This is a genomic window from Ignavibacteriales bacterium, from assembly GCA_016709765.1.
In the GTDB taxonomy this organism is placed as follows: domain Bacteria; phylum Bacteroidota; class Ignavibacteria; order Ignavibacteriales; family Ignavibacteriaceae; genus IGN3.
Genome location: JADJMD010000016.1, coordinates 57,672 through 115,342, shown reverse-complemented (window position 1 = coordinate 115,342; position 57,671 = coordinate 57,672). Strand labels below are relative to the sequence as shown.

Annotated in this window: 54 protein-coding genes, 1 tRNA gene and 2 pseudogenes (1 of these 57 only partly in view); 14 read left to right on the top strand and 43 right to left on the bottom strand. The window is 33.0% G+C overall.

Annotated features, from left to right (window positions below; translation table 11 throughout):
- Positions 1-807 (top strand): annotated as a pseudogene (locus IPJ23_19120) (sigma 54-interacting transcriptional regulator) (it extends 784 nt beyond the left edge of the window).
- Between the two features lie 196 nt (positions 808-1,003).
- On the opposite strand, the gene IPJ23_19115 reads toward IPJ23_19120, so the two are convergent.
- From IPJ23_19115 to IPJ23_19075, 9 genes are all read right to left on the bottom strand, one after another.
- Positions 1,004-1,174 (bottom strand): hypothetical protein, encoded by a 171-nt coding sequence (locus IPJ23_19115; protein MBK7632753.1) that lies wholly within the window; start codon positions 1,172-1,174, stop codon positions 1,004-1,006.
- Between the two features lie 28 nt (positions 1,175-1,202).
- The gene (locus IPJ23_19110) at positions 1,203-2,555 is read right to left on the bottom strand and encodes a hypothetical protein (GenBank protein MBK7632752.1); all 1,353 of its coding nucleotides are present in this window, start codon (positions 2,553-2,555) and stop codon (positions 1,203-1,205) included.
- Between the two features lie 181 nt (positions 2,556-2,736).
- A complete protein-coding gene (locus IPJ23_19105; GenBank protein MBK7632751.1) occupies positions 2,737-3,564 on the bottom strand; it encodes a hypothetical protein in 828 nt (275 codons plus the stop codon).
- The gene (locus IPJ23_19100; GenBank protein MBK7632750.1) at positions 3,540-3,848 is read right to left on the bottom strand and encodes a hypothetical protein; all 309 of its coding nucleotides are present in this window, start codon (positions 3,846-3,848) and stop codon (positions 3,540-3,542) included. The genes IPJ23_19105 and IPJ23_19100 overlap by 25 nt, the downstream gene beginning before the upstream one ends.
- Before the next feature lie 23 nt (positions 3,849-3,871).
- Positions 3,872-5,269, bottom strand: a complete 1,398-nt coding sequence (locus tag IPJ23_19095) for a metallophosphoesterase (GenBank protein MBK7632749.1) — start codon at positions 5,267-5,269, stop codon at positions 3,872-3,874.
- Positions 5,262-5,891, bottom strand: coding sequence for a hypothetical protein (locus IPJ23_19090; GenBank protein MBK7632748.1), 630 nt, complete (start codon positions 5,889-5,891; stop codon positions 5,262-5,264). The genes IPJ23_19095 and IPJ23_19090 overlap by 8 nt, the downstream gene beginning before the upstream one ends.
- 24 nt (positions 5,892-5,915) lie before the next feature.
- Positions 5,916-6,392 carry a hypothetical protein gene (locus tag IPJ23_19085; protein MBK7632747.1) on the bottom strand — a complete coding sequence of 159 codons (477 nt, stop codon included), beginning with the start codon at positions 6,390-6,392 and terminating at the stop codon, positions 5,916-5,918.
- 382 nt (positions 6,393-6,774) lie between these two features.
- The gene (locus IPJ23_19080; GenBank protein ID MBK7632746.1) at positions 6,775-7,824 is read right to left on the bottom strand and encodes a tetratricopeptide repeat protein; all 1,050 of its coding nucleotides are present in this window, start codon (positions 7,822-7,824) and stop codon (positions 6,775-6,777) included.
- A 134-nt stretch (positions 7,825-7,958) separates the two neighbouring features.
- Complete coding sequence (locus tag IPJ23_19075) at positions 7,959-8,234, bottom strand: hypothetical protein (protein ID MBK7632745.1); 276 nt, start codon at positions 8,232-8,234, stop codon at positions 7,959-7,961.
- Positions 8,235-8,593: 359 nt separating this feature from the next.
- On the opposite strand from IPJ23_19075, the gene IPJ23_19070 reads away from it, so the two are divergent.
- The gene (locus tag IPJ23_19070) at positions 8,594-9,112 is read left to right on the top strand and encodes a hypothetical protein (protein ID MBK7632744.1); all 519 of its coding nucleotides are present in this window, start codon (positions 8,594-8,596) and stop codon (positions 9,110-9,112) included.
- Between the two features lie 312 nt (positions 9,113-9,424).
- Here IPJ23_19070 and IPJ23_19065 read toward each other — a convergent pair whose 3' ends face one another.
- The 7 genes from IPJ23_19065 to IPJ23_19035 form a co-directional block, all read right to left on the bottom strand.
- Positions 9,425-10,546, bottom strand: a complete 1,122-nt coding sequence (locus IPJ23_19065; protein MBK7632743.1) for a hypothetical protein — start codon at positions 10,544-10,546, stop codon at positions 9,425-9,427.
- Between the two features lie 8 nt (positions 10,547-10,554).
- Positions 10,555-11,238, bottom strand: a complete 684-nt coding sequence (locus tag IPJ23_19060) for a T9SS type A sorting domain-containing protein (protein MBK7632742.1) — start codon at positions 11,236-11,238, stop codon at positions 10,555-10,557.
- Positions 11,239-11,341: 103 nt separating this feature from the next.
- Complete coding sequence (locus IPJ23_19055) at positions 11,342-11,674, bottom strand: T9SS type A sorting domain-containing protein (GenBank protein MBK7632741.1); 333 nt, start codon at positions 11,672-11,674, stop codon at positions 11,342-11,344.
- Between the two features lie 357 nt (positions 11,675-12,031).
- Positions 12,032-12,418: a hypothetical protein gene (locus IPJ23_19050; protein MBK7632740.1), complete on the bottom strand. Its 387-nt coding sequence runs from the start codon at positions 12,416-12,418 to the stop codon at positions 12,032-12,034.
- Positions 12,419-12,458: 40 nt separating this feature from the next.
- Positions 12,459-14,054, bottom strand: coding sequence for a hypothetical protein (locus IPJ23_19045; protein ID MBK7632739.1), 1,596 nt, complete (start codon positions 14,052-14,054; stop codon positions 12,459-12,461).
- A gap of 66 nt (positions 14,055-14,120) precedes the next feature.
- Positions 14,121-18,026, bottom strand: a complete 3,906-nt coding sequence (locus tag IPJ23_19040; protein MBK7632738.1) for a T9SS type A sorting domain-containing protein — start codon at positions 18,024-18,026, stop codon at positions 14,121-14,123.
- 182 nt (positions 18,027-18,208) lie between these two features.
- Complete coding sequence (locus IPJ23_19035) at positions 18,209-18,385, bottom strand: hypothetical protein (GenBank protein MBK7632737.1); 177 nt, start codon at positions 18,383-18,385, stop codon at positions 18,209-18,211.
- A gap of 423 nt (positions 18,386-18,808) precedes the next feature.
- Between IPJ23_19035 and IPJ23_19030 the strand changes: the two genes are divergently transcribed.
- Genes IPJ23_19030 through IPJ23_19020 form a run of 3 tightly spaced genes read left to right on the top strand, consistent with a single transcriptional unit; the run spans position 18,809 to position 20,371 of the window.
- A complete protein-coding gene (locus IPJ23_19030; protein ID MBK7632736.1) occupies positions 18,809-19,786 on the top strand; it encodes a hypothetical protein in 978 nt (325 codons plus the stop codon).
- 58 nt (positions 19,787-19,844) lie between these two features.
- Positions 19,845-20,084, top strand: a complete 240-nt coding sequence (locus tag IPJ23_19025) for a hypothetical protein (GenBank protein ID MBK7632735.1) — start codon at positions 19,845-19,847, stop codon at positions 20,082-20,084.
- On the top strand, positions 20,069-20,371 hold the full coding sequence (locus tag IPJ23_19020; GenBank protein ID MBK7632734.1) for a hypothetical protein: 303 nt from the start codon (positions 20,069-20,071) through the stop codon (positions 20,369-20,371). The genes IPJ23_19025 and IPJ23_19020 overlap by 16 nt, the downstream gene beginning before the upstream one ends.
- Positions 20,372-20,406: 35 nt before the next feature.
- Here IPJ23_19020 and IPJ23_19015 read toward each other — a convergent pair whose 3' ends face one another.
- The 5 genes from IPJ23_19015 to IPJ23_18995 all read right to left on the bottom strand — a co-directional run bounded on the left by IPJ23_19015 (position 20,407) and on the right by IPJ23_18995 (position 24,498).
- Entirely contained in the window at positions 20,407-21,456 is a 1,050-nt protein-coding gene (locus IPJ23_19015) for a hypothetical protein (protein ID MBK7632733.1), read from the bottom strand.
- Positions 21,396-21,920 carry a hypothetical protein gene (locus tag IPJ23_19010; GenBank protein MBK7632732.1) on the bottom strand — a complete coding sequence of 175 codons (525 nt, stop codon included), beginning with the start codon at positions 21,918-21,920 and terminating at the stop codon, positions 21,396-21,398. The genes IPJ23_19015 and IPJ23_19010 overlap by 61 nt, the downstream gene beginning before the upstream one ends.
- Entirely contained in the window at positions 21,872-22,486 is a 615-nt protein-coding gene (locus IPJ23_19005; protein ID MBK7632731.1) for a hypothetical protein, read from the bottom strand. The genes IPJ23_19010 and IPJ23_19005 overlap by 49 nt, the downstream gene beginning before the upstream one ends.
- 562 nt (positions 22,487-23,048) lie before the next feature.
- Positions 23,049-23,121 (bottom strand) — tRNA-Thr (locus tag IPJ23_19000).
- Between the two features lie 30 nt (positions 23,122-23,151).
- Positions 23,152-24,498, bottom strand: coding sequence for an HlyC/CorC family transporter (locus IPJ23_18995; GenBank protein MBK7632730.1), 1,347 nt, complete (start codon positions 24,496-24,498; stop codon positions 23,152-23,154).
- Positions 24,499-24,625: 127 nt separating this feature from the next.
- Between IPJ23_18995 and IPJ23_18990 the strand changes: the two genes are divergently transcribed.
- Genes IPJ23_18990 through IPJ23_18980 form a run of 3 tightly spaced genes read left to right on the top strand, consistent with a single transcriptional unit; the run spans position 24,626 to position 26,614 of the window.
- Entirely contained in the window at positions 24,626-24,967 is a 342-nt protein-coding gene (locus IPJ23_18990; protein MBK7632729.1) for a DUF971 domain-containing protein, read from the top strand.
- Complete coding sequence (locus IPJ23_18985) at positions 24,964-25,728, top strand: RNA methyltransferase (protein MBK7632728.1); 765 nt, start codon at positions 24,964-24,966, stop codon at positions 25,726-25,728. The genes IPJ23_18990 and IPJ23_18985 overlap by 4 nt, the downstream gene beginning before the upstream one ends.
- Positions 25,718-26,614 carry a cation transporter gene (locus IPJ23_18980; protein MBK7632727.1) on the top strand — a complete coding sequence of 299 codons (897 nt, stop codon included), beginning with the start codon at positions 25,718-25,720 and terminating at the stop codon, positions 26,612-26,614. The genes IPJ23_18985 and IPJ23_18980 overlap by 11 nt, the downstream gene beginning before the upstream one ends.
- 5 nt (positions 26,615-26,619) lie before the next feature.
- Here the strand turns inward: IPJ23_18980 and IPJ23_18975 are convergent, their stop codons facing one another.
- From IPJ23_18975 to IPJ23_18945, 7 genes and pseudogenes are all read right to left on the bottom strand, one after another.
- Positions 26,620-27,834, bottom strand: a complete 1,215-nt coding sequence (locus IPJ23_18975; protein ID MBK7632726.1) for an RtcB family protein — start codon at positions 27,832-27,834, stop codon at positions 26,620-26,622.
- A 117-nt stretch (positions 27,835-27,951) separates the two neighbouring features.
- Entirely contained in the window at positions 27,952-28,494 is a 543-nt protein-coding gene (locus tag IPJ23_18970; GenBank protein MBK7632725.1) for a T9SS type A sorting domain-containing protein, read from the bottom strand.
- Entirely contained in the window at positions 28,491-30,809 is a 2,319-nt protein-coding gene (locus IPJ23_18965; GenBank protein MBK7632724.1) for a hypothetical protein, read from the bottom strand. Before IPJ23_18965 ends, IPJ23_18970 begins: the two co-directional genes overlap by 4 nt.
- Positions 30,810-30,813: 4 nt before the next feature.
- Positions 30,814-31,245 (bottom strand): YjbQ family protein, encoded by a 432-nt coding sequence (locus IPJ23_18960; GenBank protein ID MBK7632723.1) that lies wholly within the window; start codon positions 31,243-31,245, stop codon positions 30,814-30,816.
- Between the two features lie 165 nt (positions 31,246-31,410).
- Positions 31,411-32,168 (bottom strand): annotated as a pseudogene (locus IPJ23_18955) (T9SS type A sorting domain-containing protein).
- Entirely contained in the window at positions 32,104-33,000 is an 897-nt protein-coding gene (locus IPJ23_18950; protein ID MBK7632722.1) for a hypothetical protein, read from the bottom strand. Before IPJ23_18950 ends, IPJ23_18955 begins: the two are co-directional and overlap by 65 nt.
- 77 nt (positions 33,001-33,077) lie before the next feature.
- On the bottom strand, positions 33,078-33,719 hold the full coding sequence (locus tag IPJ23_18945; protein MBK7632721.1) for a T9SS type A sorting domain-containing protein: 642 nt from the start codon (positions 33,717-33,719) through the stop codon (positions 33,078-33,080).
- A gap of 1,248 nt (positions 33,720-34,967) precedes the next feature.
- Between IPJ23_18945 and rocD the strand changes: the two genes are divergently transcribed.
- Positions 34,968-36,188: an ornithine--oxo-acid transaminase gene (rocD, locus tag IPJ23_18940; protein ID MBK7632720.1), complete on the top strand. Its 1,221-nt coding sequence runs from the start codon at positions 34,968-34,970 to the stop codon at positions 36,186-36,188.
- 113 nt (positions 36,189-36,301) lie between these two features.
- On the opposite strand, the gene IPJ23_18935 is transcribed toward rocD, so the two are convergent.
- Positions 36,302-38,926, bottom strand: a complete 2,625-nt coding sequence (locus IPJ23_18935) for a response regulator (GenBank protein MBK7632719.1) — start codon at positions 38,924-38,926, stop codon at positions 36,302-36,304.
- A 102-nt stretch (positions 38,927-39,028) separates the two neighbouring features.
- Here IPJ23_18935 and IPJ23_18930 point away from each other — a divergent pair, with 102 nt between their 5' ends.
- From IPJ23_18930 to fabF, 4 genes are all read left to right on the top strand, one after another.
- Positions 39,029-39,598 carry a phosphatase PAP2 family protein gene (locus IPJ23_18930; GenBank protein ID MBK7632718.1) on the top strand — a complete coding sequence of 190 codons (570 nt, stop codon included), beginning with the start codon at positions 39,029-39,031 and terminating at the stop codon, positions 39,596-39,598.
- Positions 39,599-39,618: 20 nt separating this feature from the next.
- On the top strand, positions 39,619-40,353 hold the full coding sequence (locus IPJ23_18925; GenBank protein MBK7632717.1) for a DUF3298 and DUF4163 domain-containing protein: 735 nt from the start codon (positions 39,619-39,621) through the stop codon (positions 40,351-40,353).
- 4 nt (positions 40,354-40,357) lie between these two features.
- Positions 40,358-40,825, top strand: a complete 468-nt coding sequence (locus IPJ23_18920; GenBank protein ID MBK7632716.1) for a GNAT family N-acetyltransferase — start codon at positions 40,358-40,360, stop codon at positions 40,823-40,825.
- Between the two features lie 132 nt (positions 40,826-40,957).
- The gene (fabF, locus tag IPJ23_18915; protein MBK7632715.1) at positions 40,958-42,214 is read left to right on the top strand and encodes a beta-ketoacyl-ACP synthase II; all 1,257 of its coding nucleotides are present in this window, start codon (positions 40,958-40,960) and stop codon (positions 42,212-42,214) included.
- Positions 42,215-42,463: 249 nt separating this feature from the next.
- Here the strand turns inward: fabF and IPJ23_18910 are convergent, their stop codons facing one another.
- The 3 genes from IPJ23_18910 to IPJ23_18900 are packed head-to-tail and all read right to left on the bottom strand — an operon-like array spanning position 42,464 to position 44,937.
- Complete coding sequence (locus IPJ23_18910; protein ID MBK7632714.1) at positions 42,464-43,165, bottom strand: hypothetical protein; 702 nt, start codon at positions 43,163-43,165, stop codon at positions 42,464-42,466.
- A gap of 12 nt (positions 43,166-43,177) precedes the next feature.
- Entirely contained in the window at positions 43,178-44,017 is an 840-nt protein-coding gene (locus tag IPJ23_18905) for an ABC transporter permease subunit (GenBank protein ID MBK7632713.1), read from the bottom strand.
- Complete coding sequence (locus IPJ23_18900) at positions 44,017-44,937, bottom strand: ABC transporter ATP-binding protein (GenBank protein ID MBK7632712.1); 921 nt, start codon at positions 44,935-44,937, stop codon at positions 44,017-44,019. The genes IPJ23_18905 and IPJ23_18900 overlap by 1 nt, the downstream gene beginning before the upstream one ends.
- Positions 44,938-45,358: 421 nt before the next feature.
- Here IPJ23_18900 and IPJ23_18895 point away from each other — a divergent pair, with 421 nt between their 5' ends.
- Positions 45,359-48,949: a vitamin B12-dependent ribonucleotide reductase gene (locus IPJ23_18895; protein MBK7632711.1), complete on the top strand. Its 3,591-nt coding sequence runs from the start codon at positions 45,359-45,361 to the stop codon at positions 48,947-48,949.
- 87 nt (positions 48,950-49,036) lie between these two features.
- On the opposite strand, the gene IPJ23_18890 is transcribed toward IPJ23_18895, so the two are convergent.
- The 11 genes from IPJ23_18890 to rpsK all read right to left on the bottom strand — a co-directional run bounded on the left by IPJ23_18890 (position 49,037) and on the right by rpsK (position 57,670).
- Positions 49,037-49,738 (bottom strand): C40 family peptidase, encoded by a 702-nt coding sequence (locus IPJ23_18890; GenBank protein ID MBK7632710.1) that lies wholly within the window; start codon positions 49,736-49,738, stop codon positions 49,037-49,039.
- A gap of 3 nt (positions 49,739-49,741) precedes the next feature.
- On the bottom strand, positions 49,742-50,596 hold the full coding sequence (locus tag IPJ23_18885; GenBank protein MBK7632709.1) for a sigma-70 family RNA polymerase sigma factor: 855 nt from the start codon (positions 50,594-50,596) through the stop codon (positions 49,742-49,744).
- A 160-nt stretch (positions 50,597-50,756) separates the two neighbouring features.
- Positions 50,757-51,149: a PIN domain-containing protein gene (locus IPJ23_18880; protein MBK7632708.1), complete on the bottom strand. Its 393-nt coding sequence runs from the start codon at positions 51,147-51,149 to the stop codon at positions 50,757-50,759.
- Positions 51,139-51,318, bottom strand: a complete 180-nt coding sequence (locus IPJ23_18875) for a hypothetical protein (protein MBK7632707.1) — start codon at positions 51,316-51,318, stop codon at positions 51,139-51,141. The genes IPJ23_18880 and IPJ23_18875 overlap by 11 nt, the downstream gene beginning before the upstream one ends.
- The gene (locus IPJ23_18870; GenBank protein MBK7632706.1) at positions 51,311-52,474 is read right to left on the bottom strand and encodes a phosphopentomutase; all 1,164 of its coding nucleotides are present in this window, start codon (positions 52,472-52,474) and stop codon (positions 51,311-51,313) included. The genes IPJ23_18875 and IPJ23_18870 overlap by 8 nt, the downstream gene beginning before the upstream one ends.
- Before the next feature lie 33 nt (positions 52,475-52,507).
- Entirely contained in the window at positions 52,508-54,364 is a 1,857-nt protein-coding gene (locus tag IPJ23_18865) for a GAF domain-containing protein (GenBank protein ID MBK7632705.1), read from the bottom strand.
- 91 nt (positions 54,365-54,455) lie between these two features.
- Positions 54,456-55,040 (bottom strand): YihA family ribosome biogenesis GTP-binding protein, encoded by a 585-nt coding sequence (locus IPJ23_18860; GenBank protein MBK7632704.1) that lies wholly within the window; start codon positions 55,038-55,040, stop codon positions 54,456-54,458.
- Positions 55,041-55,098: 58 nt separating this feature from the next.
- Complete coding sequence (gene rplQ / locus IPJ23_18855; GenBank protein MBK7632703.1) at positions 55,099-55,593, bottom strand: 50S ribosomal protein L17; 495 nt, start codon at positions 55,591-55,593, stop codon at positions 55,099-55,101.
- A 17-nt stretch (positions 55,594-55,610) separates the two neighbouring features.
- Entirely contained in the window at positions 55,611-56,606 is a 996-nt protein-coding gene (locus tag IPJ23_18850) for a DNA-directed RNA polymerase subunit alpha (protein MBK7632702.1), read from the bottom strand.
- A 32-nt stretch (positions 56,607-56,638) separates the two neighbouring features.
- Positions 56,639-57,265: a 30S ribosomal protein S4 gene (gene rpsD, locus IPJ23_18845; GenBank protein MBK7632701.1), complete on the bottom strand. Its 627-nt coding sequence runs from the start codon at positions 57,263-57,265 to the stop codon at positions 56,639-56,641.
- An 18-nt stretch (positions 57,266-57,283) separates the two neighbouring features.
- Positions 57,284-57,670, bottom strand: a complete 387-nt coding sequence (rpsK, locus tag IPJ23_18840) for a 30S ribosomal protein S11 (GenBank protein ID MBK7632700.1) — start codon at positions 57,668-57,670, stop codon at positions 57,284-57,286.
- Position 57,671: the final 1 nt, after the last annotated feature.

Below are 57,671 nucleotides of genomic sequence, written 5' to 3'. Positions count from 1 at the left end.
CAGGTGCAATCAATGACAGGCCTGGTTTACTTAAAACTGCGGATAAAGGAATTGTTTTTCTTGATGAGATCGGAGAACTTGGGCTTGATGAACAAGTAATGTTATTAAGAGCGATAGAAGATAAAAAATTTTTTAGTGTCGGAGCAGATAGAGAATCGGGCAGTGATTTTCAATTAATCTGTGGAACGAATAGAAATCTTCAGCAGAGAGTAAAAGAAGGATTATTCAGAGAAGATTTGCTTGCAAGAATTAATCTTTGGACTTTTAATTTGCCCGGTTTAAAAGACCGCCCGGAAGATATTGAACCAAATCTAGATTACGAACTAAACCGATACGCAGAGCGAACCGGTGATTATGTCCGATTCAATAGAGAAGCGCGCGATGCATTCCTAAAATTTGCTATTTCAAATGATGCAAAATGGTTAGCTAACTTCCGAGATTTAAATGGTGCTGTAGTAAGATTGTGCACTCTTGCGCTTGGTGGGCGAATTACGCTTGATATTCTTGAAGAGGAAATCAAAAGACTAAAATCATTATGGGAAACTGAAAATTTTGGATATGAAAATCGCTTCATTGATAATTTCAAACAAATTATTGACAATGACAAAGTTGACTTATTCGAACAAATTCAGATTGAAGGCGTGTTGAGAGTCTGCAGTGAATGCAGAAGTCTATCTGATGCAGGCAGAAAACTTTTTTGCCATTTCAAGACTTTCAAAATCATCTTCGAATGATAGCGACAGACTAAAAAAATTTCTTTGGAAATATGGCTTAACTTGGGAGATGATACAAAATAAATTTACCTAAATTAGTTTTACTGTAAATTGTCAATTAAAAAACCCCTAAAAAATTGTTTTAGGGGTTTCAGTGAGCTGGCAATGGGACTCGAACCCGCAACCTGCTGTGTATAATCATCCGGTGTCGCGCAGTGAGACCACCTTCTTGTTTTTGTTTTTCAACAATCAAATTTTACAAAGATCAGTTTCTTTCTCCCTTTCACCTCTTATCCACCCCCAACTGCTTGTTCGTGTTGCTCATTATAAGAAAGAGTGAATTGAGTATATGCTATAATCTGATTTGATCCCACAGGAGCAGGTAGATAGTCAAATTGAGCATAAATATCGAATACGCAAATGTGAATAAGAATGAACAAAGAAATAAAATACAGTTTCATAATACCTTCTTATGTTATCAAATTTGGATTAAAAAAATAATTTATAAACTCCGTAAGCAATCAACAGATAAAATCCAATTATCAAAGTCAAGTGGACAATTATTTTACTAATTTGAATTGTATTGGAAAACCAACTTGATGATTTCTCTTCGGGCTGTTTTAATTTGTTTAATCTCTCAAGTCCATAAAATTTTGAGAGTAAATATTTTAATACTGTTGAATCACTCCAGTATTTTATGTGAGCTAAACCGGGTAAATAAAAGAATCGATCAAGATGAATATTTCTAAGAAGATTATTTTCCGGACAGATAATGGAATTTGAAAGTGCACCAGATACAGGATCCGCCCAATGCCAGAAATTAATCCACCAGGAAGGCAGAAAGTGACCGACTGAATTATTTTTTTTAATATCTTCTGTAGGTTCAGATTCAAGAATTCTCTCTGGCCAGCTGCGTAACACTTCATTTTCAAATAGAACTGCAATTTTATCCAAAGGGCTTCCGATAGTAATAAAATTCTGCAAAGAACTCCAAAACTTTTCAACTCCTCGTCTCTGATTTTCATCTCCAGTTTTGGATAATTCATCAGCTCTATTCAAAATATCTGAAAGGACGTTGTAACTTATTACGGATCCTAAACTATGAGCAACCCAATAGACTTTATCAAACTCTATAAAATTGTGATCGACTTTATATCTCCCCATTATATTATTTAATTCTCTAAAGTTCCAATCTAGACCAATTAGTCTAAGGAAACTTTTTCCAACTCTGTAATCAATTCTCTGGACTATTGCTCTTTCAACCATACCTTTGGGTGAACAATACATTCTTACATCATTTAATACATCAGACATAATTGACGGGGAAAAAATAAATATTAGAAAAAAGATTGGTGGAGCTAATATCAACAAGACAAAATAAATGATATTGGCTAAGGTTGTTGCCCTACTAAATACTTTTGGGTCAAAGACTAGCCTGACAAGCTGCCATAGAAACCACTTTAAAGTTTTTATTGATGAAGTACTGCGGGCCTTCCACAATAAGGAGAAAAAACTATACTTCGATTTTTCAAACCTTTTCCATTCATCTTTAAAACTTGTTTTTAGATTACTATAATCTGCCCAAAAGCCTTCTTGTACAAAAGGGGCTGGTAATTCCGTGCTAGCTAGTTCTTTTGGCCCAAATGATTCAAGGGAGTCTTCAATTCCAATTCTTATGGACGCTGCCGTTTCTGACCAGGCCTGTAATCCCATTCCGTGTACAACAAATATGGCACTTTTTTTTGATGGATCACTATCCGATACTTGACCAAGGTGCCATTTATATACTTTTTCCCAGGCCTTGGGCCTGGAGTAATATGGTTGTGCCTTTTTAGAAAACATTTTTCCCTCTAATTTTTTGATTATAAATTCTCATAACCCCAAAACTGTTTGTGAAACAAAACTTTCATAACTAAAATATTTTAGGTGCATCGAATAAATTATTGACTAGAAATGATCTCCAATATTTATTATAAAATGAATGAATAATAAACAGCCAAAGACATACTGATTTTGCCTTCTTCTATATTAATTTTGAAAAATTTGTAAATAGAGGATGCCCTGGAAACGCTTGACGAAGCTGATGATAATTTACATCGAGTAGATTATCTTGAGGAACGATTGCTCTTTCAAGATGACCTTCAAGCATAGCTTTTAAATCTTTCTTCTTTTCTTCAGTATTCGCAAATATTTCAAAGACGGGGGTCGGATAATCACTTCCAAATAACAAATATTTAGGAGGAAGATCCGCGATCTTATCAAAATAATCTAATCGAAAAGGTGTGCTTAAAGCTGACACGTCCGCATAACATTTTCCAGAATCTTCATCATCCTTATTTTGTTTTAAATATCGTTGCACTTCAGGAAAATCTGAATGCTCTAAGAATGACAGCAGTCTGTTTGCAAAGTAAGGCAACCCGCAATGTGCAAAAATAATTTTTCCACCTGCGTTCAACCCACGTTCAAGATTTTTTTTAATTCCTTCTATATCAGGAGTATACCATCTGTTTTTAAATCGAAACCAGTTTCTAGTTTTCTCAAGCCAGGACCAGCTTAAAAAATCGTACGATTGAGTTCGCTTATCAGTTGTAGGGATTGCATATTCAGGTCCAACATGAAGTAGTAGAGGCAATTTTACTTCCGCTAAATGTTCTAGCGCTACGCCAACTTTTTTATCTGCCAAATTTATCTGCTGTGTAGAAGGAACCCATTTTAATAATACTGCTCTATTATCTAAACAATATTTTACTCTGGCTTCAAAATTCTGAGCATAAGGATGTACTGAAGCACCTAGAAGTATCTTTTCAGATTCAGGCTTCAACTTCTCTACGATGTATTCATTTTGACCCAAAAATGTGAAGCACCTTCACATTTGTTTCCATTATTATCATAAACAGGATCCATCGCTAAACAGACTACTTTATCCATCATACTGGTTTCAATGGTTCTGACTATTACGTCATGCAATATTGTATCAGATACATTTTCGGCTTTTATCCCGGCAAACAAAAGAAAGATTTTAAATGTAAGTTGCTGCCGATACCATGCTGACATGTACCCCATATCAGGCCATTTATTTCCTATTAATCCAACGTGAACGTGGATATCAATCAATTTAAGTTCTGGATTGCTCATTTTAATTTTGCCTCCTAAATATTCTATAATCTAACTTCGAGATTTTCTCTTGCAGAAGTTGCATCTTGTTTACAAGCACTAACCCTATTCTGATGAATACGACAATTTTTATCCATAACATTGACGGTTTCGGTGTCTTCATAAAGTAAATTAAGATCGTCAAGAAAAACCGGGGTAACCCGTATTTCGCTATTATTAGAATGCGGCCATTGCTTTTTAAATTCTAAAAGAATAAAACTCAGATATTTTGGGGCATCACAATCTTCAGATCCCTCTATTTGTAACTTCTGAGCAATCTTTCCTATAGTAGAACTAATCCAGGATTTATTTTTTCCCCAATCGCTAACTACCCGTCTTGCCCAGGTTGCATATTTTATCCACTCTTCTTGATTAGGATATCGAATACTGTGATAAGGTCCATCTGAATAATCTGTACTTTGTAAATAGGCACCACCACCACCATTAACCATATAGGTTGGCTGAGAATTATTTATTTCACGGTGTGCTTCTTCATTTGTTATATATTCGCGGAAAATATCAGCTGAATATTGCTGATGATTATGGTCGTGCCCACAAAGCACTAACTCAACACACCTATAATCAGCAATAATCTGATGAAGAGTTGATAGATGTTCCTCTACTTGCTTTTCTTTTGCAAGTGCCGGAATATGGAATAGTATAATTACTTTGGATTTTTTTTCCTGAGCTTTACGTAATCTTTCATCAAGCCATTTATGCTGTGAATGGTCAGGATATATTTTTCTCTTCCAAAATTGCCACCAATAATCATAACCATCAAGGTTAGCTGATTTTCCAGAATCAATTCCAATTATTACCAATTTCGAATCCCCGTCTGAGTCGTTCAATTCCCAGTACATTCCTGGCTGAATTGTACTATGATTGAGCCCTGATTGGGACCAGTAATTATCATATTTTCTTGTACAGAATATATCGTAAAAATCTCTCCCATTATTTGGAGAGTAATATTCGTGATTCCCTGGTGTTGCCCAAATTGGTAAATTTAAATTAGTATAAGGTCTAAAAAAACCAGCAACAAAATCATCTTCATCTTGACCAGAACTCATTCTTCCAGCGGGGTAGGCAACATCACCATTAATGATTAATAAATCAGGATCAAATTCCCGGATCAATGGAAGTAAACCATACTGAGACTTATCACCTTCACCAGTATCACCAAGTATTATTATTTTAAACCCATCTTTTGAACTTTTGTTGATATTTATTATTTGGGATAGTTGAATAGATCTGTCCGGCGGATCTGGTTTTCCAAATTCATATCTCCACTCATTAGAATAGTCCACTCGCATAAATGCCTGTCGCGAGGCCCAAAGGTTTTTTGGACGCAACCAATAAGCAAAGCCACGTGCTCCTGTAAAATCAGGATAAATTATTTTAGCCATTACTTTCCTCCGGTGAAGAATCGCTGCCGGAATTGGATTTCCCCTTTTGTATCTTTAATAAAGCAGATGCAATATCATTCCAAAATGGCGCGCCGAATGTTATAAATATTGAAGTAATGATGCAGTTGAGTAAATACAGTAAAAAATCCCAAGTCAACATATTCGGTATAGCTGAAAAGTCTATCAACTCAGCAATGCTTTGATCAGATGATTCTCTACTTAATGTTTCTGTCATAATTTGATTTGCTAACTCAAGTTTATTTTGAATCAATGAATCTTGAGATGCTTTATGTTGCTCATAATATTCCATTGTTGTCTCAGCAAATTTAATTGCCTCTTCTGGATTAGTTTCAAGAGCATTCTTATACAAAACATCAATGCCCAGATTAAAAAAGATGGTTATTATTAAAGCAATGAAAAAAGTTAATTTTATATTGGCACGACCATAGGTGTATTCAAAATTCCTTTCGAATTGAGAAAAGTTTTTTGCAGCATCTTCGATATGAGGAAGAAATTTTTTCGAAAATTCTGACAGGAGTTGCTTAGCATCGATTATTATTTTCGATATATCTTTTTGAGCTAATGCGCCACCAAGTAAATTCGTTCCTGTATTTGGGTTCACATCTTCCGATTCTTCGTGCTTTTCTTAATTAAAGAATCCAATAATCTCTAATGCATTCCAGTATCCGGTAGTCCCTTTCTCAACTTTGCTAACTTCATTTATAAAATCTTTTAAGAATTTAGATGGTTCGGCTTTTTCACCAGCTTGGTATTCGACTTCTAATTTTAATCTATCTAAGGTTCGTTGTACATATGCTGGTGATGTTCTTTCCAATGCAGAAATTAATTCTTCTTTTTTTAGTGGTAATATCAAACCTTTAGATTGGACACGTTTAAATTGAAGTGGACCTCTTACACGAACATTAGGTAATACTCCCGGCTGCAATAGTTCAAACGCTATTGATCCTAGGAAATCTTGTAAAGCTATAAGGTATAATCGACCTTTACTGCTTCGAAGGTATTTGTATAATTCCTGTATTACCTGAACAACAATTGATAGCCCAAGAAAAGTTGCAGCTAATGTAAGTAGAACGGTTAGCAAAGAATTATCTAATAAGCTCATGTTACTCTCCTCAAATTATTATTTATAACTAAACGAGTTCAGGATCTTACAGATATAGTGATTTTAGAAAATAATATTGAACAAAATCACTCAAGTATTTCATTATTCTTCAGTGATCTGCTTCGGGAGAGTTATCGAGATGTCATCTCAGGACTTAACGAAAAAATGGCTCTAACGTTCAGCCCTCTCGGAGTAGAGAAAATTTACTGCCTGTAATTAGCAATTAATTTTAATCAAAGTCAAAAACTTTCGATTTACAAATACTAATGATTGATGAATGTGTATTAAAATAAAGTAACCCTGAAACCGAAGCCTCAGGGTCTTGTGTTAACAAAAAGCTTGGATAACTACCTTTCTTAAGTACAATTCAAAATTTATTAAATTACAATTTCATTAATGCTTTATTTCTTACTATAGCTAGTTCCATACTATTAATATTAGAGGAGGTAATTTTTTCAAATATCTTTTTTGCTTCCTGTGTGTTTCCAGCTTTCTCTTGAGAAATTGCTTCCCAATACCAGGTGTAAGGACTTTCCTTATCAGCCCTATTTATGTATTCTAGGGCCAAACCAAAATTCCCTTTATAGTATTGATAAATACCATAAATAAAATTTAAATATTTAATTTCATTTGGGACTTGTCTTTTTTCAACTTGTACTTTTATAACTTCTAAATCTTTCTCTACTCCATCAAAATCCTTTTTCAAAATTTTAAGATGGCATATATCAAGCTCGTTGTAAATTTCATAAATCCTCAGCGTAGCATCATCCATCTCTAATGATTTTGTAAAATCAGAAGCGTTATTAAAATATTTTTCACCTTCAGCTATATTACCATTTTCTATAAGTATCATACCTGCGTAATTATTTCCATTTATTACATAATTCGGCGCATTGTTCTCTGAAGCTAATTTTGATCGCTCATCCAATATTTTGATTGCCGCAGAAATATTTTCCTCATAAACATATGAAACTGCTTTCCACCATAACGCAGCAAATTTTTGGTTAATATTAAATGCTTTATCATAATATTGTTGGTAATATGTTCTTGCTTTATTGAATTCACCTTTAAAGACATAGTTATTTCCAACACCAATCAGAGCAGTAATATATTCTGGATCAATTTCAAGAGCTTTTTCATATTGCTTTATTGATTCATCATATCTTCCTTGTATTAATAGATATTCTGCATAAGAATCATAAGGATTAGCTTCATTTGGTATTAGTTCAATGTATTTTTTAAATGGTTCTTCAGCTTGACTAAAGCTTTTCATACTCATATATACATAACCAAGCATATTATAGCTTGAAGCATATTTATTATCTATAGCTACTGCTTTATCGAAATGTTTAAGTGCATTAGGATAATCTTGTATACCATAGTAATAAATACCAGCTAAGTTTTGTACTCTCTTATCGTCCGGGTAGAGCAATAACAGACTATCTAGTTCTTGTTTCTGACTTACTGCATCACCATCAAAAAGTGCTTTATTATAAAGTATTAAGTGCTTTTCACCATCCGATACCTTGTTTAGAAGCTCTTCGGCCTTTGTTAAATTTTCTCTGGCTATTTTATAACCCCTCCTGAACCTGCACGATACAAATAAGCCATTGCAAAATCTTTATCCAGAGCTATAGCTTTATCAAACATCACAGCAGCTTGGGGGAATTTGAGCTTTTCGGACATATCACGTCCTTCTATAAATAATTTTAATGCATCATCAGAATTTGTTGTAATAGTTATTTCCTTTGAAATGGGCTCATCTTTAACACAACCGATAAAGAAAAGAGATACGATGCAAAAAGAAATAAAAAGAGTAATGAATGTTTTTTTATAAGACATAACAGTCTCCGTATGAAATAATTAATAAAATATTATTTATCAGCAGTTCTGCTTCGTATGAGTATTCTTGGTGTTATCTCGGTAAGTATCTACAACTAAACTCTAACTCGCACGGAGTAGAGGAAAATTATATAATGATATGTATATTAAATATTTATTAAAGTCAAAAACTTTCGATTTACAAATACTAATGATTGATGAATGTGTATGGATATAAACATCTACCAAATACCTTAAGCAGGACCGAAATAATAGTTATTTAAGCAAAATCATTTACATAGTTTATTGAAGTAGCAATTGTTATTAGTTAAATTATTATAAACAAAATGAAAACAATTATATTCATATAACTTCTAATATTGAGTTTAAATTCCACAAACTTACTTTCACAAAACAAAGACACCTGGTCTGCCTTTGAAGATGAAGCAACGAACTTTCGTGGGTTTAAGGATGATGAAGGTAATATTAAAGTAGAAGCAAAGTTTCTTGGTTTTATGCTTGCCCCAAAATTTTCAGATATAGTTGCAGTTATGGAAGATATTAAAACAAGCTATTATCTCACAAGAAGAGGAGAAAAAGTCGGCAGAGACAGTCTTTACATTTTTGATAACTCTTTTGATTGTGAAAGCGAAGGATTTATAAGATTCAGAGATAAGGAAAATAACACAACCGGTATGTTTAATAGTGAAGGTAAGGTTTTGATTCCTGCAGAGTATAACTATCTGTCAGAAGTAAGGAATGGTCTCATTGTAGCTCTTAAAGGAGCAGTAAAAGAATACTTAAATAATGATTCAACCTATGAACATTTGGGATGGTCAAATGGCATCAAGTACCTTATCGATACCACCAATAAAATTCTTGTTAAAGATTATTACTAACCCTTGCGTCTCACCCCAATTCCCCTTACTCTTAACTATGATACCATTTGATTATAAATACACAACCAGATACTTTAACTCAGCTAATAGGCTTGGGTTAGAAAAAGCGAAAGAAAATTTATTGGAACACTGACCCTCTAAACCAAAACACGTTGCCTTTGCCCACTGAAAAGAGGTCAGCTAATTAATTTTATTTTTAAGGTAATATCTAGACAATAAATAAAAGCAGTGGATGATGAAGAACAAACTATCATTGGGAAAACAAGAGTGGCAAATTCAAGAAAAATACTTATCAAGCAAGGGGTTTATTATTTAATTTGGCACTTGAGTTCCCTTTCCATTATTAGGGACCCAAAATGATTCATTATCATTATTCTGAACTTGACCATTTAAATTAAAATCAGATTCTTTATAACCTGATTGGCCATTTTGAGGTACCCAAAAGTTTTCTCTGTCATTGTTTTGAACCTGACCGTTCCCGTTAGCATCCGCTGCAAACATTCCGAAAACACCAACACTTAGCTGAACCATCGAATTTACACCATAAGCTCTGGATATTTCTGTTGTGAAATTATATAATTGACTAAAATAATCTAGTGACGTTGAAATAGAACTCATTATGGGAATATGATTTCTATGATAAATTACTATAAAATAATTTCCTTTCGGCTTAGTTAAGAACAATGAAGATACACCGTCCATCCCCACTACATTACCTGTCCTTGTAAGAAACCCCGCTTTGCGTTCAACTATTGTACTGGCGCCTGTGCCTGTTCTTAATTCGATTAAAATCCAGTCTACGATATTTTGGTGTGTATTAAAGAAACTTGTGCTAACTGATTCAGTTCCTGAATAATTCCATGGTTGAACAGAATACGGTTGAATAAGTGGAATATACCCTGATAAATTTAAAGTAGTGCTCATATCACTCCCATTAAATGGGCCTTGAAGAAATGATTTTACGTTTATTGATAAGGGAACTACTATTTGAGAAGAAGTCCAATCAACTGGTATACTTGAACCATTATTTTCAAATAACTGAACCAAAGTTATATTAATATTACTGGTACCCGCTGATAAGGCTTGAAAGTTTAGTGAAAAAAGTTTACCGGAACCGCTCGCATTATTGGGACCTAATATTGCCGCATCCACCAAAACATTATTTATAATTGTTGCAGGATTAGTAAAAAATACCGTACTTGCAACAGAAGATAAAAATGTACCTTCAACAACACTATTAAGTTTAACTACAGAATTATTAAAGCTAATTGCAACGCTGTAACCATGAAGATTATTAACATTGGCTATCATTACATCAAGTTTAATTGTATTTTGCCCTGTAAGAACGATTGATTGCGGTGTGATATAAACATCAGTCTGTGCAACCAAATTGAAGTGGAAGAACAATATGCTTAACAGTAATAATTTCTTCATAATAATCATTATTTAAGTAATATAATTTTAATTCTTTGAAAATCATTTTTGTTTTGCACGGTTAGCAAATAAACACCACTTGGCAGAACCGTTCCATCACTGCTCTTACCATGCCATGTGAATGAAATATTTCTATCACTATTTGCATCTACTCTGTATGAAAATATTTCTTCCCCTGTAATTGAATATATATAAAAATCAGTATCTGCACCATATTTTGCCGTGTAATCAATTCTTGTTGAAGAATTAAAAGGGTTTGGATAAGATTGCAACCCTATATCTGATGAATTTTGTATCTCATTATTAATAAATGTCGGTCCAAAAATATGAATTACCCCATTTTGGGATTGTATTGGAATTTGATTATCTGAAGTATCCCGAAGGTCAGTTGTTAAAAAGTTTAGACTAATATCACCTTCTTCAAGAGCCTGAAATTGTATTTTAATCAAATCCCCACTTCCATCTTCATAACCAGGGCCAAGGATTGCCTCATCTATCTTTAATATATTCGAGTTACTGTCTATAGTCGCGTAAAAAAAAGTTTGCCAGTTAGAAAAAAAACTTGATCGAGATATATTCAAACACCTCAATTTCTGTGAGTCGTATCCAAGATGAATGCTATATGCCCTAAATGCATTAATATTTTCGACTTTTATTATTATTTCCGATGTAGAAAATAAATTTATATTCATCTCAGATGGTGATACTAATAAAACGGTTTGCTGGCTGAGAATCGAATAACTCGACAAAAATATTGCTATTATTATATGTATAATTAATTTCTTCAATTGAATTCTACTTTAAGAATTGCATTTTCTTTGTTTGGATAAAATCGTTGACTCTCAACTCATAAAAATATACTCCGCTGTTAAGTTCGGTTGCATCGAATTTTTGAGTGTATGTTCCAGGCTGTCTTTGTTCATCAACTAATGTCTTAATTTCTTGACCAAGTAAATTAAATACACTGAGTTTTACTAATCCTGCTTCAGGAATAGTAAACTTAATATTAGTTGATGGGTTAAAAGGATTAGGATAATTTTGAGTCAACTCATATTTCATTGGTGCAGCTACTTCAACATTAACAACTGGTGAATATTCAAATTGACCGTCATTATCTATCTGTTTCAATCTATAAGCATAACTACCACGCTGAAGATCTTTATCAATATAAGAATATTCTTTTGGTGAGTTCGAATTTCCATTTCCCGTAATAAATGAAACTTTATGATAGCTTCCAAAGGAACATCTAAAATGGAAGACTCAACTACTGGGGTATAATTTGTCTGCAGATCTGTAGACGGTGTTGTATAATAATAATCTTGTAAGTCCCACTGATTTATAGTAGTATTAAAGCTAAGACCACTACTTTCAGTCTGATCAAATATTTTCATTTTCACATGGACGTAAACTTGGGGCGTTGTTCCAAGCATATTAGTTAATTCGAATCCCCTGCCGGGATATGTTCCGTAAGCTGAATATGCATAATCATTTTGAATTGCGAAAATTAAATCTGTATTGTCCAACTACGGTTGCTGAATAATTTCCAGCGCCAAAATTACTTGGTGGGCTGCCCAAAAAAGTGTCTGTAAGTAGTATCCCTTCTGTTACGGTGATGTTTCCATTTGTAACTAAGTTGCTGCCAAATCCTAATGTATTATAGTTTATGTATAACTGAGCAATTTTAAATTGGCTATTTGCAGTTGCCTCCGCAGTTATATCAAATTCTAAAAAATGATCATCTAAAACATTAGTGAGTACAGGATTTGCAAATTTAAAGGTAATGCCTACTTGAGCAAGTGTTGGATTTTGATAAAATGAAATTAATAAAACGTATACCAATGCTATTAATAATGTTCGTATCAAACTGCTCATAACTAACTCCTGAATAAATAATTTTTATAAATATAAAATTTCAATTTGGTACTTGTGTCCCTTTACCATTATTTGGGACCCAATAAAATTCATTATCATTATTCTGTACTTGTCCATTTAAATTATAATCAGCTGCTTTATATCCGGACTGTCCATTTTGCGGTACCCAATAATTTTCTCTGTCGTTATTCTGTACCTGTCCATTTCCATTTGCATCAGCTGCAATCATACCGAATATTCCCACATCAAGCTCAATCATAGCATTGGATCCATAAGCTTGCAATTGTGAACTTGTAAAATCATATAAAGGGGTTGTACTTGTAAGTTGAATATTTGTTGAACTCATTATTGCAAGATGGTTACGGTGTTTTATTACGATGTAGTTGTCATTAGAATTTAGAAACAAAAACGATACAGGACTTACACCATCAAGATCAACAATAACTCCGTCATTTTTTAAAAGTGCAGCTCGAGTTGCAATTGTAGAACTTGCAGATGTTGCTGTTCTCAGTTCCACTAAAACCCAATCAACTATGCTGGGATGGGTTGTAAAAAAATCAGTGGCTACAGATTCAGTACCGGCATAATTCCAAGGAGGACCCGAATATGGCTGAGTGAGCGGAATAACACCAGAACTATTCAGCGTTGTTAACATCGAACCAGAATCATATGGACCTTGTAAAAATACCTCGGCATTAACAACAGAAGAACTCACAATAATCTCAGCTGGTACAGATATGGCAGTTATTTCTAAATTGTTGATATCCCTAAGACTTAAAGATGCAACTTGTACAGTAGTTGTTCCTTCAGCAAAAGGCTCAAATGTTATTGTAAAAATCGTTCCCGAGCCGGTTACAGAAGCACGACCAAGTATTGATTGATCTACAATTACTGTGTTAGCTGAATACAAGTCTGCCGGAAATGTTTCGTAGAATACATCATAACCTCCCGTATTAGTACTTAAAAAGTTTCCCTGAGTTATATTTAAACATTTTACTATGGAATTATTGAACGTTAATGTTACGCTTATCGCAAATAAACCTACCACTCCTTGCACTTCTACTGAAATTGAAACTGGATCATTGGTATCAACTGTTTGTGAAGATGGCGTAAGTTTTATCAGTACTGTAGAGCTCACAGTAATCTCAGCTGGTTCAGATATTGCAGCTATTTCTACATTGTTGATATCCCTAAGGGTTACTGATGTTACTTCTATATTGGTTGTCCCTTCGGCAAAAGGTTCAAACGTAATAGTAAAAATTTCTCCCGAACCGCTTACCGAGGCGAGACCAAGTATCGATTGGTCTACAATTACTGTATTAGCTGAATATAAATTACCAGGAAAGGTTTCGAAGAAAACATCATAACCTCCTGCATTCGTACTTAAGAAGTCACCCTGTGAGATATGCAGACATTTAACTATCGAATTATCGAAAGATAATGTTATACTAATTGCAAATAAATCGACTACTCCCTGAACTCCTACTGTAATTGAGACCGGATCATTGGTATTAACTATTTGTGAAGAAGGTGTAAGTGTTATTACCGCTGCATCATTTGGCTGATTGCTTTGTGCAAAAGTTAAACTGATACTTAGACTGATTATTAACAGTAGTATGTTTTTTTTAAGGCTCATTGAATTTCAATATTAGTTTTTTAATAAATAATTGGGCGGCAATTAAGCCGCCCAATTGAACATAAATTATTTCATCAGAATCATTTTCTTAACAGATACAAAGTCGTTTGCTTTTATCTGATAGAAATAAATACCTGATGAATATCCTGCTGCATTTAATTCAACATTATATCTTCCAGCTTCCTTTAACTCATTTACTAATGTTGCCACTTTTTCACCTAAAGCATTGAACACTGATATTTCTACCATTGCTTGTTTTGGTAAATTGTAACTAATAGTTGTTGATGGGTTAAATGGATTTGGATAGTTCTGCAGTAAAGCAAATTCAGTTGGAATTGTTTCGACTGAACCGGAGAAGCTAACTTTCATTGCGCCATTAAGAATATTCCTGACGTTAGCACTGTTAATATTGATATCAGTATTGCCTTCAAATACTAATGTTAATACTTCACCCGAAGTACTGATCCCAAATTCATTTGCACCGAATACTGCTAGATCTACATATACCTGGTTTCCTTCAACATTGTTCATTACCATAACAGGGTTTGATATTGATGTTAGAAGTTCACCTTTTTCAACACTAACAAGTTTTCCAAAATTACCAGCAAATGTTAAGTTCATAGCTCTAACATTTTGAACACCGCCGCTAACTAATAATGGAACTCTTGTTTGATTACCTGCAAATATTGGATCTCCAAGCTTCAGCTCTACTGGTTCTGTTGGCTGTGCATTTAATTTTGGATAAACGTGATTTTGGCTTAAACCATAACTCATAGAGAAGATTACTAAATCCTCAAACTGAATTCTTCCATCAGTTATAGGCATACCATAAACTGTATTTGTGTTCGTTGGACCAACATCATACTTAACTTTATAATTTGCCATATTACCTGGACCTGACCAATAAGATCCTGCCCATAAATTTAGGTCAATAATGTCTAATACACCATCACCCGTTGATGGACCACCTATGCTGGAAACGTCACCAAGATAGGATTTTACCTGTGCATTATTTCCTGTTACATATACACCAAGCTGACCACCTGCACCATTATAAGCCCTAAAATCTAATGCTGTAAAACTGATTGCTCCGAATCCCGGCTTTAATATGTTAAGATTTAATTTGGCTATATAGTTACCAGAAGTAATAGTAAAGTTATTGGTTAAAAGCGAGCTTGCATTTATAGTCACCTGATCAGTAGTACCTAATTGATCATACAAGAACTGAAAATTAGCGCCATTATAAATTCCGCCAGTTTTATCAACACCTGCATAACTAAATAATGTATTATCCCATTGTATTGTTATATCTGAGGCAGCGAAAACTGAACCAATTTCTGGAACTATGTAAAGTTCTATTGGAGAAGTAAAATCCCAATCATTAGGTTCATATAATGCATTAGTAAATCCCCAAGCATCATTAGGATAAATAATACCTGCCGCAGCTGTTGGACTTGAGCTTAAGTAAACATTGTATGCGGTTGATGGTGTATTAATAAATGTAAATGGTGTAAAGTGATTGGTAGTAAATGAAAATGAAGGATGACCACCGAACAATGGATCTGATGCTAGGTAGGTACCACCTGAAACTGCCAACCAGCTGCTGGTTGTAGAGTTATAATACATTACTGTAGTTGAGGCATCAAAACCAGGAATTCCGAATACATCAACGGAAACATCTACATTAAAAGAATAGTTTGCCATTGTTGAAGTTATGTCCAGCCAAAGCCCAACATTAGTATAACCGCTTGGGAAAGGTGTCGGTGCTTCATTATATCTTGATACTGTAACATTGCCGCCACCTGATGGTAAAGTGTTAAATACCATTTTGACTCCAGCAAGAGGGAAATCATAAACAACCGGGGTTGCTTGAGATATATTTATTGTTTCAGCTTTTCCAATCCACGGATCGTAATCTACTGGTCCACTAATCATGGCCTGTATTTCAGATTCAACAGCAGTACCCCACCAATTGTTTTCTGCATTGAACATTCCTGGGGCAAGATTCTCAATACTAAGTGTGTTGTTTAATAATGAATTATTATTGAAAGAAACATTTGAAATATCACCAGTTATTTCACCTTCTTTTCTAACTTTAATTGCTGAGCCTTGTATATTCTTGAATACGTTACTGGTGCCAGTTAATGTACCTCCATAGTTCGGGTAGATATTTATTGCAGATGCAGAGAGCAGATCAAAGGTATTGCTATTAAGGGTAACATTATTTCCGGCTGAGGCAAGAATAATACCTGCTTGGTCATCATACCAATTTGGACCTGATATAGTAGTATTCTTTATTGTGTTGTTTGCAATTGTACCAACAACATTATTAAAGTTCATTGCCCAGCCTCCATTATCAAGCCATACGTTATTTTGAATATTTATTGTCTGGATATTCGTACTCCACAATGATATTCCATTTGAAACTGCACTATTATCAAATAAATTATCAGTTAAGGTTAAAGAGAAAGGATTTGTATTCCCGGTGATATACCAGTTACCATTATTACACTCGTAAGCATTTGTGAAAATATTATTTTCAAATAGCCATGATGTATTAGTTCGATTTATCAATTCTACAAATCTATTATCAATTATAGCAGCATCTACCATATCAATGGTAATCCCTTTTATTACAATATTCATATCATTTGCATTTGCCAAGATGGCATGTCCACCGATCTGAGGTTTAAGAATTGCCTCTAACACACGTGTATCAGTATTCGGGCTGTTTAGTTCATTAGGCCCAAGAATAGTAATTGATTTGTTTAATATTAGGTTTTCTGCATATGTTCCTGCTGCAACTGAAATAGTATTTCCTGCCGTTGCATCGTTAATTGCACCTTGAATTGTTGGATAGTATACATCCTTAGTTAAATTATAAACTGGGGCAGGATAAGCGACACTAATACCCCATAATGCTTCACCTGTAACTTCATTATTTTCACTTATTGTAAATTGATCATTACTCCATCCTCCAGTACCTAGTTGGACACTCATCATATAATCAGCAGCACCTTCTATATTTGTTAAGTATAAAGTTCGATTAACCTCATTAAGAGCAAGGATAGAATATGCTGTTTCCTGAATAGATTCATTTAAGTCACCCGGAATTACATAAGCTTGATTCCATGTAAATCCACCTCCAACAATCTGATAAGTTGCTAAAGTAGCAGCTAAGTCATTTATATTACTTGCTGCAATATGCCAACCAGCAGTTGGATCGAAATCTTCATTTACATAAGCAAGACCGTAGACTGCACCAGCTAAACCTATTACATCATACCATGCGTTACCATCTAATTCATTAATTTCTGCCTTAACACCATCAATCCACTCTGAAGTGCTTGCACCACACATTGCTGCACCTACCAAACCCATTCCCACATCCCACGCGGCCATATTCGCTTGTGTACCGGCTCTATTCGTACGTACAAGATTTATGTAGTCCGAAGTGTTATAAAGAGTTCCTAGTCCATTTTTGTCATACGTTCCAGCTGCAAGTTGGTCATAGAAATTTGTTTTTACGTGGGTTGTATAGGTTGTAACACCTAGTACTTTGTCTAAGGTTGCTGCAAGGTAACCATCAGACGGTGAAAAATTATTTGTTTTAGTTAATAACAATGCACCTGCATTTAATAATGCGGTACGATGAGTACTTAATCCTGTTTGTTGATATGCTTGAGCAAGTCCCATTGTAATTGGTCCAATAGTATTTAAGGCACTCGTACCGGTCAAAGGCCAACCCCAACCACCGTTAGGATTCTGCATTGCAACAAGTCTATTACCACCAGTTGTAAAGGCATCAAGAATTGATTCCGCTCCATCGCTAATCATATTTCCATTTGATTGGGTAGTAGTTCTCGCAAACATATTTCCATTATCAAATGGACTAACAGGACTAGGTTTATCCTGTGCTACTAAAAGTACAGAATACATCAGCAACAGTGTAAATAAGAATAACTTTTTCATAAAATTTTTCTCCTAATTGTTTTATATTTTATCTAGGAATTAATTAAAAACTTTTGTCTGCAGTTTTCTTTAGTTAAATTTTATTGCTCGAGTACCGCTCAGCAGTTATTTAAATTTAACGGGATTTCTGCAGACGCTTTTTAGGGAGGATGTTTTGAATCAAGTTTCATTTCTTCCTCCTATTAATATTTTTCCAATTGCAGGGATAGTAGTTCATCCCTATTAATTTTATTTAAATCGGGCACAAAAATATTTCTACCTTCACGTATTATTTTATAAAGGATATAATTCAAACCACAACCAAGAATAACTTCTAAAAACTCAGAGTCTTTGATATTTTTTTTTACATTTTCTTTCACCTTAATAACCAAACTTGTTGTGTTGTAAATATCTCTGAATTTATATAAGTATGCGTGGATACGCCTTCGACAGGAATACTGAATGAAATACAAATTACAATAATGCTTATTAATTCTACTAACAAGGGATCCCTACTAAGAATGAAATAGTTTAGCTTGTTACCCTAGCAGAAGATATATATACTTAATCTCTATTCGCTCGGAAAATTATTATAATTTTTTTTGAATATTTTAAAAAAATAATAAAGCAGTTTGACCACCGCTTATATAAATTTTTACTAAAACTTTGTATGGAATGGACTTAGTATATAGAACCTGAAAACTAACTTTATTTGTCAGCTGTCAATAAATATCTGAACGCATTTTTTATTTTAATAAGAAAACGGGCATTATTAATTAACTTTTATTATCTTCATTTCCCTTATGAAGAAGAATTCTGAAATATTAGTCTTTTTAACAAATCTGGATTCTGATCTATTTCTAAATAACGTTATTAAAATTTGTCAATCGATTGCTCTCTCATATCTTCATTGTAATTATAGAAAAATTTATAAATTTTTACAGAACGAAGAACTTAGTTTTGAGGAATTTGCTCTTGATGCTATCGCACCATTGTTCGTTAGAGAAAAAGAAGATCAGAATATTTCAATCCGGACATCTTTTAATAACTGGCAGCCCGCTATAAAAACTGAGGAAGATGCTTTATACTTCCTAAATAAAATTGTTGCTAGTAGGGTTGAACAGCATATTTATTCTTTACTTAAGGAAGAAGATCCATTCTTTTCCAAAATTCTTGATTCAGTTAATTATCTTATCAAGACTCAGGGATATAAAAAATCTCAATCATTAGGTAAGACTTATATTATAAAAAGTGATGATGAAATTAGAGATACATTATTCATTAGTCAGCAGGAGTTTGAAAATTTACCTACACATCTTTTTGCAAATAAGAAAAAACTTTTTTCAAATTTGATAAACTATCTTCAGACAGAAACAAAATTCGTTTCCGCAATTCCATTAAATGATCTTGTTTACAAGTTAAAACATATCAACTTTTCAGAATATGTATTAATCAAATCTTCTGAAATGACTAGAAAACAATTTGAAATGGATGAGATCGTAGACTTTGCACTAAAATCTGCATTAAAGAAATTAGATAATTCCTATACTGCAAATGGAAAATTAAATAATTCAGAAAGTAAATCTATTAGAAGTGCGTTGACCGATATATCAGTAGATTTGAAAAATGGCGGGATAAATCCAGGATTATATGATTATCTTGCCCCCTATATTAAAGATTTGAGTAAAGAAGCCTACAAAGATAATTACCATAATATCCTCGAGTACCTGGTTAGAGTAACAAAATCTGTGATTGCTGACAATCTACAAGAGAAAAATTAATACACTTTCCGAATCAGCATTTTTTTTAATTATATAATAGACAAAGGAATAAAGTAATTTGAAAGTAACGGAACGTGACATATTTAATTTTGTATTCTTCCCGGAGTCTGTTCGTGAGGAGCTAAAAGCATTTTTGTCTTCAATTGAAGATTCTTCAGTAGCTGTAATTTTTTATAAAGAGATGAAATCTGCATTGGATAAAGAAATATCACCATTACTAAAAGAAAGAATTTCTAAAAAAAAAAATCTTACAAATTGCCAAGTGTTATTATTCTATACCCTATGCATGAACCATTAAAAAACAAGAAACCAAATCATTTAGTTTTAGCCGCTGCATCAGAAAATAATACAGCACCAAAGATGGTTACAAAAACATTTGTAGATGACGGTAAGGATTATCTTATTAAAGTTCTTACATACGGCAGTACAACTAAGGTGTTTGTTTTCTCTACTCACGATGAGATCTTAAAAGATTTTCACATTATTATCGAACCCCAAAATCTTAAATACCATCTTAATGATAATACCGAACCATTGAAAATTGGCCAGGCAATAGATGCTGATCTGGTTAAAATTGAATTTTAGCTTTAGCTACTCTTTAATTCTAGCAAACTAGAATTTCAATATCCCTTTGAAATGAATTCTTTACCGTCCCAATATCTTATTTCATCTTTTAGAATCTTAAAGTATTCATCTGTATTGGTATAAGGAGGTTTTAGTGTTCCCTGCGAAACAAGCGAGTCTCTTACCTGTTGAGCATTATCGGCACAATCAACCCATTGGAAATCTAATTCATTACTAAACCCATAATAAAATATGATCGGTTTATCTTGCCCATCACGAACAGAAATAACTATTTCCTTTGAACTAGGGGCGTAATATAGACCGTTCAATAAAACTATGTTTGAACGGCTAAAGAGTTTACCATAATCAGTATGGGGTAATAAAACAAATTCATTAATTACAGCTTTGGGTATATTTTTGAATTTGTATCGGTCAGGGGCTGGTGTTTGCCCCTTTAAATTATCAAGATTAATTGAGAATAAAATAGCTTTTTCATATCCATTATGCATCCCGGCAACAATAACTTCTTTAATATTGTCTTTATTAAAATCGCCAATCATCGCATTTGTAATGGCACCGGCATTCCATAATGTGGCTGTACTATCAAATCGTTTTCCAGTAACAACATTAAGTTTAAATATTGCATTAGAAAAATTGGGAATGTTGCGGGCCATAAGTAAAATAACTTTTGTATTATTTATCGTGGTAGTATCAATAATTGAAATCTGATAGTTGTTTGTCCATTTCCTAAATGTTGATACAGTATCTCTAAAATTATATTCCCAGATAAGGTTTTTATTTTTATCAAAGCAAGCAACTCTTCCATTATCATAAGAATCAGAATTCATTTCTTCTTCTGCTATAATAACTTCATTCACACCATCATTATTTATATCAATTATTTTTCTGCTATATCTTGATCTATCATTAGACCCATCTCTTTGATCAAAATTTAAGTGTATCGACCACAAGTCTTTACCATTTCGATTCTGGACACTTAGGAGATTTCCTTCTTGATGAAACATTGCTGGATTATTATCAAAATCTAATGCAAACAAAAAATAAAAACTACCGTAAGTACCATCGCTAACAGAATACTTTTCCATTTTTTGTAAGCATATAATACAAATCGCTCAATGATATTTCTTTTATGAATATCAACAATGTTCCTTCTGCTTAATAAATCTTCAAGGTCAGTTAATCCAATGATTTTTAATTTTCTATTTGGATATTTTACAATAAGTTGAGCAAGTTTATCTTCTGCCCATATCTCATCAACTTTCGGAACACAAAATATCTGCGCGTCTGAAAAGAAAACGAATTCAACTTTGGTATCTATAATTGATTTACTTGTTGATATTATTTTAGAATTTTTATCAATTCCCCCGGTAACCGCAATACAGCCATTAATGTTAACTATGGTTTTTGAATTGTAATGTTTAAGTATTGCTTCAATAAATGCAAGAGTTAATGCTGTGCCCAGTGAATTACCGACGTATACCCCAAGTTTATTCTCACATCTTAGTTCAACAGTGTGTGATTCTTTGATTTTCTTGATGTGTTTTTGCAATACTCAATTGCATTATCCCAGCATAAATGCAATTGATTTTGTAATTGAGTATCATTTTCTGATTCAGCCGGTTCAATATTAAATTGATTCTCTCCATCGATAACCTGAACTTTTAATATTTCTAAAAATCCAAGTAACTTCTCTTTAATATTTTTTTCAAGCACCGGGAAATAAATAATGCTTCTTGAAATATCTTCATTACTTCCATCTAACCAGGAACACATTAATTCATATTTTTTCTTTAAAATTATAAGAGCTTCTGCCATGTCAGATTTATAGTTGGTTAAAAAATCCAATTCACATACTTTTATAAACTGGTCCCGAATAAAAGTTAAATCATCCAGGTTAAGCCCTCTGATCTTGATGGTTTTAATTAACGAAAGATATTCTGCGAAATGATCGGAAAGGTATGCTTCTGTTAAATTAAGATTAGAACTGGAAAGCACTAAACTAAAGAATTCTGAAATTCTTAATAATTTAGTTCGCTTGGAGGAAGGTGCTTCAAGGAAGATTACAAGTTCTGAATATTTTTTTTCTAATCCTAGGATCTCCACTGTTATACCCATTAGTGTATTGCAAAGATCGGTAAAGAAAGTTTTAAATGGAAGGATGGTTATTTATAATTATAAAGCGATTAAAATATATTCACTGATTAGTATTGCTCTTTGTTTCTGCCAATAATATTAAGCTGGTACCAAAATGGTTCCTCTTTTTAAAATAAATGCTATTTTGAGCTAACAATGAAGTTTTTCGGAAGGTGAAAACAGTCCCTGACTCTCCCAAGCTATATTACAGGCACAAATAACACTCAAAATTTACGTTCGAGAATCTGAAAATAGAATGTGAAAAATAATCAAAATGACATAATTATGGTTGAGAGCCATAGTAAAGCCATAGTCTAAATTTGAAATGGTAATCCATCTCAAATAAAATATTAAGAATCTAGTTAATATTGGAAAGTTTCTGTCTCGTTTCAGTGGTTTCGATCATTGAAAAGAGCCATAGTGTTTGCCATAGTAAGGGTCAAAAAGGTAGGTCAATTGAGGTCAATTTCATTAAATACTACCGAAATTCATTTTTCTCAGAAATAAAAAAACCCCGAAAATCTTTCATTTTCGAGGTTTCTTGAGCTGGCAATGGGACTCGAACCCGCAACCTGCTGATTACAAATCAGCTGCTCTACCAATTGAGCTATGCCAGCGTTTCAAATTTTGTGAGCCAAAAATAGTATTTATTCAATTTCTTTGCAATTTTTTTGAAAGATTTTATTGATCTGATGTTTTAATACCAAAAGTCCCCTTTTCATCAAAAATTTTGAATTGGACCATTTTCTGACGAATCTTTTTATTAGCTCAAAAGTTAAATTCTTAAAATCAAATTTTTCTCCTGGATTTAAAATTTTTCCAGTCTTATATGCAACAAAACCTGCAACCGTATTATATTCATCTGATTCTTCTAATTGAATATTAAATGTTTCATTAAAATCATCAATAACCATAGAACCAAGTATATAAAATTTTCCTTCTGGCGAAACGCTGTAATCCTGAACTTCGCTTTTAGTTTTGTCTTTAATCTCGCCAACTATTTCTTCCAGAATATCTTCCATCGTTATCACGCCCTCTGTACCTCCATATTCATCAGTAACAATGGCAATTCGCTCACCTTGCTTCTGCATATCTTTTAATATTTCTGAAATTAGTTTTGTTTCAGGGGCAAAATATGCAGGACGAAGAAGTTGTTTTAGAGAATATTTTTTCTTTTCAATTATAGATTTCATCACATCTTTTGTATGAAGTATCCCAATAATATTGTCTAAAGAATTTTCAAATACTGGGACCAATGTATGACCTGTTTTTATTATCGATGCTATATTTTTTTCATCTTCTTCAATTAGATTTATTGCAACCATTTCAGTTCGTGGAATCATAACTTCATCTGCTTTAAGATCATTAAACTCAAATATGTTTTCAATTATCTCTTGATCTGCTTCATCTATCGTACCTGATTTTACACCATCCGATATTATATCAAGTATTTCATCTTCCGATGGACGTTCTTGTGAGAAATTTATTTTTTCTTTAAACGGTAATAAAATAATATTGCTTAATGCTGTTATGGCTTCAGTAACAAACTTTAGGGTTGAAGATAAAAGTAAAACTATTTTTATAGATCGTTTACCAATAAAATCCGAATAACGATAAGCGATGGCTTTGGGAACAAGCACATTAAACACTAAAATTGATAGAGTCACTAAAATTGTTGTCGTGAGAATTGATATTCCGATTGAATAAATCGATGATAAATTTAGTAGAGATAAAAGCGAAGGATAAATCCAGTTTGAAAATAAAAAATAACCGATAATTGAAGTCAGCACCGTTAAAAAGGTAAATGCAAGATGAATACTGCTGTAAACTTGTTCCTGATTTTCATTTAACTTTTCAAAATATGGAACATACTTATCTGAGTTTTCTTTTAGTTCATCAATTTTAGTTTCACCAAAAGCAGCTAAAGCAATTTCTGCGGCAGCCAATAAAAAATTTGCAAACAGTATCATTACAAAAACAAACAATAATTCCATTAAGTCTAAAATATCCTTCTGTTAGTAATAGCTAAAACAAAAATAATAGTGTTGTGATAAATTTACATTACATAATCTTTAATAATGTGTTATTTTGTTATTAACATTATAAATTTTTTAGAATTAAATGAAACCAAAACAAATAAAGATTGTAGATAAAGATAAGCTTTCGTTAGTCTGGAATGATGGAAATTCATCAATTATTTCGCTAAAATATTTGCGGGATGAATGTCCTTGTGCTGGTTGCAAAGGTGAAACGATCTTATTTAAAACTTATCGCCCACCAAAACCCACTATGCTTTCACCAGAAATGTATAAAGTAATAAGCATCGATGAAGTTGGAGATTATGCAATACAAATCGGGTGGAAAGATGGACACAACACGGGTATATATTCGTGGGAATATCTTAAAACGCTTAAAGAAGGTGAAAGTGAAAATACTAATCAGAAATATGATACTCTTTTATGATTTCTAAAAATGAATTAAAATACTTCTCTTCTCTTTTAATAAAAAAATTCAGACAACAGGAAGAAAAATTTATCGTTGAAGGATTAAAAATTGTTGAAGAAGGCTTGAACAGTAGTTATAAATGCGATACGGTTATTGTTACACCTGCATTTATAGATTCTTTTCCTGATGTTATTAATATTTTAAGAAAAAAGACAAATCGAGTTGAAGAATTAAAATCAATCGACTTTCAAAAAATATCCGATACAAAATCTCCGCAAGGTATCGCAGCCGTATTTAATAAGAATTATCCCAAAAATAATCTTAGTGAACTTAAAGACAAGTTAATAGTTCTTATTGATAATGTTTCAGATCCCGGAAATCTTGGAACAATAATTAGAACCTGCGATTGGTTTGGGTTGCACAATATTTTAATTACCGATCAATCTGTTGAGTATTTGAATCCAAAAGTAGTTAGAGCTTCAATGGGATCAATTTTTCATCTTAATATTTATGATGAAGTTTTTTCTAATGATTTATCTAATCTTAAAAACAATGGTTATCAGATTATATGTGCAGATATTAAGGGCAAAAATATTTTTTCTTATAATTCAAATAAAAAATCAATATTAACTTTTTCTAATGAATCTATAGGTCCTTCTGAAATTGTTAAAAATCTTGCTGATGATTTTATTACAATTCCCGGTAAAGGCAGAGCAGAATCATTAAATGTTTCATCCGCAGCTTCTATAATAATTGCACGATTAACAAATGGCTCATAATCACAATCATATTCATTCCAATTCATCAAAAAATTTCAGAACAGTTTTTCTGCTCAATTTTGGATTTACAATTTTTGAAATCATTGGTGGAATTTTAACAAACAGCATATCTATAATTTCGGATGCACTGCACGATTTTGGTGATTCAATTTCACTTGGGCTTGCATGGTATTTGGAAAAATATTCTCACAAAAAAAGTGATAATAAATTTACCTATGGTTATGGTAGGTTTTCATTATTAGGTGCGTTAATTAATGCAATCGTATTGATCATCGGATCAACTTTTGTAATTGCAAATGCAGTTCCAAGATTAATAAAACCACAAGCTACTAACGCAGAGGGAATGATATTATTTGCAATTGTTGGAGTTATTGTAAACGGTGCCGCAGTGTTCAAATTAAAAAATGAAGACTCTATGAACGCGCGTGTAATGATGCTTCATCTTTTGGAAGATGTGCTAGGCTGGATTGCGATTCTTGCAGTTGCTACAACATTGCTGTTTTGGCAAACCTACATTCTTGATGCAGTACTTTCAATAATTATCACATTATACATCTTGTATAATGTTACGATCAATCTAAAAAAAACGATTACACTATTTTTACAAGCGACTCCGGAAAACATAAATATAGATTTCATTGACAACAAGTTTAAAAGTATTGAAAAAGTAATTTCATCTCATCATACACACGTTTGGTCTTTAGATGGGGCAAATCATATTCTTACAACACACTTAATTGTGGAAAGATCTACTACCCGTGCAGAGATTGTCAAAATAAAATCAAAGTGTAAGCAATTATTTGAGGACCTAAAGATGACTCATTTTACAATTGAAATTGAACTTGAAGATGAGGTTTGTTTAATGAAAGATGATGCAAATCATTAGATAATTTAATCTTTATAAGGATCATAGATATCAGAACCAGCCATTGCTACCCCTATTGGATGGAGATTGTAAAGCACTTTAATTGTGTCTCCCATATACCTTAAAACTTCTTCAAGATTTTTATAACATTCCGGCGCTTCATCAGCTCCTGAGCCACGCAACTCAATTCCTTTTTGCATTAGATTCGTTTTAACTTTTTCAAAATTTACCTTACCTTTTCCAATTGTCACTGGTTTTTTAATTCCATCTCTATCTTTAATCCATTTCTTTTTTCCTGCTGCTTCATTGCGGGACATTGTTCTGCCAGCACCATGAACTGTTGAGTACAATGCTTCTTTTGATAATTCAGAATCTAATCCTTCAATGATAACCGAATCATTCATCATATTAGCACCAATAAAGCCTAATTGATTGGGAAATGCTGGAGTGCAGCCTTTACGAACAACCCAGTAATCTTCTCCAAAATGGTTTTCTCGCCAGGCAAAATTATGATGATTATGTACTTCAAAAGTTTCATTTGGATTTCCAAGAATCTCTAACACCAATTTTACAACTTCGTCTCTTCCAGCGTAAGCGTATTGGCCAGCAAGGTTCATTGCTTCTAAATATGCTTGTCCTAGCTCCGACTTTATATCAAACAAAATCGGTGGTGAATCCATCGATCCTTCTTTAGCTCTATCTTCAAAGGATAAATTTTGTGATAACGCAATAAATCCCATTGTTGTTCTGTGTCCAAATCCACGTGAACCAAAATGTACACCAATCCATAAATATCCATCATCATCTTTAAATAGATCCACAAAATGATTGCCGCTACCTACGGTACCTAATTGTTCTTTGGCAAGACTGATAAGTTTTCTTTGAGGTTTAAAGTTGGCTGAAGATATTTTCTCTAGTACTTCGTGTTTAACAGGTTGATTATTTTTTCTTCCAATCCCAAATGATATTTGGTTATAGATTTCATTCATGATTTTGGGAAGCTCTATTTCATCTGCTTTTATATCAGTTCTTACAGCTTTGTTGCCGCATGCAATATCAAACCCAACTCCCGAAAGAGAAATTTTATTTTTATATGCAACAACTCCACCTATTGGATGGCCATAACCATAATGAGCATCCGAAGTAAGCACGCCAATATCATTTTCAGATGTGCATCTTTCGATTTGAGCTATTGATTTCTCATCAATTATTTCTCTGCCGAAGATTTTTATGCGTTTCATAGTATTCGATGAAAATGTCTTAATCAATTATAAGATTTTTATTTCACTTAGTCATTATATAAAAAAAGGCACAATTGCTTGTGCCTTAATTATAAATTATACATTGTACATTGTTAATTACTTCAACAGCATCATTTTTTTTGTTTGAACAAAATCTCCTGCATCAATGCGATAGAAATATACTCCTGTACTAACTTTGTTGCCGAGTTCATCATCGCCATTCCAGCTAACCTCATAAACACCATTTACCTGTTCTTGATTAACTAAATTCCTAACTTCTCTGCCAAGTACATCGAATATTTTTAATGATACAAGCGAAGGTGAAACCAGACTATATCTTATAACAGTACTTGGATTAAATGGATTTGGATAATTCTGTTGTAAAGAATACTCAACAGGAATCTGCTCATCAATCTGTTCAACATCCAAAAGAATTCCAGCTTCGGGTGTTGGCAGTTTTGCTGTTGTGTAGATTTTAAAATCACCTGCTGCTAATGTTATACTTTCTGATAGATTTGTTACATTTATACTATCACCGCTAAAATAATCATACCACCAACCCGAGCGAGTAAAATTTTGATTTGTTGAAAGCTCTGTAACTCCAAAATTACCGACAATAAAAACATCCATAGAAGAATGATATAAATTAATCTTCTTCATCTGTAAGAACTAACATCAAGACTAAATGTAGATGTGCTGAAAACATCATAATTTTTTTTAAGATTAATTAAAGCCTGGTACACTTTATATAAATTAGTTCTTCTATCATCATCAAGATAATTCCACCTAACAGGTTTCTCTCCTGTTCGCCCGTTAAAATCAATATTAACATCATACCCAAGCTCGCCAAATTGCCACATTAATTTTGGACCTGGAATTGTAAAGAAAAATGCTCCTGCTAGTTTCATTCTATTTAAAGCAACATTTAAATTTTTAATATTATATGTGCCTGAGGAATTTCCGTAAGTTAAATTCTTATACATCATTCTTTCTTCATCGTGGCTTTCCATATATCCAACTAAATTGGGATTTGTCCATCCACGATTTTTATAAGAGATTCCGGAGAAGTTTGAAGCATATCCCATAGTAGCTTCATTATAATCGTGATTAAGATTTCCCCATAACATCATTCCATAATTTGAGAGAACTGTTTCTTCGCTATTATCGGCAAAGTGTTCTAAAATAACATAAGCAGTTGAATCAAGTTCCCAAATTTTATCAGCCATTCGTTTAAGAATGTTAATTCTTGATTGATCATATTGCCCCCAAAGCCCAACATTTCCTCCGCTGTTTAATTGTGTAAACCCTTTTGAAAGATCGAAACGGAAACCATCAAATTTAAATTTTGTTAACCAATACTCATTTACGCGATCAACAAAATATTTAGTAGCAGTGCTCTCATGATTAAAATCATTGAAAACACTGAACGGATGGGTTGCCACTGTATTAAAATAAGGGCTATTTGCAGCTGGTCTGCTGTTTGTTTTATCCCACCACATAGCTACAAGAGGCGAAATATAATCAGCTTGATTTAAAACCATATCAAGTATAACAGCCATTCCATTTTGATGACAAAGATCTATAAACTCTTTAAGCTTATTTGCAGTTCCATAATATTTATCAACAGCAGTGTGATAATTGGGATTGTATCCCCAGCTTAAATTTCCTGAGAATTCCATAATCGGCATTAATTCAATCGCATTTACTCCAAGGGATTTTAGATAAGATAAAGTATCAATTAAAAATTGATAATTTTGCTGAGTAGAAAAATCCCTAACCAGCAGTTCATAAATGACTAATTTTTCTTTTGCGGGCCGCTGGTAGTTTGTTGCTTGCCACTGATATTCAGATTGAGCTGTTTGAATGATACCAACAGGTCCAACCGTTTTACCCGTGGGATAAGGTTTAAGGTTTGGATAGGTTGTTGAGGGAATATACTGATCATTCTGGGGATCAAGTATTTTTTCACTATACGGATCTGCTATAACTATCTCCCCATCTACCCAATATTGATACGCATATTCTGTACCCGGGCTGAGTGAATTAATTTCAATCCACCAAACAACACTATCATCATTTACAGAATCACGATTCAAAAAATAATTGGTTTCGGGTCTCCAATTGTTAAAATCACCAATCAGATAAATAAAATCTTTATATGGTGCAAATAGTGCTAATGTTAAAGTTGTTGCACTCGTATAATTAATGCCATGTCTTAATCCCGCCGGTAATGGAGCGTTAGTATATGCAGGATTGGAAAACAATATAAATGAAGTGGAATCCACTAAACCAGCGGTGTCAATTCCTACAGCTTTTATTATGTGGGGGCCAGCCGAAAAGCTAGAGTGTATAAAATTGTATGTTATACTATTTGAAATTGTTTGTGCAACTTGATTTCCATCAACAGAAAGAATTAATGTAGAAACTTTTGTTCCAAGCTCAACAGCATTTATAATAATAGGAACAGTTTCTCCAAATTTTACGAATGCCCCGGAAACCGGAGGATCTAAGGTATAAATACTAATTGCAGGACTCTGAACAATTAAGTTTAATCCCGGTTCATATAGATCAATAAAAATATCTGGACGTGTCTGTTTAGTTCCATCTGCGCTTCTAAAAACTATATCAAGCTGAGTAATTTGTTCTGAAGAGTTTGTAACACTGTAAAAAGTTCTTGGATATCCAACAGTAAGTTTATAAAGATTGGGACCTAATCTTGTTAGAGCTGGCTGATTTGTTTGTCCCCAACTGCCTATTACATGTTGCCAGGTTCCAAGGTTGGTTGTAACTCCAGTATGTGCATAAATAGTACCGGTATAATTTAATAACTCTGAAGCGCCCGGTAATGTTGTGTTAAGAAAAACTACAATGCTGTCATATTGTGTTGGAGTTACGGGCTCTAAAGTAATAGGTTGTGCAAATAATATTGAATAAGCAATGATTACAAATAAAAAAACTTTTAATAAATTTTTCATACGTTTATTCTTTAATTCCTGTTAGTTGAACAATAATTTCCCTGTTACGCGGCCTGTTATCAAAATCAACAAAAATTATCTGCTGCCAGGTTCCCAAAATTAACGATTTATTTTTAAACGGCACTGTAAAAGATGCGCCCTGCAAAGAAGCCCGAACGTGAGAATGCCCATTTCCATCGTGCCAGGTGTCATCGTGATGATAATTTTGATTTTTGGGAATTATTTTTTCAAAAAAATTGGGATAATCTTTTAACAACCCGGGTTCATATTCAATAGTTGTGATGCCTGCAGTTGAGCCGGGCACAAATATTAAAGCACTTCCTTCAATAAATTTGTTTTCACTGATTACATCCTGAACTTTATTTGTGATATTAATTATATCGCAATCCCCTTTGCTCTTTAGCGAAATTGTATGTGTTTCTATTGTAAAATTCATATTCTTTTGAAGCAATATCTTTTGTTTTGATGGAAAAAATAAGTTGGGCATTTTGCGATAATCAAGGGAATAAAGATGTGAATGATTTTGTAGGGTATGGTCTCCCGACCATTCCGCGTATTTATTGTTTTCATTTCGGATCGGACAGAGTCCGATCCGTACAATTTATTTCATCAAGAGCATCTTCTTAGTCTCAATAAAATCACCAGCCTTTAGCTGATAAAAATAAACTCCTGACGCTGGACCTTGCCTACTGGCAGGCAGGTTCTTGCTACTTAATTCTGAATTAAATTCAACTTCATAACTTCCTGCACTTTTTTCTTCATTAACAAGAGTTGCAACTTCTTTTCCAAGAACATCAAAAACTTTTAGATAAACAAACGATTTCTTCCCTGGTTGATTTGCAATACTAAATATTTAGTAATTGGATTAAACGGGTTTGGATAATTCTGTTCTAAAGAAAATTTAGTTGGAGCTATTTCAACTTCAATTATATTTGAATATTCAAACGTTCCATCAAAATCTATTTGCTTTAACCTGTACTGATATTTTCCTGCTAAAAGATTTTCATCAATAAAAGAATAAGTTTGTGGTTCGGTTGTTGTTCCCTTTCCATTTACATAACCAATATTCTTCCATTCTTCTCGTCTTTCGTCTTGCGTTTTTTGTCTCTCGATTTGGAAGCCCTGGTTATTTCTTTCCGTTGCAGTTTGCCAATTGAGAACTACATCATTATCAATAACAAATGAGGTGAAAGTAAGGAGTTCAACAGGAACGATTCCATTTTCATTAAAAACAACTAAACCTGCATTTTCAGTTGCAATCCAAAGATTTCCAAAATTATCAAATGCAAGATCTCTAATAACAATCAGTTTGGGGTAATTGAGAGTTCGAAGTACTAAATACAGTCCAATTTGTGCCATCAAATTTTATTAGTTCTGCATAATCTATGAATGTTTCGGTTCCAATCCATAGATTTCCATCATTATCAAATTCAATTGCGGTAGCAATAAAATTAAAACCGGAATAATTTGTTCCATCAAATTTAACTAAATAACCCCAACCTCCCATTCCTGTTGCAAACCAAATATTATTTAAGGAATCACTTTTAACATCAGTACAATAAAGACCAACCGGTCCATTTTGTGGTGGAAAATATTGTAATGAATCATCTTGAAATAAGTATAATCCCTCCCCATCGCCAATCCAAATTGATTGATTATTTAATAATAATTGACGATAACCGTTTGCCAACTGTAACGAAAGATGTGTTAACCAAATGCTATCATCTCTAAATTCCATTAAATAATGAGTTGACGAAATTGGAAAATCTATATTTTTAAGAAACCACACATTATTTAGACTATCAAAAAGGATTGAAGAAATACTATGGCCTGGAAATGTTGAATCTGGAATGCCATATACATACCAATCAGTACCATCAAACTTTGTTAATTGATTTCCTAATCCACCCCAAAAATTAAACTCATTATCAACACTAATTGTACTAAAAGAATTTGTAGGAATATTTGAGTTACTTGTATTATAAACTGTCCAGGAAGTAGTATCTATTTTAAGTATTCCAGATTCATAAAATGAAATCCATTTTCTATTTAACTGATCAACAACAATATCACCTACGGTATTAGAAGGCACACTGGAATTTGAGGTATCATATATTATCCACTGAGGATTATTTTGTGAATAACCAATAACACAATGTAGAATGACTAAGAGCAGTACTAACTTTTTCATAAAAGCCCCTGAATGAAAAATTATAAAATAATCTCACTTCAAACGAACGAAATAAATATCTTAAAATCAAATAAAATCTACCTCATCAGCATCATTTTTTTTGTTTCAATGAAATCCCCAGCTTTTAATTGGTAGAAATAAACTCCGCTTGGTAAAGACGTGGCATGCAACGTCTCTACTGAATTGAATTCTATTTCATAACTTCCTGCTGATTTTTCTTCATTAACAAGAGTTGCAACTTCTTTACCTAAAACATCAAATACTTTTAGTGATACAAATTGCCTACTGCTTATTGCATATTGAATACTGGTAGTTGGATTAAATGGGTTTGGGTAGTTTTGTTCTAAAGAAAACTTTGTTGGTTGATTTATCTCAATTTCAATTGTATTTGAATATTCAAACGTTCCGTCAAAATCAATTTGTTTTAATCTGTATTGATATTTTCCAGCAGAAAGATTTTCATCAACAAAGGAATATGACTGTGGTTCAGTTGTAGTTCCCTTTCCATCAACAAAACTAATACTATTCCAATCATCACTTCTTTCGTCTTGCGTCTCTCGTCTCTCGACCTGGAATCCTTGATTGTTCGTTTCTGTTGCTGTTTGCCAATAGAGAGTTATATCATTTTCATTAATTGATGAAGAAAAAGAAATTAGTTCTACTGGAATAATTGCAGGAACATAAGCTGTTGCTTCATTACTTCCAATACTTCTACCCATAAAGTATGGGCATTCCCCTCGTGTATGCAGCCTATATGTATAAGTATGATTTTGTTCAACACTTCTATCTTCAAATGATAGGGAATCATAACAAGTATAACCTATACTATAATATGAGTTAGTATCGGTTGGAAGACCATCTTTACGCATTATTTGATAAGCTAATGTTGGACTAGGGGCATAACCACGCGACCAGTTTAATGTTACTTTTTGAATTGAAGTGTCTTCTTGAACTGCAAGATAATTTGGTGGATTATACGTTTCAATTGGATGACCAATATATAAATTATCGATATACCAATTATTAATATTGTTCGAATTCCCAGAATAATAAAATCCAATGTTAAAAATCTCGGGGATACTTTCTCCGCTTATTAAGATTTGTTCTCCTAAACTATTTGTAACCTTTTTCTCCCAGATGGAGGTCCATGAAATTCCATTATTTGTAGTATAAGCCATACCAACAGTTACGGTATCTGTAAACCAGTATATAAAATGATTGAATCTTATATATGTTCCATATCCACCTGGAATTAATTTATTCATTCTAATGTAAGATTTACCAGTAAAAAGTGGTGAATAATTAAATACTAGTTCTGGTGGATCGCCTGCAGCAAATCCTAAAAAAGATAAATCCCAATTATTTAATCCTAAAGGTCCAACTTTAGTCCAAAGGTTTAAGTCATCAAAATTTTCTTCTACAATTTCTCCAGGCCAAATTCTTGTCCTAAAATACCAAACAGGTCCAATAGTAAAACTACTTGAATCATGTTCAACAATTCGCCAGTAATATTTTTTTAGGTAATCGTAGTTGACAAAATTCGGCATTATCTGCGTATAAGCTGTATTAGGATAACCATTTAATACTTTAACAGAATCACTCAAATTTGCAACAAGCAATGAATCATCACTGAAATATACTTCATTGTAAACAGTTTCAATTGGATTCCTCCACTTTAGAATATGTTGGGAACCGTGAACACCTTCAGCACCTGGTGCAGTCATTGGATTGAAGGGTTGACCCGGACCTTGTGCAAACAGTTGAATAGAGAATAGAATAAACAAACCAATCATTAACTTCTTCATAAAAGCCCCTTAATGAAAAATTATTAAATAACTTCACCTCAAACGAAAGAAATAAAAGCATTAAAGTCAATCAAATTGTAGTTAAATCTGGTTTGGTTATTCAGTGCTTAAGGGCTAATTTTTCAGAGCAAATTTTTATTATTTGAACAAATTGGAAGGCTTATGAACTCAAAATATTATATGGATCTAGAGCACAAATACGGCGCTCATAATTATCATCCGCTGGAAGTTGTAATTGCAAAAGGTAAAGGCGTTTGGGTTTGGGATGTTGAAGGTAAAAAATATCTCGATTTTCTTTCTGCTTACTCTGCCGTTAACCAGGGACATTGCCATCCAAAAATTATAAACACACTTATTGAGCAGGCACAAACTTTAACATTAACCTCACGCGCATTTTATAATAATGTGCTTGGCGAATATGAAAAGTTTGTTACTGATCTTTTTGGATATGATAAAGTGCTTCCTATGAACACAGGTGTTGAAGGTGGAGAGACTGCTGTTAAGCTTGCACGCAAATGGGCATATGACCTAAAAGGAATTAAAAAGAACGAAGCAAAAATTATTGTAGCTAATGAGAACTTTCACGGCAGAACAATGATGGCTGTTTCTGCTTCTACCGATCCTGATTGTTACGAGGGATTTGGACCATTTGTACCGGGATTTGAAAAAATTCCTTACAACAATATTGCTGCTTTAGAAAAAGCTTTGGAAGATCCAAACGTTGCAGCATTTATGGTTGAACCGATCCAGGGTGAAGCCGGTGTTTTTGTTCCTGATGACGGTTATCTAAAGAAAGCACAGGAACTTTGCAAAGCTAAAAATGTTTTACTCATCTGCGATGAAGTTCAAACTGGATTAGCAAGAACAGGTAAAATGTTAGCTTCAGATTATGAATCCGTTAAACCTGATATTTTAATTCTCGGTAAAGCTTTATCAGGCGGAGTAATGCCTGTTTCCGCAGCTTTAGCAAATGATGAAGTAATGCTTGCGATAAAACCCGGTCAGCACGGTTCAACTTTTGGCGGCAATCCCTTAGCTTGTAAAGTTGCTATCGCATCATTAGAAGTTTTGATTGAAGAAAAACTTGCAGAAAATGCTTTTGCAATGGGTGCTTACTTTAGATCAGAAGTTCAGAAAATGGTAAATGAATTTGAGAATCTTACTCTTGTAAGAGGTAAAGGATTGTTAAATGCAATTGTAATCAAACCTGCTAAAAGTGGAAAAACTGCGTGGGATGTTTGCGTTGCGTTAAAAGAAAACGGAATGCTTGCTAAACCAACTCACGGTGATATTATTAGATTCGCTCCACCGTTAGTAATAACAAAAGATGAAATTGATTTGGCGATAAGTATTATCAGAAAGGTAATGAAGGATTTTAATTAAAAGAGTGTTGTCATTCTCATAAAAACGGGAATCTAAATCGATTAAGATGAAGCAGATTCCCACTTTTGCGGAAATGACAATTTGGTTTTTCGGTTAAACTCCTAGTAATAGTTTTAAATCTTATTTTTAAGAACTTCTCGCGTTTCTCTAATCGATTTGGATAGTTTTGGTAATCTTTCCTCAATATTTCCAAGATCATTATTACGTGCAGAAACCTCAATTCCAAGAGCCTCATCACCAACTAATTTTGCACCAACTGAATAGCTTGATCCTTTTAAAGTGTGTGCAATATCAATAATTTTTTTCACTTCATTCGTTGAGTGAAGTTCGCGAAGTAATTGTAATTTATGTTCAGCATCAACTAAATAATCCGTAAGTAAATCTTTTTCAAAAACTTCATCGCCAAGACTTATTTGTTTTAATCTTTCAAAATCAAACAACCTTAAATCATAAACATCATCTTTAACTTTTTTATTATCTGTGTGATTAACTTTTAAAAAGTGATCGATCAATCTGATAATTTCTCTTGCAACCATTGGCTTTGCAACATATTCATCCATACCAGCTTCAATACATTTTTCACGGTCCCCAATAAGTGCGTGTGCAGTTATTGCAATAATTGGGGTATTACATTTTGGCTCGGCAAGTGCTCTAATCATTCTAGTAGCTGCAAATCCATCAACATCTGGCATCTGCACATCCATTAAAATCAAATCATAATGCTGCTGAGTATGTGCTCGAACAGCTTGTTCACCATTCATTACAGCATCAACTTCGTATCCGGCCGAGTTAAGAGTTCTTATTGCAACTTTTTGATTTATAAGATTATCTTCTGCAAGTAAAATTTTAAATCCTTTTCTTTTATCAATATGCAGTTTTATATCCGCATCAGTAAACTGAGATTCTTCAATTTCTGCAAGTGCATTTTTTTCTTCTTCAGACTGCGTTTGAGAAGTATTGTTTTCTTGTTCCTGAACAACAATGTTAAAATCAAACCTGCTGCCTTCACCAACCACACTATTTACAGAAATGTCTCCTTCCATTAGGCTTGTAAATTCTTTGCAAATAACTAATCCCAAACCTGTTCCGCCTAAACTGCTTCCTTCAATTCCTGTAATTTGAGAAAATGGTTTGAACAATTCTTTAATTTTATCGGCCGGGATTCCAATACCTGAATCGTAAATAGAAGTGCTAATTCTTACCTTACCTTTTTCTAAAACATTAGTTTTAACAGCAATTTTTATTTCACCCTCTTTAGTAAACTTAACAGCGTTACTTAAAAGGTTAAGATATATTTGTCTGATTCTTGTAGGATCGCCTACAAAATTTAAATTTTTATCTTCAGGTAATTCGGAAGTAATGTTTAATGAATTTTCTTTTGCTTTTGGGCTTACAATTGAAATAGCCTGAGTTACAATTTTCTTAATGTTAAAGTTTAAGTTTTCAAGTTCAATTTTTCCAGCTTCTATCTTTGATAAATCAAGAACAGCATTTATTGTATCAAGGAGTGATTCAGCAGAAACCTTTGCACTTCGTATAAATTGTTTTAGCTCATCGTGGCTTCTATAAGATTCATTTTCGATTAAAGATAAGAATCCAATTATACCATTCATTGGTGTTCGGATTTCGTGACTCATATTAGCAAGGAACCTGCTTTTTGCAGTACTTAATTTCATTGCTTCTTTTGCAAGTGCGTCGGATTTTTCTTTTTCGGCTTTTAGTTCAAGCTCAGCCTGCTCACGCAAGTGCTGTGCTTTTACTTCTACAGAAACATCACGAATAGTGCCTTCAAGAAATTTTTTATTTGATTCTTCATCGGTAACGTAACGCACATTCATTTTTACAGTGATGTCATCTTTATTTTTATCAACAAGTGTTGTGATAAAATTTTCTACTGAACCGTGTTTCTTTACTTCGTATAATAGTCTATCTCTATCGGACTTATTTTTATAATAATCGGTAACTCTTGTAATTATTAGATCATCAATACTATCGTGTCCGAACATCTTTACTAAAGAATCATTAGCCGTTAAAAAATCGCCTTCTAATGTCGATTGGAAAATTCCATCGGTTGAGTTATTAAAAATAGCTCTAAACTTTCTTTCTGATTGCTCCACTCTTAATGCATTTTGTGCTACCTGCAGCCGCATTCTAAAATTTATTGCACTGCCAACTACAGAAAGCAAGCTAAGGAATAAAACAAATATTAACGATTCAAACATATTTGGTAAGAAATAGATTTTCTGATCGTTAAAAAGTATTGCTACTGCAAAAACTATGTTGTAGTAGATGGCAACAAGTATTTGATTTTTTATTTCCCAATTAAGAAACATAGCTGAAGTAAATATCATCAACCCAACAATTTGCGAATTTACGATCAAAGAATTGGGAATAAGTAAAATCATTATTGCAGAGGAACCGATGATGGATAGCAATAAAATGTGTACCAGCGGAATTGTATATTTTGTTGCGTTTTTTGATGTAAGAAAAACTAAAATTATAAATGCAACAAGCGTGGCGGATAATCTTACTAAATAAATATCAAACGAATATTCGGCGTGATGTCTTACTTCAAATATCATTGCAAAGATGCCGGAAATGGCTACCATCAACGCAATAACCTTTAGCGGTGTAACTAAATATTTTCCCGTTTCCTGTCTGATACGATCATACCTCTCTTTCAAAAATGGAAGCTCTGAGCTAAAAATAAAACTAAAAAGGGATTTTTTATCTTTCATTTTTTGCTGTTAAAGTCTATAATAAATCTACATAAATTATATGATTAATTGACTCATCATTTCTATCTTAGCAGTAACATTTTTTTACTACAAGTTAGCCATATGGATTTTTTATATTCTATCGATTTATCCGTTTTATACTTCTTTAATCATACAATTTCCACGCCATTTCTAGATAAATTCTTTTCAATCATAACAAATGTTAATAACTGGTACATTACTTATACAATTTTATTGGGCATCAGCTTTGTTAAAGGCGGCACAAGGGGCAAACTTGCCGTTTTGGGAGTTATTTTACTTATTGTAGTGACAGATCAAACAGGTTACAGGATTTTAAAGGAATTTTTTGCAAGAACTCGTCCTTGCAACGTTTTAGCAGATGTTCTCACTCCGCTTGGTTGCACGGGTTCATTTTCCTTCCCATCAAATCATGCGCTTAACAATTTTGCCGTTGCAATGTTTTTTTACAGATTATTTCCCAAGTTAAAGTGGATATTATTTGTTATTGCTTCCTTAATTGCAATCTCAAGAGTGTATTTAGGTTTGCATTATCCATCAGATATTTTGGGCGGAGCTATCATCGGATCAGCTTTTGGATATATTTTTGCATCGGGAGTTTTGTACTTAGAAAAATATTTTCTTGATAGAAAAATTAACCGATCGGAATCTTAATTGATTCGAAAGGTTTTAAAATGAAAAAATTATTTGTGTTGTTTGCGATTTTAATATTTGCAAACAACTTAAAGGCTTTAAATTTAAATATTCTATTGACTGATACACTCGAAATTAAAACTTCAAATTACAACAATAGCACTGCAGATAGTTCTGTTTGGATTAATATTGATTATCCACAAATCACCGGATTAAAAAATATTGCAGTGGAATTAAAAATAAACAGGTTTTTAGAAGACGAGTTTAAGCAATCAATCCCTTGGTATGATGAAATTCAATCTGATTCATCTTATTATGAAGATGTATCTTATGATATGCAATACTCTTTTGAAACCGGTTATACTGTAGAATACAATTCCGAAAAATTTGTTAGTGTTGTATTAAATCATTACCAATTTACCGGCGGCGCACACGGCAACTACTTTGCACTCGGCTACAACATTAAAACGTCTGATGGTAAAAATCTTACATTAAAAGATATAATTAAATCAGATTCGTTTGATATTTTAACTGACGAATGTGAACAATCAATTTTAGAATCATATCAAACAAGCACTCTAATTGAAGCAGGATTATTTGAGGATGAAATAGTTCTTGAGGATGATCAGGATTTTTATATCACACCAACATCGTTGATTGTTCAGTTTGATCCATATGAAATTGGGCCATATGCAATGGGAGAAATAATGGCAGAAATTCCTTTTAAAAAGATAAAAGATATTTTAAAAGACAATCTTCCATTTCCAACAAACTAAAATCATGAACAATCAAATTGTAATACGATTTGCAAACAAAGAAGATGTCCCAGCAATCTTTTCTTTAATAGAAGAATTAGCTGAGTTTGAAAAATTATCAAATCAAATAAGAACCAACGAAGCAGAATTAAAACAAACGCTTTTTGGTGTTGAGCGATTTGTTGAAATTCTTATAGCCGAATTTGATGGCCAAATTGTTGGGCAAGCATTATTCTTTAAAAACTTTTCAACATTTCTTGGCAAACCTGGAATCTACCTTGAAGACCTTTATGTAAAACCAAAAATGCGCGGAAAAGGAGTTGGCAAAGCTTTGCTTGATAAAATTATCTCAATCGCAAAAGAAAGAAATTACGGCAGGGTTGAATGGTCTGTTTTGGATTGGAATGAATCTGCGATAAATTTTTACAAAAAAATTGGCGCAGTTCCTATGGAAGAATGGAAGCTTTTTCGTCTAACTTCAGATAAGTTTTAACAAAAATTATTGCTAATTCAATCAATTTTGCTTATCAACTTTCACTTAAGCTTTTAGCTAATTTTCATTATTTTAACGATTCAAATTTTATCACAAAGAATTCAAAGTTTTAAATATCTAACGAGGAAATAAATGCCTATCACAAATAGAAGAGTAGTTGTAACTGGAATGGGAGCTTTAACTCCTATTGGATTAACTGTTGATGAATTCTGGAACGGAATGATGGAATCAAAAAGCGGTGCTGCTATGATTAAGCAATTTGATACCTCCAAAGTTGAAACAAAATTTGCATGTGAACTTAAAGGCTTTGATGTTTTAAATTTTCTTGATAAAAAAACTGCACGAAGGTTAGATCCATTTGCGCAATATGCCTTAGTTGCAGCAAAACAAGCAGTCGATGATTCAAATCTAAAACCGGAAACTCTAACCGAAGAGGAAAAAAATAGAATTGGAGTTATCTTCGGAAGTGGCATTGGCGGCATCCAAACTTTTTATGATCAAGCCGTTACAAATCGTGAGCAAGGACCAGGAAGGATTTCACCATTCTTTATTCCGATGTTGATTCCTGATATTGCAGCAGGACATATTTCTATGCAATATGGCTTTAGAGGCCCAAATTATTGTACTGTTTCTGCTTGCGCAACAGGTAATAACAATATGATTGACAGTTATCTTCTTATAAAAGTTGGAATGGCCGATGTAATGGTTGCCGGTGGAAGTGAAGCTTCTATTAGTGAACTTGGAATTGGTGGATTTAATGCAAACAGAGCTTTATCAACTAGAAATGATTCACCTGAAACAGCAAGTCGGCCGTTTGATGCAACTCGAGACGGGTTTGTTATGGGTGAAGGTGGCGGTGCATTAATTCTTGAAGAACTTGAACATGCAGTAAAACGTGGCGCAAAAATTTATTGCGAGATTGTTGGAGCGGGTTTATCTGCAGACGCACATCATATTACCGCACCCCATCCAGAAGGAACAGGTGCAATTCTATCAATGAAAATGGCGATTGAACAATCCGGAATAAAACCAGATGAAATAGATTATGTAAATATGCATGGAACCGCAACTCCACTTGGCGATATAGGTGAAACTAAAGCTATAAAAAAAGTGTTTGGAGATAGTGCTTACAAAGCAAATGTTTCATCAACAAAAAGTATGACAGGACATTTATTAGGTGCAGCCGGTGCCGTTGAAGCAATAGCATCAATTCTTGCGGTGATAAATGATAGGATACCACCAACTATTAACTTCGCAAATCCTGATCCTGAATGTGATTTGAATTATACTTTTAATAAACCACAGGATAGAAAAGTTAATTACGCATTAAGCAATGCTTTTGGATTTGGTGGTCACAACACATCAGTTATTTTTAAGAAATACGAGTAATTATTTTTAGATTTACTCTATTTGCCAATTTGGGAAGGATGAGAAATTTTGGGTTTTATGAAAATGAATACCAGATTTGTCATCCTATTTTTTTTACACAACCATTAAATGACTTTAATTCCGATTAAGGATTATTAATTTGGAATTAAGAATAGTTAAGTTTAGCGGCGGTAAAAAAAATCCCTTAGTGATTGAAGATAGTTAATGTCCTCTCCTCAAAAAATCAAAACCGCCGCTAAGTTTTTAAATTTATTTATTGTCCTTGTTCTCAAAAATCGAGTCTGAAATCCCCTTGTTTACCATATAATTTGAATAACTGACAATAACTTTACCTTTAGTTCTTGAATCGGATGGTTTGTTTTTGTTTTTCTTTTGTGAATCTGATTTATCACCAGAAATATTTCCTTTCAAATTCATCTTATCAATATTAAAAGCAAAAACTATTTTTTCTGGTAATGGATATTTTACTTTATCGTTGTAAGAAAAATCAATTGTAAACGTCCCATTTGTTTTTGTTGTGGATTCTACTTTTCTAATAATTTTTTCTTTTTGATCAATCCATAAAGTTGTTAGAATAACGTCACCTTGAGCACCTAATGGTATAATCTTAACTATTGAAGTTTTAATTCCATTTAGATCTACATCTTGCTCGTAAATTGCAGTATGATCCTTTTGAATCAAAGATGTGGGAGAAAATTCCATTCCCTTTTTAGGAAGCATTGCAAATCCTTCTGCTTCCAGATGAACTTTATCCGGTTGCTTAAAATAAATTTTTGCTATGGTTTCAGGAACTTTAACAAATTCAATATCAACTTTAATTTTTACATCAACCTGGTAATCTTTAACTAAATCAAAGTTTGTGATAACGGCATTTATAATTTCATCAGGATCTTTTGATTGTGAAATCCCAAATTGAAATAATAGTAATATAAAACCGATTATTAATTTCATCTTAACCTCTTCTTATGTTAAAATATCTTTACGTTTAAATATGAACAGAGCTAAAAAATAAAAAACAAGAATATGAGAAAATAAAATTGTTACTGATTTTAATACTTCAGCAGAATCGATAGGGTCTTTAAACATTAACATCCAGTCAAGAAGATAACTTGTAAATAAGAATGGTTTAATTGATTGAATAAATTCTACCGGAATTGCCGATAAAATTAGGAATACAATTATTACTGCCATTGTTGTAATAATTGGTCCTATTGCGTTTTCAACTAATGCTGAAAAAAGGAATGCTAAACTCGCAACAACACTCATTGATAAAGTAGCATAAGCATAAGCAAAGAAGAATCTCCAGAGTATATCACCTTTTGCAAAAACTATTAAACCCTGGCTATTTGTAACAAGAAGTTCTCCAGTTCCTAAAATGATTGAGCCCAAAATAAGACTTGTAAATGCTAACCAAATAATTAAAAGAGTAGTGTATATAATCCCTGCCAAAAATTTAGAAGTGATAATTTGAGTTCTGGAAATTGGTCTGGTTATTAACATTCTATACGTTCCAGCTGACGCTTCACCAGCAAGTAAATCCCCAGAAACTAGTGTAATCAAGAACGGGATATGAACCACAAGGCTCATCATAATAAAGTAAGAAACAAAGTATCCATTTAAGAGATTTCCAACAAGAAAAAAAGATGATCCTAAATCTTCAGTCATTCTATTTAATGTATGTGAGCCCGAGAAATACATTGCAATATGTATAACAGGAACAAGTGTACCGATTGCAAAAAAGCCAATATAAGTTCTCCATTTCTTAAAAATTTTATAGAGTTCTATTTGGATAAGTGTTAACATTATGCAACCTCATCAGTAATTTTTAAGAAATAATCTTCAAGCGATCTTGTTGGAACGACCGCACTAACTGCAATTCCATTCTCCACAAGATATTTGTTCAAATCAGCAATTTCATTGTTCTCAAGTGAGAACATAAAAATAGTTTTTGCTTTATCTTCAAGTTTATTTTTCCAAGCAGAAAGTTCAATAAGTTGGATAGTTTTTTCTTCATCGTCAACTTCAAAAGAAACTTTAAGTTTTTTTGCATTAAGAAGATCATTAACGTAACCTTCAACTTTAGTCGTTCCTTTGTTAATAATTATCATTCTATTTGCAACAAGTTCAACTTCGTGAAGAATGTGCGATGAAAGGAAAATAGTTTTCTTTTCCTCTTTGCTCAAATGTAAAATAAGATCGCGTATTTCCTTCATTCCTTGCGGATCTAATCCGGTAGTTGGTTCATCAAGAATTATTAAATCAGGATTGTGAAGCAATGCTTGGCCCAATCCCAATCTCTGCTTCATTCCATGGGAAAAAGTTTTAACTTTACTTTTATAACGTTTATTTAGTCCTACAAGCTCAAGAACTTCCATAATTCTATTCTTAGATATTTCTTTCCCCGAAATTTTACCAAGAATTTCTAGATTTTTATAAGCTGACAAATAGCCGTAGAAATCGGGTTTTTCAACTATTGCGCCAATTCTTTTTAGAATGTCAATACGATTTTTTTCAAGCGTTTTTCCAAACAATTTTATGCTGCCTTCAGAGGGTTTTATAAGCGATAGTAACATTCTTATTGTAGTACTTTTGCCTGCACCATTTGGGCCTAAAAATCCAAACACATCTCCTTCAAAAACATTAAGGTTAAGACTGTTAACAGCTCGTAAATTTTTAAAGTTTTTGGTTAATGAGTTTATCTCAATTATCTTGTCACCGTTCAATATAATTCTTTCAAAATATTGATTAAAAATATGCTAAAGATAGTCAGTAATCGATAATAAAAAGATACTTTTATTTTGAACGGTAATTTTTTTTGATGGAGAAGTTAAGATTTCTTAATGATGCTAAAATTAATAGATTGTCAAGAGTAAGTTGTTTAAAATTTAATTTGTTTTTTTATAAAATTATTTTCATTTTCGATTTGAAATTTTAGCGATCAAAAAAAATATTTTTCCTTTTTAATTAAGTTTTTTATTTAGAGTTTTTTTTAATAGTTTCTTGATGTGAATTACTGATGAGTGATGAAAAAAAATACAAAGTTTTTTATTTTACAAATTCTCACTCAAAAAATCCCGGATCACTTCTAACCTTATATTATATAAATAGTTTTTTTATTAACTAGTCTATCCTCTGGAGAGTTGGATGCAGATTAACAGATTTTTTACCGCTCAGGGAAAGGATCCTTTATCATCTTTTGAATTTTCTAAACGCACATCAGAGATTAAAAATCCTGATGGTTCCAGTGTATTTAGAATGGAAAATGTTTCGGTGCCAAATCAGTGGTCGCAAGTTGCTACAGATATTATTGCACAAAAGTATTTTAGAAAAGCAGGCATCCCAAAACTTCTTAAAAAAGTAAATGAAAAAGGAATTCCTAAGTGGCTTCAGCCTTCTGTTGCAGATGTTGAAAGATTACAAGAACTTCCAGAAAATGATAGGTTTACTTCTGAGACTGATGCAAAGCAAGTCTTTCATCGTTTAGCAGGAACATGGACTTATTGGGGATGGAAAGCCAACTATTTTGATTCTGAAGAAGATGCAAAATGTTTTTATGATGAATTGATGTTTATGTTCGCAAATCAAATGGCTGCACCAAACAGTCCGCAGTGGTTTAACACAGGATTAAATTGGGCTTATGGAATTACCGGACCTTCTCAAGGACATTTCTTTGTTGATTATCAAACTGGAGACTTAACTAAATCCGATGACGCATATACACATCCGCAACCGCATGCATGCTTTATACAATCTGTAAGTGATGATCTGGTTAATGAAGGTGGCATAATGGATCTTTGGGTACGTGAAGCTAGATTGTTCAAATATGGTTCGGGTACAGGATCAAATTTTTCTGAACTGAGAGGTTCTCACGAATCATTAAGTGGCGGAGGTAAATCTTCGGGCTTAATGTCTTTTCTAAAAATCGGAGATAGATCAGCAGGAGCAATTAAATCTGGTGGAACTACAAGACGTGCCGCAAAAATGGTAACTCTCGATCTTGATCATCCGGATATTGAAGAGTACATTAATTGGAAAGTGATTGAAGAACAAAAAGTTGCAGCAATCGTTGCTGGTTCAAAATTATGCAATCTACATCTTAACAATATTATGAAAGCTTGTTATGATGAACATCCAGAAAATGATAGGTTTAATAAAAAACTCAACAAGAAATTAAGTTATGCAGTTTTAGAAGCAAGAAAAGCTCAAATCTCTAATAATTATATAGAACGTGTAATCCACCTTGCAAAATTAGGATTTAAATCAATCGAATTTCCTATATATGATACTGATTGGAATTCAGAAGCTTACGCAACTGTAAGCGGTCAGAATTCCAATAACTCTGTTCGCGTTACAAACGAATTTATGACAGCCGTACTCAATGATGGAAACTGGAATCTATATTGGAGAATCGAAAAAAGAAAAGCAAAGAAAGAGAAGAGAAATCCGAAGGCTTGTAAGACCTTAAAAGCAAGAGATTTGTGGGATCAAATTGCTTACTCAGCTTGGTCTTGCGCTGATCCGGGAATTCAATATCACACCACAATTAATGAATGGCATACTTGCCCAGCTGGCGGTGAAATAAAAGCATCTAACCCTTGTAGTGAATACATGTTTCTTGATGATACAGCATGTAATCTTGCCTCACTAAATCTTGTAAAATTTTATGATGCTGACAAACATCAATTTAATATAAATTCATACAGACACGCTACCAGAATTTGGACTATGGTTTTGGAGATAAGCGTATTAATGGCACAATTTCCAAGTAAAGAAATTGCTCAATTAAGTTACGAGTATAGAACTTTGGGATTAGGTTATGCAAATCTTGGAACATTACTAATGTTACAAGGAATTCCTTACGACAGCCGTGAAGGATTTGCAATCTGTGGTGCGTTAACATCAGTTATGCATATGACATCTTACGCAACTTCTGCCGAACTTTCCAAACAAGCCGGACCATTTCCAAAATATGAAGAGAACAAGTACAATATGTTGCGAGTTCTCAGAAATCACAGAAGAGCGGCTTACAATGTACCAAATGAAGAATATGAAGGATTAACAATTTATCCGGTTGGAATCAATCCCCAGTATTGTCCTTCTGATCTACTTAAAGCTGCTAGAGAAGATGCTGACAGAGCTGTAGAACTTGGTGAACTGTACGGCTTCAGAAATGCTCAAGTTACAGTAATAGCACCTACAGGAACGATTGGGCTAGTGATGGATTGTGATACTACCGGTGTTGAACCCGATTTCGCATTGGTAAAATTTAAAAAGTTAGCTGGTGGTGGATACTTTAAGATTATTAATCAATCAATTCCACCTGCTTTAGAAAAGTTAGGATACAACAAAGATCAGATTAATGAAATAATTAGATATGCCAAAGGTTCCGGTACATTTGATGGCTGTCCTTATATCAATCCGCAATCGTTAAAAGCAAAAGGATTTACAGATGAAATTATTGCAAAGATTGATAAATCACTTCCTTCTGTTTTTGATATAACTTTCGCGTTTAACAAGTTCTCACTTGGTACTGATTTCTTAACAAAGACTTTAGGATTTGATGCTGACGAAATTGATTCATATGATTTTGATGTTTTAAGTAAACTTGGTTTTTCAAAAACTGAAATTTCATCTGCTAACGATTATATCTGCGGTACAATGACTGTTGAAGGAGCACCTTTCTTAAAACATGATCATTATTCGATTTTTGATTGCGCGAATAAATGTGGTAAAAAAGGAACAAGATTTATTCGGGCTACAGCTCACATCAAAATGATGGCATCAGCTCAGCCATTTATCTCAGGTGCTATTTCTAAGACAATAAACCTCCCCGGCAATGCAGGCATTGAAGAGATTAAAGATGCTTACATGCAAAGCTGGAAACTTGGAATAAAAGCAAATGCTCTTTACCGCGATGGTTCAAAACTTTCTCAGCCACTAAATACAATGAGCGATGAAGAAGTTGAAGCATTAATGGATGATAAAGAGAAAAATGATATTGTAAAAGTCGCTGAAAAAATTATTCACCGTTACATAGCAAAAAGAAGAAGATTGCCGGATAGAAGATCGGGTTATACTCAAAAGGCTAAAATCAACGGTCAATCAGTTTATATACGAACCGGCGAATACGATAACGGTCAATTAGGTGAGATATTTATCGATATGCACCGCGAAGGAGCATCTTTCCGAAGTTTAATAAACTGTTTTGCTATCTCAATCTCTTTGGGATTACAGCACGGTGTTCCGCTTGAAGAATTTACTGACGCATTTGTATTTACAAGGTTTGAACCAAGTGGAATTGTAACTGGAAACGATAAAATTAAAATGGCAACTTCAGTTATTGATTATATTTTTAGAGAACTGGCTGTAACATATCTTGGAAGAAATGATCTTTCACACGTTGATACCGATGAAATCACATCAAAAGCATCAAGAGGTATCGTAAAAAAATTAAGTGAGCCTGAATTTGAAAGTGAAGAGATTATAAGTGAACGGCTTGTTGAACTTGATAAGGACAATCCTGAAAAATACAGCTTTGCACCAGGAACAAAAATTACGGCCACAAAAGAAAGAAAAACTCAAACAGTTAATAGCAGTATAAATAACAAAGTTAAACAAGCAATTGAAAATGGTTATACCGGTGATATATGTCCTGAATGTCAAAGCATTACTATGGTTAGAAACGGAACTTGTTTAAAATGTATGACTTGTGGTTCTACTACCGGTTGCAGTTAAATAAATAAAATATTTAGTTAATAAAAAAAAGCTGTTCGATTTTTGAACAGCTTTTTTTATGAAGATCAAAATGCATAGTTACAAACTTTACTCTTCATCTATTCTGCGCGCACCCATATATCTTTTATCATAATAGGAATGTTCAAGTGAAGAAATTGTTACTCCTAATTTTGAGGATGCATGAGCAAACAAATTTTCACCAATATAAATACCAACATGGCCTGGTTTAACTCTTCTTCTAGTATTAAAAAAAATAAGATCACCAAATTTTAATTCATTTCTGTTATCAATTACAGTTCCCTGTTGAAACTGATCTCTAGCCGTACGATTCAGATCTAATAACCACGAATTTTTATAAACACTTTGAGTAAATGCACTGCAATCAATACCGTTTAGTGAATTACCGCCATACTTATATGGTGTATTTAAATATTTGATTATTTCCATTAACATTAAATCTCTTTTAGTAGCATTGAGTCCCTCAGCATCTGAATTAGTTTTATTCTGATCTAGATTTTTTAATAATTCCGTTAGATCAATTTTTGTTTCATCTTCAGGTAAGTCACTAGGATCCTGATATTCTAGAATATCTTCATCAAATACAACTACAGTATCATCAATAGACGATGTATTTCCTTTTGTAAACCTATTTTCACTAGATGAATTGAGTTTATTGGTTTCATTATTATCCCCATATCTTAAAGAGCCAGTAGAACTTGAACATGCGTTAAATGAAAAGACAGAAAATGCTACAATTGAACATATAATTAAAGATTTAAGAATTATCATTTATTATCCAAGATATGATTTTAAAATTTTGCTTTTAGAATTATGTCTTAATCTTCTAATGGCTTTTTCTTTTATTTGACGAACTCTTTCACGAGTTAAATTAAACTTATCACCAATTTCTTCTAGTGTCATAGGATTTTCACCTTCCAGTCCAAAGTATAACTTTATAACTTCTGCTTCACGATCGGGAAGCATGGCAAGCACATGATTTATCTCTGTCTTCAGTGATTCAGAAATTAATTCAGTATCAGGTGCAGGCAATTCAACATTCTCAATTACATCCAACAAACTGTTTTCATCGCCCAAGGAAAAAGGTGCATCTACGGAAACTTGTTTACCATAAAGTTTCATTGCACTGGAGATTTCATCCACATCCATTTCAAGAGCCTGAGCAATTTCCTCAGCACTTGGTTCACGTTCAAATTCCTGCTTTAAATTGCTGTACGCTTTTCCAATTTTATTGAGAGCACCAACACGATTTAATGGAAGTCTAACAATTCTCGATTGCTCAGCCAAAGCTTGCAATATTGATTGTCTTATCCACCAAACGGCATAAGAAATAAATTTGAAACCGCGAGTTTCATCAAAGCGTCTGACGGCTTTAATCAAACCTAAATTTCCCTCATTTATTAAATCTCCAAGTGCTAACCCCTGATTCTGATATTGTTTTGCAACACTTACAACGAAACGCAAATTAGCTTTTGTAAGTAACTCCATAGCACTTTCATCACCCTTTTTCATACGAATAGTAAGTTCTATTTCCTGTTCGGGTGATAATAATTCAACTTTACCAATTTCCTGAAGGTACTTATCTAAAGATTGATTATCACGATTTGTAAATTGTTTAACTATTCGCATCGTATCATCTTGAAAATTAGTTTACTACTAAATAGAAATTAGTTGAAATACTTACTTACAATTCAATATCTAATATTATCTAAACTTTGCTTTGATTAAAAATAGAGATGAAATGATTTAAAATAAAGTGCGAACTTTAACTACGTTTATAACATTATAATTAAACCGAGTGAGGATGAATTGATTGTACTTTTAAACCCGAATATCGTTCTGGATTAAACGAGACAATGGTTAATCTATTTTGTTCAGCTAAAATATAAAACAATGCATCGCGAATGGTTTTAAAGCTATTTGCACAATCAGAAATTGATAAACTATATCTGGAATGTAAACCAAGTACTTTGAGCGCGTTTAATAAATCTCTTACTTTTTCTTTTTGATGCTCCGACTTTGCAACCATAAATAATTCTGAAGCGTTTAATACAGAGGTAAAACAAATTCCTTTTTGCATCAACGTTTGGAGTAATGGTTTTCTACCAGGATCGTTAATGCTTAAATAATCTATAAGTATATCTGTTTCCAACAGATATTTTGGAGTTGCATCAATTTTCATTTACAGAACTGTTTCCAAAATCGGACAATGAAAGTGAACCGCGGGCTTTTAAAAATTTTACTATAATTTCTTTTGGAAGCTCTTGAATTTCTTGGATCCGCTTCACTAAATCCATATCAACTTCTAAACCTTCAATAAAATTATTATTTATTTCTTTTGAATCATTCATTCAAGAAACTTGTACCTTTTAAATTATTTTCGATCCCGAAATAGGCTGCAGCAGTTTTTCCAACATCCGAAAATGTATTTCTTATTCCCAAATCCGTTGTAATTTTATTTTTCCCATAATATAAAACAGGAACATATTCCCTACTATGATCTGTACTTGGTGTGGTTGGATCGTTCCCGTGATCTGCCGTAAAAATAACTCTGTCTGTAGAATCAAGATTTTTAAAAAAATCAGGAAGAAAATTATCCAAATCCTTAAGAGCATTTGCAAAACCTGCAACATCATTACGATGCCCAAAGTAAACATCAAAATCCACAAGGTTTATAAAAATTAAACTGTTATGATATTCATTTGAAGCCTTTATTAGCTGTCCAAATCCTTCTTTGTTAGATTTTGATTTTAGTTGAACGGTAATTCCACGATCGTTAAAAAGGTCATTAATTTTTCCAATCGCAACAGTGTTAATGTTATTTTTTTGCAAAAGATCAAGAATAGTTTCTGACGGAGGAGCTAATGAATAATCTTTTCGATAAACGGTTCTCTCGTAACTTCCACTAAGACCAATAAAAGGTCTTGCTATTACACGCCCGACTTTTAGGGGATAGATCAAAACTTCGTTTCTTGTTATATCACAAATTTTATAAAGTTTTTCTAGTGGAATAACATCTTGATGGGCTGCAATCTGAAAAACTGAATCAGCAGATGTATAGATAATTGGGAAACCCGTTTTTATATGTTCATCGCCAAGTTCCTTGATAATTTCTGTACCCGAAGCCGCTTTATTTCCAAGAAACCCATTACAGTCAGTAACCTCTAAAAATTTATTCGTAATATTTTGGGGAAACCCTTTTGGAAAGTAATCAAAATCCGTATCGACAAACAAACCGCTTAACTCCCAATGTCCGGTTGTGCTATCTTTCCCTTTTGAAAGTTCTGTCATCTTACCAAATGAGGCAATCGGATTATTAATTTTATCCAATCCTTTAATTGGAATAATATTTCCAATTCCAAGATTTTGAAGATTTGGAAGATTTAATCCATTAACCGAAGTTGCAATATTTGCTAACGTGTTGCTGCCACAATCTCCATAAGAATTAGCATCTAGTAATTCTCCAACCCCAACTCCATCTAATACGATTATAAAAAAATTATTCATAATGATTTAACACAATAGAAGAGATAGAAAAGATTAGTTAATATTTCTAACGGCGTTTCCGCCTTTTTCAACAGCCTTTTGTAGTGCCAATTCCGCATTGCTAAAAACTTCATCGGTATCAAGTTTTCCGTGAGTTGAAGCCACACCAATAGAAATGGTGTAAGTATTTTGTTTAGAAACAATTGCAATTGGTTTGCGAGCAATTTTCACTCGCAGTTTTTCTGCCCAGATAAAAACATTTTTTGCATCAGTGTTAAAGAAATAAACGGCAAATATTTTTTCATCTACTCTGCCAAAAATGGTTAATGGAGTCATTTCTTTAGCGATTGATTCTGCAACAACTTTTAAAACCTTTGGCAATGGATCGCCATCAAACAAAGATTCTTGTTCAAGAAATTCATCTATCTTTATTAGTGCCAATGCGCCTGGGACATTTAGTGTATTGGCTTTGTAAAGATCGGAGCTTAGTCTTTCTTTAAAAGTCTCTAAATTAAGTGCTCTAGTTTCAAGATCGAGAGCAATTAAACTTTTAATTAGGGTTTGAGATGAGTGTGAGTAAATAATGTAGGAAATAATATTAACCGAATTGTTAAGAAACTTAACATCAGAATTTGTATAAATGTTTTTTTTCAGGCTTTCAAAACAAAGAACACCAAAATTCTGACTTCCATACATCAATGGAATTGCCATAAAAGAACCATCAAAAGTTAGATCTTCAGATTTTGAATATCTCTTATAACTATCTGATGCAGTATCATCTATCTTTACAGGAATACCGGACATTATTGCTTTACCAACCAGTGTTCCAGAAAGATCAATTTGTAATCCTTGTCCAATGTACTTTAGCGAAGTTTTATTAGTAACTCTTAACGCTTCAAACTTTTGTTCAACGGGTTTGAAGTAAACAAAAACAAAAGCATCCCATTCGATTAAATCGCTTAAAGCATTTTGCATTGAAGAAAGAACTCCGTCTTCAGTATCAAAATTAGTTTCTGGTCCAATTAGGTTAAGTAAACCTTTTAATCTTTGCTGAGAAACAGAATCAGAATGCTTTTCTTCAAAAATCTGGATGATCATTGTTATAACTCTAACAAATCTTCCTAGAGAATAGATAGTTTCTATTCCAAATTGATCACCGACTTTAGAATCAACAGCAATTATAGCAATAAGTGATCCTTCATAAAACAAAGGAACTCCAACAAAACTTCTTATCCCCTGTGCTTTATCATAGTATCTGATAACATCAGATTCTGCTGCGGGAGAAATATCACTTAATAATTCAGGCTCACCTTTTTGTACTATCTTACTTAAAATATCATCTTCAATGTCAAATTTTCTTCTAGCAATTTCATTCGGTGATGCTGAAACAAATTTTTCAATCGTTAATTTTTCTTTTTTCTTATTGTACCAAAAAAATACTGCCGTGTGTGCTGAGTATGCATCTTTAATTACGGTTAGCATTTTTTCTAAGGCAAAAGAAAATTGCCCATCATGCCCAATTTCAGGCGGTAGAGATTCATTTGCTATTTCTTCAAATCTTTCTCGCAAATCTGGTGGAATTAAAGTAGTCTTATTTATTTTAAAATCAGGAGTATAATTGTCGGAAGTAATTACTTCAACTTTAGAGGTCTTAGAAACTATTTTGAATGATTCATCGTGGTCGCTAACGGGAGGAATAGTATAATCATCATCAATCTCATCTTTTTCGTTAATGGAATATCTGCCATCAAACCTAACAGAATCTCTTAAGAAGATAATGAAAGCTACATAGATAATAATTACAGCAATTGTTATAACCCGTATTAATAAATCATCCGTAATAAAAAGCAGAATTGCAAGAACAGGAACTAATAAAAATATAAGTATTCTTTTTTTTTGTCTTTTATCCATTGAAAATAGTTCTTACAGATGATTAATACTTAGTTAATATAAATGTATGTTAAAAAAATTACAAACTCTCTGCAGCAAAGATATAAACTATTTAATAAAATAATGTGGTAAGTAGTTTTTTAATTTCTTTATTTCCAGTTCCTTTTACTGATGAAAAATAGAATAGGTTTTCATTTAGGAGCAGTTCCGGAAAAAACTCGGTGGCCATTTTCTTTGCTTTAGAAAATTCGGATTGCTTTAATTTATCAGACTTATTTAGTAAGACTATATACGGAATGTCTAATGATCTTATCATTTCATTCAATTTGATGTCCAATTCTGTCGGTTTATGTCGGCTATCGATTAAATGAATGGTTAGCTGTATAAACCCTGAACTTGAAAAAAAATCATTTACGAGCGTTCCCCACTTTTTTCTTTCGGATTGACTGATTTTAGCATAGCCGTAACCCGGCAAATCTACGATATAGAATTTTGAATCAATGTCATAATAATTTATGGATCTTGTTTTGCCTGGGGTTGAACTAGTTTTAGCGAGGTTTTTTCGATTAAAGATGGAGTTAATAAAAGAGGATTTACCAACATTTGATCTTCCACAAAGTACTACCTCAGGAAATCTTTCTTTAGGTAAATCAGCTACACTATAGGCAGATGCTATAAATTTTGGATTTTCAAACATAATAAAAAAGAGTAACCGGAAACCCGATTACTCTTTAAATACTTTAATTAACTTATTTTTACTTACTTTTTTTGCTGGTTTTTTCTTCAACAACAGTAGCTTCTTCTATTCCATCACTACCTTTTTTTTCAGCTTTATCTTTGGCTTTCAAATCACGTTTAGCTTTATGCTCTTCAGCTTTTTTATTAGCAACATCATTATAATCAACTAATTCTAAAATTGCCATTGCTGCTGCATCACCATTGCGATTGCCAAGTTTTACAACTCTAGTGTATCCGCCTGGTCGATCTCCAATTTTAGGAATAATTTCACTAAAAAGTTCATGAACAACTTCTTTATCATTTATAAATGATAATACGTGTCTGCGGACGTGTAAATCATTTTTTTTAGCTTTGGTAATTAATTTTTCTACAAAGGTTCTAGCTTCTTTAGCTTTCGCTTCAGTAGTTTTAATTCTTTTATACTTCAAGAGGGAAGTTGTTAATGCGTTAAGCAATGCTGCGCGATGGCTTGCTGTCCTGCCTAATTTTCTTCCTTTAACGCTGTGATTCATTGAGCAACCTATCTAAATTAATGTGATTCAGAATCTTCTTTAATATATTTATCTACGTCCATTCCAAAATCAAGACCAAGAGTTTCAACTATTTCCATTAACTCTGCTAAGGACTTTCTTCCGAAATTTCTAAACTTGAGCATTTCCTGCTCATCTTTTCTAACTAACTCTGCAAGATTTTTAATGTTTGCAGCTTTAAGACAATTGTGCGATCTTACGCTTAATTCAAGATCATCAACCGGAGTTAATAATATTTTTTTGATTCTCTCAGATTCGCTGTCTTTTTGACTAACATTTTGTTCTTCCTCTTGTTCAATATCAAAGTTGATGAACAATTGAACATGCTCTCTTAAAACTTTTGCTGCTTGTGTAAGTGCATCATCAGGTGTAATTGAGCCGTCAGTGGTAATTTCAAATGTTAATTTTTCAAAATCATTCTTATCACCAATTCTAACATTTTCAACTTCATACTTAACAAGTTTAATTGGAGTAAAAATCGAATCAATCGGTATTACACCAATTGTTTGATCGGCTACAATATTCTCTTGAGCAGGTACGTAACCAACGCCTTTACCAACTCTAATTTCAATATCCAATTTAGCGCTTTTATTAAGCGTTGCAATATGTAATTCAGGGTTTAATATTTCAACTTCATTACTTGCTTTTTGAATATCACCTGCAGTCCATTCACCTGGTCCGGCTAATGAAATATCAATTTTATTTGGTTTCTTAGAAAGAAATTTCATTCTTACTTGTTTGAGATTTAATATAATCTCTGAAACATCCTCAACAACTCCTTCAATCGTAGTAAACTCATGCAGCACACCGCTAAACTTAACAGAAGTTATAGCAGCACCTTGCAACGATGATAAAAGTACTCTGCGTAGTGAGTTACCTAAGGTAACACCAAAACCTCTTTCCAGCGGCTGCAGTGTAAATCTTCCAAACGAGTTTGTGTAATTGGCTTCATCAAGAACAACAGCTTCTGGCATCTTTAAAGATGATACACTCATTATTATCCTCTATCTTATTCTAATTAAAAATTTTATTTCGAGTAAAGCTCAACTACTAATTGTTCATTAGCATTCAATGGAACATCAGCTCTTTCCGGAATTTGAACAAAGGTACCGGAAAGTGTTGCTTTATCAACAGTAAGCCAACCGTATGTGTTATCTTTTACTCTTTTTAGTGAATTATGAATTGCATCTAATTTCTTGCTCTTATCTTTTATTTGAATAACATCACCTGCTTTTAGTAAATATGCAGGGATATCTACAAGAGTACTATTAACAATTATATGTCTATGTGTTATAAGTTGTCTTGCTTGTTTTCTGGATGATGCGAATCCAAGTCTAAAAACAACGTTGTCCAACCGTCTTTCAAGAAGTTTGATTAGGTTTTCACCAGTTCTACCTTTTTGGCTGGTAGCTTTTTCAAAATAATTTCTAAACTGAGTTTCTAGTAAACCATATGATCTTTTAATTTTTTGTTTTTCTCTTAACTGTACTCCGTATTCAGAAACTTTAGATCTTCTTGATAATCCGTGTTGTCCTGGAGGATAGTTTCTTTGTTCGATCGGACATTTTTCCGTATAACATTTCTGTCCTTTAAGGAAAAGCTTTTGTCTTTCTCTTCTACATAATTTACAAACTGAATCAGTGTATCTTGCCATTTAGTGAATCTCCATAAATTAAACTCTTCTTTTCTTAGGTGGTCTGCATCCGTTATGAGGAATTGGCGTAACATCTTTTATTGAAGATATGGTTAAACCAGCAGTGTGTAATGCTCTTATTGCCGCTTCCCTACCGGAACCGGGTCCTTTTACAAATACTTCAATCTTTCTCATTCCCAAATCATACGCTTCTTTGGCAGCTGCTTCTGCAGAAACCTGTGCAGCAAATGGTGTATTTTTTCTTGATCCTTTAAATCCGTTCTTACCAGCAGATGACCAGGAAACTGTATTCCCATAAATATCTGTTATTGTAACAAGAACGTTATTAAAAGTTGCTTTAATATGTGCTACACCGTTGGAATCAACGTGTGTTTTTTTCTTAACTTTTTTTACAGTTTTAGCCAAT

Excerpts from the sequence above, each read along its gene's own strand:
- IPJ23_18960 (MBK7632723.1), bottom strand. The coding sequence starts at position 31,245 with ATGAATTTTACAATAGAAACACATACAATTTCGCTAAAGAGCAAAGGG.
- IPJ23_18880 (MBK7632708.1), bottom strand. The coding sequence starts at position 51,149 with ATGAAAATTGATGCAACTCCAAAATATCTGTTGGAAACAGATATACTT.
- IPJ23_18965 (MBK7632724.1), bottom strand. The coding sequence starts at position 30,809 with ATGAAAAATTTATTAAAAGTTTTTTTATTTGTAATCATTGCTTATTCA.
- IPJ23_19060 (MBK7632742.1), bottom strand. The coding sequence starts at position 11,238 with ATGAATATAAATTTATTTTCTACATCGGAAATAATAATAAAAGTCGAA.
- IPJ23_19110 (MBK7632752.1), bottom strand. The coding sequence starts at position 2,555 with ATGTTTTCTAAAAAGGCACAACCATATTACTCCAGGCCCAAGGCCTGG.
- IPJ23_18990 (MBK7632729.1), top strand. The coding sequence starts at position 24,626 with ATGAAACCAAAACAAATAAAGATTGTAGATAAAGATAAGCTTTCGTTA.
- IPJ23_18890 (MBK7632710.1), bottom strand. The coding sequence starts at position 49,738 with ATGATAATTCTTAAATCTTTAATTATATGTTCAATTGTAGCATTTTCT.
- IPJ23_18980 (MBK7632727.1), top strand. The coding sequence starts at position 25,718 with ATGGCTCATAATCACAATCATATTCATTCCAATTCATCAAAAAATTTC.
- IPJ23_19050 (MBK7632740.1), bottom strand. The coding sequence starts at position 12,418 with ATGAGCAGTTTGATACGAACATTATTAATAGCATTGGTATACGTTTTA.
- IPJ23_19045 (MBK7632739.1), bottom strand. The coding sequence starts at position 14,054 with ATGAGCCTTAAAAAAAACATACTACTGTTAATAATCAGTCTAAGTATC.
- rpsD (MBK7632701.1), bottom strand. The coding sequence starts at position 57,265 with ATGGCAAGATACACTGATTCAGTTTGTAAATTATGTAGAAGAGAAAGA.
- IPJ23_18920 (MBK7632716.1), top strand. The coding sequence starts at position 40,358 with ATGAACAATCAAATTGTAATACGATTTGCAAACAAAGAAGATGTCCCA.
- IPJ23_18875 (MBK7632707.1), bottom strand. The coding sequence starts at position 51,318 with ATGAATGATTCAAAAGAAATAAATAATAATTTTATTGAAGGTTTAGAA.
- IPJ23_18860 (MBK7632704.1), bottom strand. The coding sequence starts at position 55,040 with ATGTTTGAAAATCCAAAATTTATAGCATCTGCCTATAGTGTAGCTGAT.
- IPJ23_18970 (MBK7632725.1), bottom strand. The coding sequence starts at position 28,494 with ATGAAGAAGATTAATTTATATCATTCTTCTATGGATGTTTTTATTGTC.
- IPJ23_18905 (MBK7632713.1), bottom strand. The coding sequence starts at position 44,017 with ATGTTAACACTTATCCAAATAGAACTCTATAAAATTTTTAAGAAATGG.
- IPJ23_18925 (MBK7632717.1), top strand. The coding sequence starts at position 39,619 with ATGAAAAAATTATTTGTGTTGTTTGCGATTTTAATATTTGCAAACAAC.
- rplQ (MBK7632703.1), bottom strand. The coding sequence starts at position 55,593 with ATGAATCACAGCGTTAAAGGAAGAAAATTAGGCAGGACAGCAAGCCAT.
- IPJ23_18985 (MBK7632728.1), top strand. The coding sequence starts at position 24,964 with ATGATTTCTAAAAATGAATTAAAATACTTCTCTTCTCTTTTAATAAAA.
- IPJ23_18850 (MBK7632702.1), bottom strand. The coding sequence starts at position 56,606 with ATGAGTGTATCATCTTTAAAGATGCCAGAAGCTGTTGTTCTTGATGAA.
- IPJ23_19015 (MBK7632733.1), bottom strand. The coding sequence starts at position 21,456 with ATGGAAAAGTATTCTGTTAGCGATGGTACTTACGGTAGTTTTTATTTT.
- IPJ23_18910 (MBK7632714.1), bottom strand. The coding sequence starts at position 43,165 with ATGAAATTAATAATCGGTTTTATATTACTATTATTTCAATTTGGGATT.
- IPJ23_18975 (MBK7632726.1), bottom strand. The coding sequence starts at position 27,834 with ATGAAACGCATAAAAATCTTCGGCAGAGAAATAATTGATGAGAAATCA.
- IPJ23_18950 (MBK7632722.1), bottom strand. The coding sequence starts at position 33,000 with ATGAAAAAGTTAGTACTGCTCTTAGTCATTCTACATTGTGTTATTGGT.
- IPJ23_18870 (MBK7632706.1), bottom strand. The coding sequence starts at position 52,474 with ATGAATAATTTTTTTATAATCGTATTAGATGGAGTTGGGGTTGGAGAA.
- IPJ23_19095 (MBK7632749.1), bottom strand. The coding sequence starts at position 5,269 with ATGGCTAAAATAATTTATCCTGATTTTACAGGAGCACGTGGCTTTGCT.
- IPJ23_18935 (MBK7632719.1), bottom strand. The coding sequence starts at position 38,926 with ATGAAAGATAAAAAATCCCTTTTTAGTTTTATTTTTAGCTCAGAGCTT.
- IPJ23_18930 (MBK7632718.1), top strand. The coding sequence starts at position 39,029 with ATGGATTTTTTATATTCTATCGATTTATCCGTTTTATACTTCTTTAAT.
- fabF (MBK7632715.1), top strand. The coding sequence starts at position 40,958 with ATGCCTATCACAAATAGAAGAGTAGTTGTAACTGGAATGGGAGCTTTA.
- IPJ23_18865 (MBK7632705.1), bottom strand. The coding sequence starts at position 54,364 with ATGGATAAAAGACAAAAAAAAAGAATACTTATATTTTTATTAGTTCCT.
- IPJ23_19065 (MBK7632743.1), bottom strand. The coding sequence starts at position 10,546 with ATGAAGAAATTATTACTGTTAAGCATATTGTTCTTCCACTTCAATTTG.
- IPJ23_19005 (MBK7632731.1), bottom strand. The coding sequence starts at position 22,486 with ATGGGTATAACAGTGGAGATCCTAGGATTAGAAAAAAAATATTCAGAA.
- IPJ23_18895 (MBK7632711.1), top strand. The coding sequence starts at position 45,359 with ATGCAGATTAACAGATTTTTTACCGCTCAGGGAAAGGATCCTTTATCA.
- rocD (MBK7632720.1), top strand. The coding sequence starts at position 34,968 with ATGAACTCAAAATATTATATGGATCTAGAGCACAAATACGGCGCTCAT.
- IPJ23_18885 (MBK7632709.1), bottom strand. The coding sequence starts at position 50,596 with ATGCGAATAGTTAAACAATTTACAAATCGTGATAATCAATCTTTAGAT.
- IPJ23_19040 (MBK7632738.1), bottom strand. The coding sequence starts at position 18,026 with ATGAAAAAGTTATTCTTATTTACACTGTTGCTGATGTATTCTGTACTT.
- IPJ23_18995 (MBK7632730.1), bottom strand. The coding sequence starts at position 24,498 with ATGGAATTATTGTTTGTTTTTGTAATGATACTGTTTGCAAATTTTTTA.
- IPJ23_19100 (MBK7632750.1), bottom strand. The coding sequence starts at position 3,848 with ATGAGCAATCCAGAACTTAAATTGATTGATATCCACGTTCACGTTGGA.
- IPJ23_18945 (MBK7632721.1), bottom strand. The coding sequence starts at position 33,719 with ATGGGTAGAAGTATTGGAAGTAATGAAGCAACAGCTTATGTTCCTGCA.
- IPJ23_19085 (MBK7632747.1), bottom strand. The coding sequence starts at position 6,392 with ATGAGCTTATTAGATAATTCTTTGCTAACCGTTCTACTTACATTAGCT.
- IPJ23_19075 (MBK7632745.1), bottom strand. The coding sequence starts at position 8,234 with ATGTCTTATAAAAAAACATTCATTACTCTTTTTATTTCTTTTTGCATC.
- IPJ23_19020 (MBK7632734.1), top strand. The coding sequence starts at position 20,069 with ATGCATGAACCATTAAAAAACAAGAAACCAAATCATTTAGTTTTAGCC.
- IPJ23_19030 (MBK7632736.1), top strand. The coding sequence starts at position 18,809 with ATGAAGAAGAATTCTGAAATATTAGTCTTTTTAACAAATCTGGATTCT.
- IPJ23_19115 (MBK7632753.1), bottom strand. The coding sequence starts at position 1,174 with ATGAAACTGTATTTTATTTCTTTGTTCATTCTTATTCACATTTGCGTA.